The organism is Sphingobacterium arenae (assembly GCF_014692505.1).
GTDB classification, from domain to species: Bacteria; Bacteroidota; Bacteroidia; order Sphingobacteriales; family Sphingobacteriaceae; genus Sphingobacterium; species Sphingobacterium arenae.
The window spans coordinates 967,294-1,024,964 of the sequence record NZ_JACNYK010000001.1; the positions used below are offsets into that span (position 1 = coordinate 967,294).

Here is a 57,671-nt window from a genome sequence, read left to right on the forward strand (position 1 = left end):
GCGTTGGGGATGCCCCACGGTCAACCAACTTTCTCATTTGGTGGGATGCCGATTTGAGCCGGGAGTTGTTGAACAGTAATTATATAGAGAAATATCAACAGGGTGTTATTTTTAGAGCCGAAGGAGCTTCCTCCATTAATGGATCAAAAAGCACTCCTAATCTGAGCGCAGATATCTTCGGTGACTGGCGGGAGGAACTGGTTATTCGTTCGGATGATAATCAATCCTTACGGATATACACGACAAGCATTCCGACAGAATATCGGTTGTATACCTTGATGCATGATCCCGTATACCGTTTGAGTATCGCTTGGCAAAATGTGGCCTATAACCAACCACCTCACACCGGCTTTTATCTCGGAACAGGGATGACCTTGCCGGTCGAGACGCCGGACATACGTATTGTAAAACCTGATCGAGAATTAAAAACAAAAAAATAAAGACGACAAAAAGATGATAAAGCAATTGACGGTCATCGTATTAGCAGTATGTCTTTTTTCTTTTGGAAAACAAGATCGACCGACGATTTATTTGATTGGAGATTCTACGGTAAGAAATAGTAATCAGGCGTATTGGGGTTGGGGATCGCTAATCGGCGAATTTTTGGATACGACACAAGTGGTTTTGGCCAACCATGCCATGGCGGGTCGGAGTACACGTACTTTTCGGAAAGAAGGACGCTGGGATAAGGTGAAGGAAAATATGAAACCTGGTGATTACCTGTTGATTCAATTTGGACATAATGAGGGCAGTAAGCCGGATACAACCCGACAAGGCTATCGAGGTGTGTTAAGAGGAATCGGACAAGACTCCATTACGTTGGATTGGGGAAATGGGGAAAGAGAAATAGTACGCACCTATGGTGAAAATTTACGCCGTTTTGTACGGGAGGCGAAGCAGATAGGTGCCGCTCCGATATTGGTTTCGATGATTCCACGAAATCAATGGGATGAGCAGGGAAACGTGAAGCGCGCGAATCAGGATTTCGGTCTATGGGCAAGGCAGATTGCAGAAGAGGAACAGGTCCCCTTTATCGATCTGAATGAAATTACCGCCAAAAAATACGATAACATGGGGCCGGAACAGGTGAAAACGAAGTATTTTCCGGGAGACCATACCCACACTAATTATGAGGGAGCTATGGAGAATGCGGCTTCGGTGATAGAAGGTTTAAGAAATGTAGAACATCCATTGGTAAAATATATAAAATGACGAACAACAAAATTAGCATAACGTTATCTTTTATTTTATTGGTATGGAGCTTATGCTCTTTTATCGAGAAGAAAGACAAACCTACTCTTTTTCTGATCGGAGATTCTACGGTAAAAACTGGGCGAGGGGACGGTGGCAACGGACAATGGGGATGGGGCAGTTTTATCGCAGATTATTTTAATCTGAAACAGATCGATGTGCAGAATAAGGCATTGGGCGGAACGAGCAGCCGTACATTTTACAACAATCCGAAACTATGGCAACAGGTCTTGGATAGCATCCGGCCGGGAGATTACGTCCTCATGCAGTTTGGCCATAATGATGCCAGTCCGATTGTAGACACCTCGCGTGCGCGTGGTACGATCAAAGGAAACGGCGACGATTATCAAGAGGTGAAAAACCCGCTACTACAACAGAAAGAAATAGTTTATAGTTACGGATACTATCTACGCTTATTTGTGAAGAATATTCGGGATAAAGGAGCTACGGCGATTGTCTGCTCGCCTATTCCCCGAAATCGTTGGGAGGGAGACAAAGTAATCCGATCAGATTATGCCATATGGGCAAAAGAAGCCGCACAACAAGCCGATGCATTTTTTATCCCGTTGGAAGATTTGATTATAGCCGAATATGAAAAAAGCGGAAAAGCAGAAGTAGGCCGTTTATTTTTTGATCCAAAAGATCATACCCATACGTTGAAAGCTGGGGCAGAAGTGAACGCATCGTTAATAGCAGATTATTTGGGGAAAAATCTCGAAATAGGATTGAAAAAGTATCTGGTATCTCCTAATTAGTTTCTGGTAATTTTTGATTAGTTACGAATCACGAAAAACAACAAATGAAAAAAATAAGCATCAGTCTGATTTACGTTTTAGCACTATTCGACATCGTTGTGGCGCAGCAAGTTGCTGAGCGACCAAATATTGTCTTAATTCTGGCCGACGATATGGGCTATTCGGATTTAGGTTGTTTTGGATCCGAGATACAGACACCTTATCTGGATAGTATGGCGCAAGGCGGCGTTAAAATGACCAATTTTTACAATGCTTCGCGCTGTTGTCCGTCTCGGGCATCGTTGCTTACAGGGGTATATCCCCACCAAGCAGGGATAGGAGACATGATGAACACCCGACCCTATCCCGCCTATCAGGGATACTTGAACCGCGAGACGGTTACACTCGCAGAAGTATTGGGAAGCGCTGGTTATGGTACGTATATGACAGGGAAGTGGCATGTGGGGCAGACAGAGGAACACTGGCCACTACAGCGTGGTTTTGATCGGTTTTATGGTCTTATTGATGGGGCAAATAGTTATTTTGAGAACAGACCTTATCGACCCAATCAAAAGCTGACTATTGCCTTGGATAACAAAGAAATAACACCGCCTCAAAACTATTATAGTACCGATGCCTACACCGACTATGCTATTTCGTTCATAGAGGGACACCTACAGGAGCGAAAAACAGATCCGTTTTTTCTTTATATCGCCTATCAAGCACCACATTGGCCATTACATGCCAAACCGGAAGACATTGCACGCTATCAAGGGAAATATATGGATGGTTGGGAGGCTGTTCGTCAGCGACGATTTGAAAAGCAACAAACATTAGGCTTGTTTCCGTCGTCGACGGAGTTGTCTTCATTAGATACAACCATCGGCAATTGGAAGGATCTTTCATGCGAAGAAAAAGTACATTGGGATGAACGTATGTCCGTGTATGCAGCGATGGTAGATGCCATCGATCAAAATGTCGGTAGGTTAGTAGAGCATCTACGTAAAAACGGTCAATTGGAGAACACGATCTTCTTGTTCCTATCCGATAATGGGGCAAGTAACGAAACGATAACCAACCAAGGGTTCACGGAAGAAATCAGAGCTGCCAATTTCTTTCCAGCGAGTCATCCCAGATCTTTTACGGCATATGGAAAGGAAGGTGCTGTGGTGAGTAATACCCCTTTTCGTAAGTTCAAACATTGGGAGTTTGAAGGGGGGAATGCCACAAGTTTTATTGCCTATGGCCCCAACTATATTCCACAAGGTTTCCAGATTGACCAGCCGGCGCATCTGATTGATATTATGCCCTCTTTAGTGGGATGGGCGGATGCCACTTACCCGAAGGAATTTACCGGACATATTATCCAACCTATGGAGGGTAAAGCTCTGCAGGCGATATGGAAACAGGAGATAATAGACGAAGATCGAGCGATTTGCTTTGAACACGAGGGGAATAAAGCTGTTCGGAAAGGAAAATGGAAGTTGGTGGCGGAATACCCGGAGGATATCTGGTATCTCTATGACTTGGCGCAGGACCGGACGGAAAATACCGATGTGAAAGATATGTATCCGCAGGTCTTGAAAGAGTTAACAGCTATTTATGAGGCTTGGGCGGATCGTGTCGGCGTGATACCATACCAGAAGCTGGATAAAAAATGAGCATTTCTCAGGATACAGCAGGTTGCCCGGGAAGAAATTACGCCGTATTATAGTTGCGTCAAATATAGATCAAGTAATTTATTTCAATAATACGATGAGTAGTAAAAAGAGAACGATATATAGTCTCCTGTTGTTGACAGCGGTTATCATGAGTGCCTGTGCATCCAAAAAGCAGTTGGTTTCCAAAAAGGAGGACAAGCATGAGGTATTGGAAATCTTGCGGCAAACCAACAACTATTTTATGGAGAAATGGCCGGATACGAAGAAACCTATTTATACGACCCGTTGGCGTCCAAGTAATATTTGGACAAGGGGAGTGTATTATGAGGGCTTAATGGCGCTATATAAAATTGATCCCGACAAACGATATTATGATTATGCGGTGGATTGGGGAAATAATCATGCATGGGGATTGCGTAACGGTACAGAAACCCGTAATGGCGATGATCAAAACTGCGGTCAAACCTATCTGGATCTTTATGAAATAGATCCACAGCCGGAACGTATAGCGGATATTAAAAAGAATATCGATTTCGTCATCGCATCGGGAAAAGTGGATGACTGGACCTGGATAGATGCTATTCAGATGGCAATGCCTATCTATGCAAAACTAGGGGTCATGTATGATGATGAACAATACTTTGACTATATGTACAAGATGTATGTGCACTCGCGTGATGTTGAAGGTGGCGGTTTATATAATCGAGAAGATAAGCTTTGGTGGCGCGACAAGGATTTTGTTCCACCGTATAAAGAACCTAACGGAGAAGATTGTTATTGGTCGCGTGGAAACGGTTGGGTAGTGGCGGCTTTAGTGCGCGTATTAGATCTTCTACCCGAAAACCAAAAGCATCGTGCGGAATATCTACAGGATTTTGAGGCGCTTATGGAAGGAGTTCTTGCTACACAACGGGAAGACGGCTTCTGGAATGTCAGCATGCACGATCCAACCCATTTCGGTGGCCGTGAGACGAGCGGAACAGCTCTTTTTGTATACGGAATGGCCTGGGGTATTAATCAAGGTATTCTGGACGCTGCCGTTTACCGCCCAGCTATGGAGAAGGCATGGAAAGCCATGGTAAACGAAGCGGTTCACCCGTCTGGGTTTTTAGGCTATCTTCAAGGAACCGGAAAAGAGCCCAAGGATGGACAACCCGTTAGCTACGCGAGCGTACCTGATTTTGAAGATTACGGGCTCGGGTGTTTCTTGTTGGCGGGCACAGAAGTGTATCGGTTATTAGAAGCCGAAATGTAAATCAGATTGCTGCATAAGACAACTATTATTTACGTTGAGTGCTAATCCGTCATGGGAACAAAAGAATAAATGAAGATAATATACACGTAGGAAAAGAGATTAAAACCTAGAGATATGAAAAAACTTTATATAACGATATGTGTCTTGTTGTTGGGGGTAACAACGTTTGCACAACCCCGGCAGACTTACAGTTTTAATGCAGGATGGAAAATTCACAAGGGCGATTTACAAGATGCCCAGCAGCCCGAATTGGATGATAAGGAATGGAGAAGTGTGACATTACCATACGCCTGGAATGAGGACGAAGCTTTTGCTAAACCCATACATGAACATAGCACGGATGTAGTTTGGTATCGCAAGACGTTTATATTACCAGCTGATGTACCGTTAGAAAAGGTGTTTTTGGAATTTGAAGGGGTACGTTTCGGAGCGGAATTTTATCTCAACGGTATTTGGATAGGTCGTCATGAAAACGGCGTCATGGCAGCGGGTTTAGACATCTCTCAGCATATTTTGCAAAAAGGAGAAAATGTCCTTGCTGTTCGAACGGATAACGATTGGCGATATAGGGAAAAAGCAACCAACAGCATTTTCCAATGGAACGATAAAAACTTTAATGCGAATTATGGCGGTATTCCGAAAAATGTATGGATTCATTTTACCGGCGGTACATACCAGACCCTGCCCTTATATTCCAATTTAGGAACAAAGGGCGTATATGTATATGCGCAGAACATCGATATTTCCAAAAAGAAGTTGGATCTTCATGTAGAATCCGAAGTAAAAAATGAAACATCTACGGTTTCTAAGGGGCAATTTGTCGTGGAAGTAAGGGATGCATCTGGTGTGGTCGTACAGACATTTGAAAATCCATTTTCACTGGCAGCAGGAACTACAGAAATTATCCGGGCACAATCTAAATTAGACAATGTCAATTTCTGGAATTGGGGATACGGTTACCTATATACCCTAACGTCTAAATTGGTCGTTGATGGAGAAACGATCGATGCGGTTGATACGCGTACCGGATTCCGGAAAACCGCATTTCGGGACGGTATGGTTTATCTCAACGACCAGGTCTTGATGATGAAAGGATATGCCCAACGAACGAGCAATGAATGGCCTGCAGTAGGGCTCTCCGTTGCCCCATGGATAAGTGACTATAGCAATAAGTTGATGGTGGAAAGCAATGCGAATCTAGTTCGTTGGATGCATGTCGCGCCTTGGCGCCAAGACGTGGAATCTTGTGACCGTGTTGGCCTGATGCAGATGCTCCCCGCTGGCGATGCGGAAAGGGATGTGGAAGGCCGCCGATGGGAGCAGCGGACAGAATTGATGCGAGATGCAATTATCTACTACCGGAACAGTCCGAGTGTCCTGTTTTGGGAAAGTGGAAATGAATCCATCTCTGAAGAACACATGGCCGAGATGATCGCCATTCGTGACCAATATGATCCGCATGGTGGACGTGCCATCGGATCCCGTGAAATGCTGGATAGCAAGCTGGCTGAGTATGGTGGAGAGATGCTTTATATCAATAAAAGTGCTAGGCATCCGATGATTGCTACCGAGTATATGCGCGATGAAGGTTTGCGTAAATACTGGGATGAATATACCTATCCCTTCCACAAGGAGGGGGCAGGCCCGCTGTATAAAGGTAATGATGCCAGCGACTACAACAGAAATCAGGATCAACATGCCATGGAGACGGTTCGTCGCTGGTGGGAATACTGGAAAGTACGTCCAGGAACGGGAAAAAGGGCCAGCTCAGGCGGTGTAAATATTATTTTTTCTGACTCTAATACGCATTATAGAGGGAAGGAGAACTATCGTCGCAGCGGAGAGGTAGACGCTATGCGGATTCCGAAAGATGCGTATTATGCACATCAAGTGATGTGGGATGGCTGGGTCGACCCAGACCCCAAAGGGTTGCACATCATCGGGCATTGGAATTATCCAACAGATACGAAAAAGGATATACACGTCGTTAGTGCAGGTGAAAAAGTAGAGCTTTTTGTGAACGGACAGAGCCAGGGATTTGGTGATCGTTCCTATCAGTTTCTGTTTACTTTTCCGCAAATAGCTTTTGCGGCCGGTGAACTGAAAGCACGTTCCTATGATGAAAATGATAAGGTGTTAAACGAAAAAACGATACAAACGGCAGGCGAACCGTATCGGGTAAAACTAAATTATAAGCACGGCGATAACGGTTTATATGCCGATGGCAATGATATGGTTTTAGTCGACGTGGAAGTGTTGGACAAGGAAGGAAGACGTTGCCCCACAGCGACCCATATGATTGATTTTCGTTTGGATGGGCCTATGGATTGGCGGGGCGGTATTGCGCAAGGGCCCAATAATTACATCCTTTCCGAATCGTTACCGGTAGAAGCAGGCGTAAACAGGGTTATGCTGCGTACCCGATTTGGTGAAGCTGGAGGAGTGAAAATCCAGGCACAATCAAATGGTCTTGTCGCCGATAGCCTTATATGGGAAGTTTCTCCTATCTCGGATAAAAATGGGCTTTTTGTGAAAAATGCCGGAATAGGATTGCCCCTGAATTTAGATAGAGGGGAAGGTTTGCAAGAGGAACCATTAAAGCAACGGCGTATAACTCTGCCGATACAGAAAGTGCAGGCAGGTGCAAATCAAGAAATGGCAGTCTCTACCTATGATGATAATGAGCTGACGGACTGGGTAAACGATGGATCTCTTCAAAACGCTTGGATAGAATATACCCTGGCAAAGAAATCGACTATTGACGAGATTGATCTAAAATTGAATAACTTCAGATCCAGAAGCTATCCGTTGCAGGTTTTCGTTGATGACAAACTGGTATTTGATGGAAATACAGAAACAACATTAGGGTATTATACCTTAGAAATTCCACGTACCCAAGGACGCCGCGTGAAAATCCAGCTGAAGGGAAGTTCCGTTGTTGCTGCGGAGAACCAGCATGCCGAAATTGGTGGAAAAAAATTGGATGACGGCGTGACAAGAGATGATATCGGTGCAAAAGGTAGGTTGAGTATTATTGAAATAGATATCCACAAAAAAATAAACAACAGATGAAAGTAGCGTTTAAGATGCAATTGAAACCGGGAATGAAGGAAGAATATGAGAAGAGACATGCCGCTATTTGGCCAGAATTGGTTGCTTTACTAAAGGATAATGGTATTGCGGATTATAGTATTTATTTGGATGAAGAAACGTATACACTTTTTGCGGTGCAACGTTTGACTGGTAACTCATCTCAAGAACTGGGAAACACGGAGCTTGTCCAGCGCTGGTGGAAATATATGGCCGATATTATGGAAACCAACCCTGACTTTTCTCCGATTTCTAAACCTTTAATAAACGTATTCCATTTAGATTAAACGATGATAAAGAGAAGATTTTTAGCGATATTGCTATGTTATGGACTGACTACCTCGATGGGATGGACACAAGACTTGTGGCCTAGCGTAACAAAGGAAATGAAGCCGTGGACACGCTGGTGGTGGCTTGGTTCTGCAGTAGATAAGCCAAATCTCGAAAGAGAAATTAAATTATTGGACGAAGCGGGATTTGGCGGTGTCGAGGTAACACCAATATATGGAGCAAAAGGATACGAAGATCGGTATATCCCGTTTCTTTCGAAACAATGGATAGATATGCTGGAATTTACAGTAGATCAGGCAAAGTCTCACCAAATGGGTGTCGACATTAATTTAGGGACAGGCTGGCCATTTGGTGGATCCCAAATCGACGAACAACATGCGGCGACCAAATTGTTTTTGGATGAAATCAATCTGAAGAAAGGACAAGCTATAACATTTCCGCTAGGGGTAAGTGATACTAAACAAAGTTTTAGCAAATTACAGGCTCTTCGAGCGTTTAAATCTAATGGAGAAGAGATTGATCTGGATAACCTGATGCATAACCAGTCGGGAAGCTGGGTAGCACCAGAAGATGTCCGGGTAGTTGCGCTTTTTTCGGGAAGAACGCGTCAAAAAGTAAAGCGTGCTGCTCCAGGAGGTGAGGGCTTTACGCTTGACCATTTGGGTAAAGAATCGGTGCAACGTTACTTCAGCCATTTTCAGAAAGCATTTCAAGGAAAAGACTTACAGATCCGCGCTTTTTTTAACGACAGCTATGAAGTATATGGTGCCAACTGGACCGATAGCTTTTTGGAAGAATTTGAAAAAAGAAAGGGTTATAAATTACAGGCGTATTTATTAGACTTTTCCGGAAAAGGAAAGGACAAAGAGCGGGAAAAGCGCGTGAAATCAGATTATCGGGAAGTAGTGAATGCTATTCTCCGGGATAACTTTTTGATTCCTTTTACCTCGTTTTCCAATCAACACGGTGCGCTATCGAAAAACCAGGCACACGGGTCTCCGGGAAATCTGATAGACTTGTATGCCAGTACCGATATTGCCGAATGTGAGACCTTTGGATCGAGTTTTTTTGCTATTCCGGATTTGAGACGCGACAGTACCGATGTTCGGAATGTCGATCCGGATCCGATGATGTTTAAATTCGCATCGTCGGCAACCCACACGACTGGTAAAAAATATACTTCTTCCGAAACGTTTACTTGGCTCACGGAGCACTTCAAGACATCGCTCGCGCAGGCAAAACCAGAGGTCGAGCAGTTGTTTTTAGCCGGCGTAAACCATGTGTTTTATCACGGTACAACCTATTCCCCTGAAGATGTGCCGTATCCGGGCTGGTTGTTTTATGCATCGGTTAATTTCACGACCAACAACTCGTTTTGGTCTCATCTTTCCGGATTAAATAGCTATATCACCCGTGTGCAATCTATTTTGCAGACGGCAAAGGCGGATAATGAACTGTTAGTTTATTGGCCCATATACGATGTATGGCACGATACAAAGTCACCCTTCAAGACGTTAAGTGTACATCATGTTGATAATTGGTTGCATCCAACTGAGTTCTATAAGCAAAGTATGTACTTACAACGTTTAGGTTATAGTTTTGATTTTGTGACCGATGCGATCCTCGCTAAATCGACGGTAAAAGATAAGGTGGTCGTAACGGCGGAGAATGCGCGACCCTATAAGGTTATCTACATCCCATCGACTCAGTATTTTTCGGAGAAAACCCTCGCCAATCTATTGACATTAGCAAGGAACGGCGCGACAATTATTTTTGAAACACTGCCAAAAGATGTGAATGGCCTGGCGAATCTGGAAGAGCGTCGTAAAAAGATGAAAGATCTGTTGGCAACGCTGCACTTTGACGGGGATGAAGAAAACCAATATACAGCCTATGGTGACGGAAAAGTCTACCTGACGAATGATGTTTACTCAGCTTTAGAAACCGAACAATTGTATGCGGAGCGACTAGCACGTACGGGGTTGAAATTTAATAGACGGGTGACGGAAAAAGGGACGTACTATTACCTGGTGAACCATACCGATAAAACAGTAGACCAATTTGTTCGGTTAAATAGCGAGGGAACGCATTATACGTTATTGGATCCGCAGACTGGCGATATATTTAATCTTCCAATAGAAAAGAGAACTATTCGCTTGCAGATTCCTGCCGGTTATGCTTGGGTGGTGTATGTGTCCGATATGGATAAAGTAGATACGGACTATCGCTATATCAATCAACCACAAGAGGAAAAGGTGTTCGTTCATCCGTGGAGGGTAAGCTTCTTGCACGGCGGGCCACAATTACCCAAAGCACGAATATTGGACAAGTTAAGCTATTGGACAACTTGGGGAGATGCGGTCGCTGAAAAGTTTTCTGGCACGGCTGCTTACGAAACCTCGTTCACCATCGAAAAGAAGTCGGACAAGGGATATCAATTGCATTTGGGGGCGTTGGGTGAAAGTGCACAGGTTTGGGTAAATGGAAAAGACGCCGGTATCGTATGGGCTCATCCGTTTACGGTAGAAATTGGTGATGTGTTACAAAATGGGAAAAATGATATACGGATAGAAGTCGCTAATTTGATGGCTAACCGCGTTCGGGATCTCGATAAGCGAAGAGTTTCCTGGCGCAACTATCATGAGATCAATTTCGTAAATATTGATTACGAAGATTTTGATGCAAGTCATTGGAATCTAATGGATAGCGGGCTGAAAGGGCCTGTGCGTCTATTCAGTTATTAATACTTTTCCTGTCTATTTTCTATAAAGAGGCCATTTTCGAAAAGGAAATGGCCTCTTTTATGACGACCATGAGAGTGCATAACAGTTTTGTTACACAAACTTTCTACCTTGCTTTAGAGCTAGTATAAATCTATGGTATAACAAGTTGATAAATCTATGAGAGAGTCCGTTTTTTTTTATTGTTTGCTTACCCTTTTTCTTGGTACCAGTCATGTTTTGGTAGCGCAGGAAGCATTGACGGGAAAGGTCGTAAACGCATTGCAGCAGCCTATACAGGGGGTTTCTGTACAGGTTTTAGGAGATGGGAACCGTTCTTCTTCTTCTGATGTAGATGGAGCGTTCAGCGTGTCTGTTAAGGTTGGTGAAACATTACGTTTTACCTCCGTGGAGTATGAGAATCAAAATCTTGTCGTGAAGGCATTACAGCCATTGACGGTCGTTATGAAAACGAAAGATGAGGTGTTGGATGAAGTAGTGGTTATCGGCTATGGTACGCAGCGTCGTTCGGATGTCATTGCTCCTGTTTCCAAATTTGATGCTGAAGGTTTGGAGGAACGTCCATTGGTACGTGTCGATCAGGCATTAGTAGGACAAATGTCGGGTGTTCGGGTAAAACAGACAACCGGTGTGCCAGGCAAGGGACTTAGTGTGCAGGTCCGGGGATCAGGTTCTATTACCGCCGGTAGCGAACCGTTGTATGTAATCGACGGATTCCCGTTGGCAACTGCAGCACCCAATGGATCGGGAAACTATGCGCAGGGCAATCCACTGGACAATATCAACCCGAACGATATTGAATCCATTGAGGTGTTAAAGGATGCTTCGGCAGCAGCTATTTACGGATCGAGAGCTGCCAATGGGGTCGTACTCATTACCACAAAACGGGGAAAATCCGGAAAACCGGCCATTTCTTTCAATACCTATTTGGGAGCATCATCGCCTTATCGAAAACTGGATATGTTAAATGGAGAGGAGTGGATAGATCGTTCTATAGAAATGATTAACAGTGCGTGGGTGGTTTCCGGCGCGGGACGGACCGCTAACCAGAGTATGGACGAACGCCGGGCAATTTTAGGTTTGGATCCGGGAACCTATAATACCGCGTTTATGTTCGACGAACGCTGGTTGCAAGATGGCCAGCCCGGTCTACATTTAATCGATTGGCAAGATGAGGCTTATCGCACCGGAATGGTACAAAACTATCAATTAGGCGCGTCTGGTGGTACGGAGTACGTGAATTATTACGTGTCCGGAAATTATATGGATCAAAAGGGTATTGTGCGCGGCTTGGATTATAAAAATTATGCCTTACGGGCAAATGTGGATGTCAAACCCACTAAAAAGCTGGCGTTTGGAATGAACCTTGCGCCCACATACTCCGAAGCGAATGATCCCGGGGTAGAGGGAAAAGATAATATCATACACCAAATTTATTCTATGTCGCCCGTACAGGAAAATCCAGCGGGTATGGTCAATGTTTTTGATAATCCGCGGTATCCTTGGAGTACATCGACAAATGACCCCATTGCAAAACTAGATCATTATGATGGCGAAAACAAAACAGCACGTATTTTAGCGACATTATATGGCCAATATAATATTTTAGATAACTTGGTTTTTAAAACTACGGTAAATTTAGATCATACGGACTATACATCGTTTCGTTACCGGCCGTATACAGTCGGTGGAGATCTGCCGCAGCGTACGACGAGACCGAATTTTGCTACGTATGGGTCGAGCAATAAATATCGTAAACAGACTTTCGTCAATGAGAATACGCTAACATACAATTTGGAACGTGATAGACATAGCCTGACAGCGTTATTGGGACATGCGTATAACTACGATCGATTCGATGCATCTACGATTACCTCGCAGGGAGGGTATCGAAATAGCAATGTCAAGACGTTGAATGCGGCCGTAGGAACAACGGCTTCTACCGATGCGACCAAGAATTTATTGTTGTCGTATTTTGGACGTGTACAGTATGCTTTTGATAGCAAATATTTGCTATCGGCTAGTATGCGCCGCGATGGATCGTCGCGTTTTGGAGCGAATACTAAGTGGGGTTGGTTCCCGTCATTATCGGCCGGTTGGCGTTTGTCAGAGGAAAATTTTATACAGTCTGCCGATTTCATCCAAGATTTAAAAATTAGGGCGAGTTACGGTGAATCCGGTAATAATAACATAGGCGATTACAGCAGCGTAGCCGTATTGAATGCTGCAAACTACTCATGGGGAGGGGCTGCTGCACCGGGATGGGCACCGGGAAATATCATTAATCCAGATCTTACTTGGGAGAAATCGAGGACCTTTGATGTAGGCTTGGATTTTGCTTTGTTCCGTTCTCGATTATCTGGATCATTTGATTGGTACACGAGAACGAGTAGCAACCTCTTGCTGAACGTGCCGACCATGTTTGCATCGGGCTTTTCTTCCTTGCTCGACAATGCAGGGGAAGTGCAGAGTCGTGGTTGGGAGATAGAGATTAGCTCTCGTAATATACAACGCGACAATTTCTCTTGGTCGACCTCACTTAACCTGAGCCATAATACGAATAAGGTGACAAAACTGATAGGTGATCAACAAGAAATTCTGATACCATCGTCTTTCGATATTGAGCACAGTATTCTGCGGGTTGGACAACCGATGTACAGTATTTATGTGGTACAACAAGATGGAATCCTGACGCAACAGGATATTGATAATGGAGCCGCATTATATGGTACGCAGGTAGCCGGTGATCCGCGCTACGTGGACGCTAATGGAGATAAAGTGATCGATGCGGATGACAGGGTGATTGTTGGGCATCCGAATCCCGATTATGTCTGGGGAATCACGAACGACTTTCGGTATAGGAATTTCGATGTAAGCTTTATGTTTCAAGGTCAGAATGGTGGACACCTTTATTCGCTTTTGGGTCGTGCTTTAGGGCGTACCGGGCAAGGAGCGACAGACAATGCACTAGGCTTCTATCGGGATAGGTGGCGTTCGGCAGAAGATCCTGGCGAAGGTCGGGTTGGAAATGCATATTCTACCTTTGGGCGCATAAAAAATACAGATTGGCTGTATTCCTCAGACTATTGGCGTTTACGCAATGTTACCTTCGGATATAACTTTAAAGATATTCGTTTAGCCGGACAATCTTGGTTAAATACGGGCCGTGTATATCTTACTTTAGAAAATTTTTGGGGAAAAGACAAATATGACGGAGGATTGAACCCCGAATCCGCCAATACCAATTTGAGTGGTAGCAGTACATATATGGAACCCGGCGATTATGGTGGATTAGCTTTGCCGAAGACAATCACATTTGGTATAAACTTGACTTTTTAAGAGATGAAAAAGATATTATATTTTGTAATGAGTTTAGGGTTGTTAATGTCCTGCGATATGGACTTAGGACAACAACCGATATCGGATCCTGCAGCAGAGACTTATTTTCAAACAGTAGATGATTTCAATCAAGGACTGAATGCTGTATACAGCTCTGCCAGAGGCTATCCGGATCGTTTGATGAACCTATCGGAAACGCGATCGGATAATTTATATGCCGTGTCTGACGGAGGTGTACGCGATTGGGAAGGTGTAAACAGCTTTCATCAAAATATTGCAGCGAACCCCTATATTGTAGAAGCTTGGCAAACGAACTTCACGGGTATTTTCAGAGCAAATAATTATTTGGAACAACTGGCTGAAAAAGGAGAAGCTGTCATTTTGGAAGAAGATGTGCGTCGACAAATGGAAGGGCAAGCACGCTTTCTCCGTGCGTTCTATTATTTTGATCTCATTCGCTATTTCGGAAAGGTGCCGTTGATCGATCGTGTAGTCGATGCGCCAGAAGCAAAAACGATTCCCCGCAGCCCTGTAAGTGATGTGTATAACTTGATTATTGAAGATCTGAATACGGCGATAGATTATTTACCGGCACCGAGTGATTATGCTGCCGCGGATAAGGGAAGAGCAAATAAATATAGTGCAAAAATGCTGTTGGGATTAGTCTACATGACACGGTCAGGCCCTGATCTAGGCATTGAAGGCGCTGGTCTGAATTCGAATGAATGGGATGAAGCAGTAAAGCAATTTAACGATATTATCGCCAGTAATGAATTTGAATTGTTACCATCTTATGCCCGTATTTTCGATTATACGAATGAAAATAATGAAGAAGTCATTTTTAATATTGAATATGCTACCGGAAGCAATCCCGCAGTCGGTTCGACCTTTCCCTGGGTACTCGTACCCGATACGTGGTTTCGTTCTTTAGGATTTGGCGCACAGGGCGGGTTGACGATACGACCGGTCTCGACGGAGCTTGTGGATAAATACGAAACAGATGATGTGCGTCGTGGTTTTAGTATTCAAGAAGGCTATGAAGATGGAGATAATGTGGAGACCCGACCTTTTATTAAGAAGTTTGTGGATATCAGTAGAGTACCGATTACCAGTAGAACGGATTGGCCGATCAATTATATTGTGTTCCGTTACACAGACCTACTGATGCTTAAAGCAGAGTGTGTACTGAACGGAGCATCCGGATCGACGGATACCGATGTGGATGATATCGTGAACTTCGTTCGAGAGCGAGCAGGGCTGACATCTCCCTTAACGGGAGTTACGAAAGCACAACTGCTGGAAGAACGACGTCGCGAGTTTATAGGAGAAGGGATACGTTGGTTTGATCTTATTCGCTCGGGAACAGTGGAAAACACGATGAACACATGGATTGAAGAAGAAGATACCGGTGGACAGATGCGGGATTTCCAGATTGACTATGTGTTATACCCCGTTCCACAATCAGAAATGAATACAGCTCCAGGGCTGTACGATCAAAATAATGGGTATTAGTTTTTATTATATGTAGGAGTTAGAGAGCTGCTTGATTTTATTTGAGCAGCTCTTTTCTTTTCTATCCTTGCACAGGATACGGCATGATAGCTCTACGACATACTTTGCCTAAATTGCGACTGGCAACTATATCATAAATTAATATTATAAACCGTTCTGATGAATAACGCGACACCTACTACCATAAAATGTTTCACCTTTTTCTCCGTTTGTCTAATAGCTTTGTTCCTCAGCTGCAAACAAAATAATTCGCAACTAAAGGAAACAGGAGAGATTGTCTGGCCGGAAATTACCCCGGAAATGAGACCGTGGACACGTTGGTGGTGGCATGGTAGTGCCGTGACGAAAAAAGGACTAACAGCATCATTGGAATCATATAAAGAAGCGGGATTAGGAGGCGTGGAAATAACACCTATTTATGGTGTGAAAGGAGAAGAAAAACAATTTCTTGATTTTCTTTCTCCTGATTGGACCGAGAAGTTGGTATATACGTTGAAAGAATCCGAGCGACTTGGATTAGGTGTAGATCTAGCGAACGCATCAGGATGGCCATTCGGTGGACCTTGGGTCGGCGCGGAAACAGCATCTCGATATTTCACTTCGCAAGTGTTTAACGTCGCCGGTGGAGAAACATTTTCAACAAACATAGCGTATATGCAGCAACCTGTCCTGCGTATGCAAGACGGAAAGAAGGTGCAAATCAACGATGTAAAAGAACCGTTGTCAACTTATGGCGATTTGCAAGAATACGCTTTCGATCAGGTGCGCTTGGAGAAGCCTTTGCCGCTGATTTTGGTTTCGGCACATAAGTCTGGTCAAGATGGTTTTACAGAGAAGATCGACCTGACGAATCAGGTAAAAAATGGGAAGCTGACATGGGTAGTTCCCGAGGGAGAGTGGGTGATTTGTGCACTGTTTGAAGGTTTGCACGGCAAACAGGTAGAGCGTGCTGGTCCTGGAGGAGAAGGAAATGTGATCGATCATTTTTCGAGATCAGCGTTAGACGGATATTTGGATAAGTTTGATACAGCGTTCAAAAATCATGATCTCAGCTATCTAAGATACTATTTTAACGATTCCTATGAAGTGGACGACGCACATGGCGAAGCCAATTGGACTCCGGACTTCTTTACCGCATTCCAGCAGCTAAATGACTACGATTTGAGCAACTATATTCCTGCCTTGTTAGGGCAAGATACGGAGGAAATGAACGGCCGCGTTATATATGATTACCGCTGGACGATAAGTCAGCTTTTGTTAGAAAACTATACCAAACCATGGCAGAAATGGGCGAGTGCACAGGGTAAAGGCATCCGTAATCAGGCGCATGGTTCGCCGGCAAATGTGTTGGATTTGTACGCAGCCAGCGACGTGCCCGAAATCGAAGGCCGCGAAATCGTTAACCTTAAAAGTGCCGCCTCAGCCGCACATGTTACGGGTAAAAAGCTGATTTCCTCCGAATCGGCCACTTGGCTTAATGAACATTTTGAGTCGAATTGGGGGGATGTAAAGAATGCGGTAGATAACATGTTTCTCTCTGGCGTAAATCATATCTTTTATCATGGTACGGCTTATTCTCCACAAGAAGCTATGTGGCCAGGATGGCTTTTTTATGCAGCGGTACATTTTACGCCGACCAATAGTCTGTGGGACGATTTTAAAACATTAAACCAATACGTCGCCCGTTCCCAGAGTTTCCTGCAAGCAGGGCGTCCAGCCAATGATATACTGGTTTATTTTAATGTTGCCGACCACTGGTCAGAACGAGGGAATTACATGTTGAAACACTTTCATTCCAACACCTTATTTGACGATCTCAGTCTCAAGGTCTGTGGGGATTACTTGTCGGATAATGGATATTCCTGGGATGCTATTTCCGATCAACAATTGCAGGATGTTACCTACGCGGATAATCAACTCCTTACAAATGGGAATAGCTATAAAACTATTTTAATTCCGGAAGCGTCCCTTATGCCGGCTGAGACCTTTGAAAAACTGATTAATTTGGCGAATGAGGGAGCAACTTTGTTATTTGTGAAAGATCTTCCAAAGGCCGCTCCGGGTATGCGCGGAAAGTCAGAGGGAACGCAGAAGATAGCACATTTGAAAAACGAATTACCGTTTAAACAGGAAGGCAACCGGCGTATGGCGGCTTATGGAAAAGGATTAATTGTGGTCGCTGAAGAGCTCCCGGAGCTTGTCACATATTCCGGCGTTCAGCCTGAATCGTTTTACAACGATGGTTTACAATCGATTCGTCGTCTGAAAGATGATGGTAACTACTATTATTTTATCAAAAATACCTCCGATACATTGTTTAAGGGATGGATTGCCCTACAGGCTGATTACACTTCGGCTGCATTATATAACCCGATGACAGGTGCGGAAGGGTATGCGTTTACCAAATCAGATGAAAGAGAAACCGTCATATATGTAAGTATTCGTCCCGAAGAATCGATTGTCGTGGAGACATTTAAGGATATTTATACGGGAGAATTATACCCTTTCTACGAAATATTGGACAATACTGTCGCCCTCTCAGACTGGAAGATTGATTTTATTAAAGGAGGTCCTACCTTGCCGGAAAGTGTCTCGACAGACAAATTGCAGTCCTGGGTGAATTATGGTAGCGATTATGAACATTTTTCTGGGACGGCGGAATATATGACGATTATTCCGTCCTTATCGGAAAGTACCGACGCTTGGTTGTTGCGTTTGGATAATGTGCATGAAAGTGCTGCGGTGTATTTGAATGATAAGCATATTGGTGCCCTGCTGAATGCGCCATACGAACTGGAAATACCGGCAAATGCTTTGCGTGAGGCCGACACCTTAAAAATTGCTGTATCTAATCTGATGGCCAACCGCATAGCCTATATGGATAAACAAGGAATGACTTGGCGAAAATTTTATAACATCAATTTTTCTGCTAGAAGGGCAGAAAATAGAGGGGAAGATGGTATATTTTCTGCCCGAAATTGGAGCCCGAAAATCTCTGGTCTTTCTGGTGAGGTAACCTTGATTCCCTTGAAAAGAACGATAAAATGATTAACGAACATATGAGAACCGCGTATTTATCAATAGGACTCATTTCCATAGTAGGAATGATGTCATGTCAAGAGACGACCACACAAGAGACGAAGGTCAACGATTCGAATACTCCGCTGCACCTGTTGGCGCCAGAATATACCACACCCTATAAAGAGTGGACCGCAGCGGAAATTAAACAGCATCTTGATCGGATATTTGTTTATCTGGATGAAGAGACACCTACCCGTGTACTAGATACTATAACAGGAAAGGATATTACGGACTACACACAACTAAATAAACATGCCCAATTGGAAAAAGGTGACTTTCGTCTGGCAAGTTACGAATGGGGAGTGACCTATGCGGGTATGTTGGAGGCAGCGGAAGCAACAGCAGATCCGAAATATAGGGAGTACGTAGCGAAACGCTTTGATTTTCTATCAGACGTGGCTCCGCATTTCCGGCGCCTGCACGAAGAACACCATGTGGTGGATAGGCAAATCCGGCAAGTGATATTGCCTGGTTCGTTGGATGATGCCGGTGCTATGTGTGCCGCGATGGTGAAATTTAGCCATACGGCATCTGGTGTAGATTACAAGGATCTGATCAACAATTACATGGACTTTATTCAAAATAAAGAACACCGTCTGGCCGATGGCACGTTCGCCCGTATGCGTCCACAGGCGAACAGTTTATGGCTGGATGATATGTATATGGGCATACCAGCACTTGCACAAATGGGGAGGTACACCGGCGAGAAACGTTATTTCGACGAAGCTGTACGCCAGATAAAGCAATTTACAAAACGTATGTTCGTGCCGGAAAAAGGATTGTATATGCATGGCTGGATCGAAAGTGCAGATAGCCACCCCGCTTTTCATTGGGCACGTGCCAACGGATGGGCGTTGCTTACACTAACCGAAGTGCTGGATGTATTGCCGCTGGATCACCCGGAGAGAGCGGATATACTCGATATTTATAAAAAGCATGTCAAAGGTATTACGCCTTACCAATCAGGTACCGGCTTCTGGCACCAGTTATTGGATAAAAATGATTCCTACCTAGAGACTTCGGCTACGGCCATCTATGTATACTGTATCGCGCGGGGCATCAACAAAGGCTGGTTGGATGTCATATCCTACGGACCGGTAGCACAATTGGGATGGAGCGCCGTGTCCACGCAAATCAATGCGAAAGGACAGGTAGAGGGTACCTGTGTCGGTACAGGTATGGCTTTTGATCCGGCCTATTATTACCACCGTCCGGTAAATGCCTATGCGGCACATGGATATGGACCCGCGTTGTTGGCAGGAGCAGAGATGATTATGCTGATCAAAAAAGCATACCCAAAAATGAATGATAGCGCTATTCAATACTACGAAACCGATCCGAAAACGGATGCAGCGATTTTTGGGGTAGACGGGCAAACATATTAAGTCACCATACAAGTTTATATTGTTTACTTTTCAACAGGCTGTTCCTTCGTGGACAGCCTGTTTTTTGTAATACAACACCGAGCAGGATACTACATGATGCGTGATGTTAAGGAATGGTTTATATTTAGAAATTGTAAACCAAAATGACGATAGCATTGAGCCTATATAAATGACTGCAAAAATTAAAAAAGCTTGGAGTGCAGTGATATTGATACTGTTGATCCTTGTATTTCATGCGCTGGGAATCGCGAGAGAACCTAGATTTAGGACCTATTCCACCGAAAATGGATTGTCTCATGATGGGGTTTCTTGTATAGTAGAAGATAGGGAAGGTTTTATATGGTTCGGGACTTGGGATGGACTGAATCGTTATGATGGCAATAAATTTGTCGTTTATAAATCCAGACCTGGAGATCAGTCAACTTTAAAAAGTAATAAAATAAGGGAAATAGTTGAAGATAAACGTGGATACTTATGGGTGAAAACTTACGATAAAAAAGTATATCGCTTTGACAAGCGCAAAGAAGAATTTTTGCCGATTACGATGACAGATAAAGGAGGAAGTTTGGAACATGCCTTTATTTCAAGCATTATTCCGCTCGCTAATGGGGATGTGTGGTTAACCACGGAAGACAATAGTGCGATATGTGTATCAGACTTAGCGAATGGAAAGGTACAGGTCGTAAATTACAGTATGGAGACCGCTTATCTGGGAAACAACGTGAACTTCATATTTGAAGATCTTAGCCATCGGGTTTGGTTCGGAACGAAACGTGGTCTAATCTGTTTGATCAAAGAGAATAAAGAATATACCCCCCTTATGGGACCTAAAAATCAGGTGTATGGACACCAACATAACTTCACACATGCCGCGACCAATGCAGAAGGAAAATTGTTTTTCGCAACAACAGATGGTATTTTGGCGGTGTATGATCCGTCATCGAAAACCTTTACCCGGAAGCGGATAGGAGATAGCGAAATTTCCGATATGTTAGTCTCTAAAACAGGCGAGATCTATCTAACCATGCCCGGTCACGGCTTGAAGATTTATGACACACGACATGGAACCCTGCAGCATAAAAATAGGCAAATGAGTTATTTGTCCATATATGAAGATGGAACCGGAAATATTTGGTTAGAACCCGAAAAAGATGGAGCCGTTTTATATAACCCATCGACCGACACATTCGACGCTTTTGTACAAAAGAAAGAACATAATTTACCTTTTATAACGCAAGAAGGGATCATAAACGACCGAAGTTTTAAAGTCTTTGAAGATATTAAGGGAACGGTATGGGTTTGCTTAAAAGGAGGGGGATTTGGTAGGTACACAGGAAGTACAAATAAACTGACCTACTTCTATAATGATCCCGCCGATCCGAATAGCCTGTTTTCAAATAATATCGTTGCAGCATATTCGGATAAAAAAGGAGTATTATGGTTCTGTACCCGAAATGGCGGGGTGAATAAAGCAACATTTTTTTCTGACAACTTCCAACATAACCGTTTGGTCAATACCTCTCCGGACCGGTTTGATAATGAAATAAGGGCCATACTGCAGGATTCCGACGGAAAGATATGGATTACGAATAAGCGAGGTGAAGTATATTTCCATAAAAACGGCGATGTAAAAGTGCTTAATAATAGCCAAATTCCAGGTAGTATATATTGTATCACGGAAGATCGGCAGAAGAACATCTGGATGGGTACTAAAGGCTATGGGCTAATTAAGCTAGAACCTGAAAATGAAGAGCGAACGAAGTATAAAGTCGTCCGATATAAGAACGATCCCAAGGACATCCGGAGTCTGAGCAGCAATCAGATTTATAACATTACCGAAGATAACAAAGGTAGGTTGTGGATCTTTACCTTTCAGAAAGGTCCCAATCTATTGATCGAGGAAAAGGGGAAGGTGCATTTTAAAAACATTAACAATTCTTTTAAGCACTATCCCAAACGTGCCTTTCAGGTGATTCGGCACGCCATAGAAGGACCGGATAAGAAGATATGGTTAGGAACGACCGACGGGCTCCTGCGGTTCGATCCTGACGGAAATCCCGATGACATTAAATTTATACCCACCGTAAAGATATCGGGAGATAAAAGTAGTTTGGGGAATAACGACATCATGTACCTTTTTAAATCGAGCGATGATCAAGTTTGGATAGGTACTTTTGGTGGAGGCTTGAGTAAAGTTCTGAATAAACCCGGTCATTTTAATGAGGATCTGCGATTTAGAGCTTTTACCAAAGAACAGGGTTTGCCAAATGATATTATACTAAGCATCATCGAGGATAATCATCAAAATCTTTGGATGACTACGGAAAATGGTATTGCGGTGATGAACGTGGTAACAGAAGATTTCAGAAATTACAATACCTACAACGGACTCCCTAAAGTGGGCTTTTCCGAGGCGGCTTGTCTCAAAACCGATAAAGGAGAGATCTTTTTTGGAGGAATGGACGGCTATATATCGTTTTATCCGGATAAAATCGTGAATGAAAAATTCCCCGGAAATATGGTGTTTACGGGTAGTCAATTATACAATAAAGAGATCGGTATTCAGGATCCCGAATCGCCACTGAAAACATCCATTAATTATGCGGACAAAATTGTATTTCGACACGATCAGGATGTGATTACCATTGAGTACACGGTGTTGGATTATCGGACGCCAGATGATATATCCTATGCTTATATATTAGAGGGGTATGATAAAGACTGGCACTTCGTGAAAAATCAGAAGAAAGCTACCTATACCAAAATCCCGCCCGGGAATTACACGTTTCGGGTGAAGACGACCAGCAACGGACACTTTGCAAACATACCGGAAAAAAGTATAGCCGTCATCGTAAACAAACCTTGGTGGTTAAGTGGTTGGGCGATAGTTTGTTATATTATTTTGGTTGTCGGTGCATTGGAGATTGTTCGACGGATTATTTTCACGATGATAAGGTTGAAGCACAAAGTAGCCTTAGAGAAGAAAATAGCGGCATTGAAAATACAATTCTTTACAAATATTTCACACGAATTGCGGACGCCTTTAACGCTTATCGTCAACCCATTACTTAAATTGAAGCAGACGGAAACGTTATCAGAAAAAGGTGTTAAATACTTGCACGTGGCCAATAGGAATACAGACCGTATGGTTCGGTTTGTCAATCAACTGCTGGATTTCCGTAAGATTCAAGAACAAAAGGCGCAGTTGAATGTGAGAAAAGTAGAATTGGTGGGCTTTCTGACACAATTGTTGGATAATTTCGCGGATATCGTGGAGGATAAGCAGATTTCCTTGGAAATGATTACGAACGAACCGGAAATCCCGGTATGGTTTGATGAGGAGAAGATGGATATTGTATTTTTTAATGTGATATCCAACGCGATCAAGTTTTCTCCACACCATAGTCGGATTGTTATCCGTGCCGAAAAAGAAAGAGAGCATATCTTCGTTCAGGTACATGATCAAGGCGATGGCATTCATAAAGATCAGCTCGAAGTTATTTTTGAGCCTTATTACGAAGGAGGAAATTCGCAAGACAAAGCGTTTAAAGGCACCGGAATCGGTTTGGCCTTATCAAAAGATATTATGCAGTTGCATGGTGGAACGATCGTTGCGGAAATAAACGATGACGGGGGGATGACCTTCACCATCAAATTTTTGGAAGACAATGTCCATTTTGAATCGCGAGATCTGTTGGAAGAAAATCCGGACACCCGTAAAGAAAAAGAAAGCGCTGATGTGCCGACCGGGGTACGCGAAACAGGTGCAGACGAAAAAGAAGGAGAAGATCTTCTTAAATTACTTTTGGTCGAAGATAATCCGGAGTTAAGGCGCTTTATGGTTGATGAATTCAAAACGGTGTATACTATATACGAAGCCAGCAACGGCAGGGAAGGCTATGAGAAAGCTCGGGAATGGAAACCGGACGTCATTATTTCGGATGTCATGATGCCGGAAATAGACGGTATCCAAATGCTGGGAATGATGAAAAATGATATGGAAACGAGCCATATCCCGATCATTTTACTCACAGCGAAGTCCGCTATAGAGGATCAAATAAAAGGCCTATCCTACGGCGCTGATTTTTATATCACCAAACCTTTTCACATTGATTATGTCAAGTATTTGCTGCGGAATCTTTTAAAAAATCGACAGCAGGTGGTTGCCGCTATGGTCGATAAGCAAACGATACTGAAACTGGAACCTACGGAAGTCGTCATCACGTCTAAAGACGAAACTTTTTTGCGAGAGGTTATCCAAATTATTGAAAACCAGATGTCGGACACCTCGTTTACTATTGATGTGGCCGTAAATGCGATGGCGATGGGAAGAACCACGTTCTATAAAAAACTAAAAAGCCTAACAAACATGTCTCCGGTAGAGTTTATTCGGGACATTAGATTGAAACGCGCCAAGCAGCTGTTGGATACAGGTGAGCTTACAGTGACGGAAGTTGCCTACAAAGTGGGGTTCAACAGTTCAGGATATTTCAGTACCTGCTTTAAAGAGATGTATCAGGTTTCCCCATCTGATTATTTGAAAAAAAAAGAGTGATTGTTGGTGTGTCGCTTCCTGATACACCGACGCTTTAGCAGCAATTCTCGGTTAAAACGTTTAAAAAAAGTGCCTTGTCAATTTTTAAACGCATTGTGTCAATTTTTGAAAGTAAAAAAAATACACTTATCCTACATTTGACTATGTGAAATAACACATACATCGTTTTCAGATAAACGGATGTAACAACTAAACACCAAAATATAGACAGTGAAATAATGGCTTTTTTTAAGCCTATCTTAAACTAACTAAGATGAGGAGAGATTTGAACCTAATCAGCGGATTATTTATCGGGGTCTTATTCACCCTAAGTTCCGTATTACAGGCGCAGTCGTTGCTGTCTTTTCCGGAAGCAGAAGGATTTGGACGTTTTGCACAAGGTGCAAGAGGATACGAAGAGCCCCGTGTTTATTTCGTGACTACCCTTGCAGACGATGGCCCGGGTTCCTTTCGGGAGGCAGTAAGTCAGCCCGGACGTTTTGTTGTCTTTAGGGTTGCAGGTGTAATACGTTTAAAAAACAACATAACCGTTGCCCCTTACACGACCATTGCGGGACATACTGCTCCCGGAGACGGGGTTGTTTTGTATGGGCGAAAAGTTTCCTTTTCCGGCGCTAACGAAACGATCGCGCGTTTTTTGCGGATCCGCTTGGGTGCTAACGCAGGCGCAGGAAAAAATGAGGATGCGTCCGGCATCGCAAACGGTAAAAATATAATCTTGGATCACATGTCGTTTTCATGGGGGTTAGATGAAGTTTTCTCCGTTAGCTGGGATAAGAAGGGCGTGGAGCCCGATAGTATAACCCTTCAGAACTGCATTATTGCGCAGGGGCTCCATCGCTATAATCATTCTGCAGGCGGGTTGATGCAAACTGGAGGTAAGCTTTCCATACTAAAGTCGCTTTATATCAGTAATAAGACGCGTAACCCGAAAGTAAAAGGGACCAGTGAGTTTGTAAATAATGTTGTCTACAATTTTGGTAACGCCAATAAGACCAAGAATGAACATCAGTTGTCAGCAGACGCTTATATTTTAGGTGGCAATTCGGAGATGATTTCTAATGCGCTCATACTAAACAACTATTTTATTGGTGGTCCTGCCACACCGAGGGACAAGCAAAGTCCGTTTTCGAGAGGGAACGAGAATTTTAACCTGTATCAAACGGGCAATTATTACGATAACAACCAAAATGGGATATTAGATGGCGTGTTGATAGAAGAGGATGAGCAATGGTATCCAGGGTTGGCGTTGAAAAATTTTAAAACAAAGGCCGATTATGCCGATTACCCCTCCGTATCGCCGGCGTTGCAAGCACAAGAAGTAGTTTCTTATCTGATTAATCAAGTTGGCGCAACACGGCCGAAACGAGATCAGGTAGATGCTTTGCTAATTGATGAGCTATCTAGTAAAGGTGTCTCCGGACTTTATGTTTATGACGAGTCAGATTTACCGTTAAGTAATGCTGGATTGGGTGATCTAGCGGATGAGTCAGCATTAATAGATACCGATAATGATGGTATTCCCGACGAATGGGAAATTCGTCTAGGTTTGGATAAAAATAAAAAGGCAGATGCCCTTCAGTTAAGTAACGATCCAAGATACCGGGGATATTTGAATATAGAAGTTTATCTCCATCATCTTGCAAAACAATAAGATAGACTAGAATAAATAATAAACAATAACTAACAATTCAGTAAACCAATTAATCCATGAGAAAACTGTTACTGTACACGATGAGTGTATTTATAGCTTGTTTTGTGGCATGTTCCAAGAAAGAACTGGTCTCGCATTACGAACGTCCGGATTGGCTAAAAGGCAATAGTTGGGAAATCTTGGAAGATAGGGGCCAGTTTACCCTGTTTTTGGAAGCAGCAGAACGGGCAGGATTTAAAGAGGTCCTCGATGGAAAAACCATCGCCACGGTTTTTGCTCCGTCCGACGAAGCGTTTCAGCGATATCTGGCCGAAAACAAGTGGTCTTCGGTAGCCCAAGTTCCACAACAAGAATTGAAAAAGCTGATTGGCTACCACTTAGTCTACTACGCCTTCAATAAAGACATGTTGGTCAATTATCAGCCCAACGGCAGCGAAGCGAGAGAGCCCAATATGGCGGGACTCTATTACAAACATCGTACGCGTAGCTCAGATTCCATCAGCATAGAGCTGGATCAGATTACCGGAAAGCAGCGAAAAGTATTCAACAAGGATCGATTTCTGCCGGTTTTATCTCCAACACATTTTCAGACCAAAGGTATTGATGCTGCAAGCAACTACGGGTATTTCTTTGGCAGCGGAACCTGGAAAGGAGACAGCGGTTTTAACGTGGGAAATGCCGGAGTAACCGAGTATTCCATTCCCAGCGATAACGGATATATCTACATCGTCGACGAAGTCTTGAAGCCGTTGAAAACCTTGCATGCAACGCTCGAAGAATATCCCGAATACAAGGATTTTTTGACTATCTACGATCGTTACCGGACGTTCACTTATGATGAGGAGACGAGCAGAGACTATGCGCTAGCGGGAGACTCCCTCTTTAATGTGTCGCACGGTGCGTTGCCATCTATCGCGTCCGAATGGACCACCTATGGGTTGTCAGATGCGGTCGCCTATTTTGATTTAGCCGGACTGGCTTATAGAGGGTTTAATGTGTTTGCGCCAAATAACAGAGCCTTGGAAAGCTTTTTTGATAGCTATTTGGCCGAACACTATACGTCGCTGAGCCAAGTAGATCTACTGCCCCTATTGTTGTTAATGTATAACCATGTGTATGCGGGGAGTATTGTCTTCCCGTCCGAAATCGGAAAGAATCCCGATATCAAGACGGCTTTCGGTACGCCGATCGTATTTGATCCAGACAACGATGTAAAACAAAAAGCTATTGCCTCCAATGGCGCTTTCTATGGCTTGGATAAAGTATTGGTGCCCGATATGTTCAATAGTGTAACCGGTGCGGCATTCCGGAATCCGAATTACAAAATTTTCATGTATATGCTGTTCCAATCCGGCCTTTATGAAACCTTAGCGAGTAATGATATCGACTTTACACTTTTTATACCGACCAACGTGGTTATCCAGAATACTTATATTGGAGATAGCCAGCTGTTTTGGACGGAGGGAAATCCAGCAGTATTTGGCGACGAATACGTGTTGGTTGAAAACTCGGACGGCGTCCTCGTGGCCTTATCCCAAAATCAAATGGAGAACTTTGTTTCAGACCATATTGTATACGATGAAATCACCTCCCTACAGGGGAAAAAAGTGTACCGCACCCGAAATCCGTTTAACTATGTCTATGTGCTGGACGGAAAAGTATACTCTACATCTACCTATAACGGGCACGAAGATGTAGGTACCCGTATTATCGAAGGTGCATGGTACAACGGTCGGAGTATGGAAACACAGGTAGCGATGGGTGCGGAAACGAGAACGATCAAGTTTACGTTGATCAGTGCAGAATCTTCTGTGAACGTGCTACATCCCTATGCCGAATTCTCCAAATTACTAGCTCGTGCCGGATTGATGGAAGTCGGGAACTCCTTGTCTTTCCTGTTTGGTAATCGCTTTCTACTCTTTGCGCCAGATAACGAGACGGTGTTAGCTGGTTTGGAAGATGGTAGCATCCCGACTGAAAAATCGGAACTGGCAGCATACCTGAAATCCTATTTTGTATCTGTTCCGGATAACTCTTTGGGCGACTATCCATTTCCGGGATTTGGTGTTCAGGGAACATGGGATACGGCTTTGCGACTGGGAGCTTCGGGATACCGGCAGATCAGTCTAGCAGATCGCGGAACAAATCTCGAGTTAATTGATTCGGATGGTACCATAGTCCCGATTTTAGGAGATTTTCCGCAGGTATTCAGTGATGGAGCTGTTTATCGAATAAACAAGCTGTTAAAACGATAACGGATTAAAATATTTTAGGTTTAGCATTTAAAAAAAGATAAATGAGGCGATATATATTAACCTTAATAACATGTTTTAGCGTTATTTCTCTGGTCGTCGGTCAATCATCCAATGTGTTGACGGGAAATATAAAAGGTCAGGGAAATGAAGCGCTACAGGGGGCTTCGATCTTTGTAGAAAACAAAGATAATAGAAACTTAAGGGGGGCTTCCACAGACGCCCAAGGACAATATAGTGTCGAGGTGCCCGCAGAAAGTGATTTGACAATTGTAGTTGCGTGTATAGGCTACATTTCACAGCGGATCCCTTATACGGGGCAAGCTGAAGTGAATGTGACTTTACAAGTTGACGATAAGTCTATTGAAGAGGTCGTGGTGACCGGCGCGGGAGATCAGCAAAGGAATGCCATGGGTATTTCTTACCGGAATCAGGTTTCGGCAACCGAGAGTATCGATATGAAAGCTTTGGAAACCATGCCTTTTGCTTCTATTGAAAGTGGTCTGCAAGGACGGTTGGCCAACGTAGATATTATTTCCGGTGCCGATCCCGGAGCGCGTAGCTCGATCCGTATTCGCGGAACCTCCTCGCTCAATGGAAATTCGGAGCCCTTAATCGTTGTCGACGGTGTACCCTATCCAACGGAGATTTCCAGTGATTTTAATTTCTCGACAGCCAATGATGAGGATTTCGGCGCGTTAATCAACATTTCGCCGATGGATATCGAATCGATCGAAGTACTGAAAGATGCGGCGGCAACAGCGATATGGGGATCGCGTGGTGCGAATGGTGTTTTACTCTTTAAAACCAAAAAAGGCCGACAGGGGAAAACACGATTTGCCTTTTCCAGTAAAGTCGACGTCAAACGAGAGGCAGAGACCATTCCGATGTTGGATGGTGGACAATATGTCGCCATGATACAGGATGCGATCTGGAATTCCGTAAACGATTTGGGGTATCAGCGCGCACTTCCTTATCTCTCGTTGTTGTATAATACCCAAGAGATCAACTACGATCCGTCATGGATTTATTTTAAAGAATATAACCAAAATACCAATTGGATGGATCAGGTTACCCAAGTCGGGTATTTTGTCGACAATTCTTTGTCGATCAGCGGCGGAGGAGATAAGGCCACTTACCGTGTATCCTTGGGCTACTTGAACGATGTCGGAACGACAAAGGGAACGGGATTGAACCGCTACAATTCCTTGGTAAGCGTGAATTATAAGTTTTCGAACAAATTTAATATCAATGCGGATATGTCGTATTCATTGAGTAACCGCGACAATTTTTGGACGGGGAAGATTCAGACACCACGTGGCATGGCGATGACGAAGATGCCGAACATGAGTCCGTACTTTATAGATGCGTACGGTAATTATACCGACGAGTATTTTACACCGCGTCTTAATTTCCAGGGAAGTTTTATTGGGGATGAAAAAGAAAGTATGTACAATCCTGTCGCGATGGTCAATGAATCGGTTAATAAAACTTCTGGAGAGCAGGCGCGTGTTATTTTTAGAGCACAGTATCAGATCTTTCCTGAACTGCAATATACTGCTACGGTAGGCTTTGATACCCGTTCCACCAAGAATAAAAAGTATTTGCCACAATCCGTAACCGGAGTGATCTGGACAGATCCGTTCTTCAACAGAAGTACAGATGCGCTAACCGATAACTTATATATTTCAACAGAAAATAAATTTATATACAATAAGACTTTTCAACAAGATCACAGTATTGTCGGGGCCGCCTTGGTACAGACGCGAGAGTCCAGAAACTTTAGTTATGCCAGCGAGACCTCCGGAAATGCATCTTCCTCACTGAGTGATCCCACTTCAGGCGGAGCGATTGCAAAAATGGGATCCGGTAACTCGATGGGAAGAGATATTGGTGTGATCTCCAGTGTGCATTACGGATTTAAAAATAAATATTTAATTAACGGAACCTATCGCTGGGAAGCTAGTACCGCAGTTTCTGCGCAGCATCGTTGGAAGGGATTCCCTGCGCTCGGGGTGGCTTATCATCTTGGTGACGAGGAGTTCATCAAGAAATTGGGTATCGCTGATATGGTCAAGCTACGTTATAGCTGGGGGAAAACCGGTAACTCGCCACGGGGTAACTATACCTATTTAGGCGTATTTGAACCGATTACCCCCGGTTATGGGGACATGACAGCCATCAGGCCTGTATCCATGCAGCTCGACAACCTCAAATGGGAAACGGTTACACAAACCGATTTCGGCGTTGATCTGGCCTTCTTTAAAAACAGGTTGACCATTACCGGTGAAATTTATAACCGCGTGACCACCGACTTATTACAGAAAGATGTAAAACTGCCGTCCTCGACCGGATTCACAGAAATGAGCTTCTACAATTCTGGCAAAATGGAGAATAAAGGATGGGAGTTAATTCTGAATGTCGAGGCCATTCGTAGTAAAGACTTTGGTTTGAGTTTTAGCCACCTGAATATTTCCAAGAATAGAAATACCGTGCTGGAATTGCCGGATAATATGGAGTTTGAACGCTATGATTTTGACAACGAAAATTATGCGCACAAAATTGTAGAAGGAAATCCTTTGGGTTCATTCTATGGTTATCGGTATCAAGGTGTGTATCAAAATATAGAAGAAACCTACGCCCGGGATCTGAATGGCGAAGTTATTCGGGATCTCGATGGAGAAGCCGTGTTCACCCGGAATGGAGATCGACGTGTATTTGCGGGCGATGCCAAATATCAGGATATTGATGGAAATGGGGTTATCAATCAGTATGATATTGTCTACTTGGGAAATGCCATGCCGCTCTTTACTGCCGGTGGAGGAATTGATGTCCATTATAAAGGGTTCCGTTTGAGCACCTTTTTCCACGGACGATTCGGACAGAAAGTGGTGAACAAAATTCGGATGAGCACAGAGAATATGCGCGGAACGGGCAATCAGAGTACCGCCGTATTGGGAAGATGGCGGAATGAGGGTGATGCCAGTATGATCCCGAGGGCGCTGTACGGTGAAGGCTATAACTATCTTGGATCAGATCGTTTCGTCGAAGATGCATCATTCGTGCGATTGAAGATGGTGTCGCTACGTTATTCGTTGCCTAAGTCGCTCATAGAGCGCTTTGGGGTCACCCGTTTTGACGTATTTGCTACCTTACAAGATGTGTACACCTGGACAAAATATTCGGGTCAAGACCCCGAAGTATCGCTTTCCAGCGATGTATATATGTTAAGTCAAGATAATGCCAACACCCCACGGCCACGACGGTTTGCGTTGGGCGTAAATGTAAATTTTTAATACAGAAGAACTATGAAAGTATGGTATAGCTTCCTAATAATCACAGTGCTGTTGATAAGCAGTTCTTGCCAAAAATGGCTGGAATTAAAGCCGGAAAACCAGCAGGTTACTGATGACTATTGGGCAAATAAAGAAGAAGCGGAAGCGGTTTTAGGAGCGGCTTATGTCGGACTCCAGAAAGCGGTAAAGGATATGCTAATTTTCGGTGACGGACGTGGCAATACATTAAGTGTAGCGGGTCTTGTCGTAGATATGGACTTAATACGGCTAAAAGGCTTGTCCATCCTGCCATCCAACAAGCTGGTGAAATGGAGCAATTTTTATCAGATTATCAATTATGCCAATATGGTATTGAAATATGCGCCGGATGTGGTGGACAGGGATCCCTCGTTTAATCAGGCCGTCATGCAATCTTATCTGTCAGAGGCGTATTTCCTCCGAGCATTAAGTTATTTCTACATCGTGCGCACGTTTGGGGAAGCACCGCTCCTTCTTGAACCTTATATGGACGACCACGCAGCCTACGAAGTCGCGAAATCCTCCAAAGAACAGATCATGTTACAGATTGAACACGATTTAACAACGGCTTTAGCCAATAGCAAAGAAATTTGGCCGACGGTATGGGAAACAAAAGGACGTGCCACGAAATGGGCTATCCACGCCACATTGGCTGACGTCTATTTATGGATGGGCGAATATGATAAAGCCATCATATCTTGTAACGCCGTGATGGAGTCGGGACGAGTGGGATTGATTCAGGGAAGGATAAATACCACCAATAACTGGTTCACCATCTTTAGTGAAGGCAACACCAACGAAGGGATTTTCGAGATACAGTTTGATAACTCCAAGGCGCAGAATAACGATTTGATGAATATGTTCGGTGCGTCGTATAACTGGATTATCTCGAATTATGCCCTGTCATTATATGCGGAAGATACAGAAGATATACGTGCGCTGGGGGCTTCTTATGCCACCGATCTGAAAATATGGAAATATCTCGGTGCGGAAGCAGGCACGGGGGTACCACGCTCGTTTAGCGATCAAAACTGGATTGTGTACCGGATGGCCGATATTTATCTCATGAAGGCGGAGGCGCTGATCATGAAAGGTGAAAGCTCCTACCCGGCAGCGATAGAGCTCATTACCGATGTCCGCACCAGAGCGACGATATCTCGTCCATTGGACGCAGGTACTACGGAGCTACAGCTATTGGACGCATTGCTCAAAGAACGAGCAAAAGAGTTTCTGGCAGAGGGGAAGCGTTGGTTTGATCTATTGCGTGTCGCGCAGCGAGACAACTATAAATACAAAGAATATTTTATTGAACAGGTACTAGCAGGCAACCCCGGAGCCGCTGCGCCGGTGATTCGAGCGCAGCTGATGAATGAAAATGCACACTACTTGCCGATCCACATCGATGAATTGCGCTTCAATAGGCTTTTAGTACAGAACCCCTATTATGAACACTTAAATTAAGAGAGATGAACACAAAAAAACAAATTTGGAGCTGGGGGCTCTTGATCTTTCTGGGTTGGATGCTCACGTTGGTGAGTTCCTGTAAGGATGCTTTTGAAAACAACACCTATACCGCGTATGAAGAGACACCAATCGCTCTTTACCTGAAAAACAACGAAGACAAATACAGCCTTTGGGTAGAGGTACTGCAAAAAGCAAACCTATATAATACACTAAATCTCGATGCCATATATACCCACTTCGTTCCAGTTAACGAAGGGGTAGAACGTTACCTAAAAGCAACAAACTTGGGGGCGATATCGGAAATGTCGGAAGAACAGGCTGCTTATTTGGTTCGATATCATTTAATTCCGAATGCAAAAGTAGAATTTGCACAGTTTCAAAGTGGCGCCATTAACGAACTCAATGCGACGGACGATAACTTATTTGTTGACTTTAGAAATGGGGGGTTAGAGGCAGTTTATCTGAATGGCGTGTCGAGATTCAACAGTTATGATATTAAAGCGACCAATGGTATCATTCATAGTATCGATGATGTGCTGGTTCCGTTGGTGGAGACCGTTTATGACCGGTTGCAAGCACAACAACATTGGAGCCTGTTCAAGGAGCTGGTAGATCTAACCGGATATAAGGAAAGACTGGAAACCGTATACACCGAAACGACCGATCCTTTAGGAAATCCGATTCAGCAACGGTTTAAATATACAGCCTTTGTTGTAAGCAATGAGACCTACACTAAAGCAGGTATCCATGGCATACAGGATTTATTGGAGCGACTCGAGGTGTCGGCAGGCAGCGATTATACAAACCCGGATAACCCATTGAATAAATATGTTTCATACCATTTATTGGATCAGCAGCGTTCATATGCCGATCTGGGAAAATTCTCGGAAAATGGCACTAAAATGAACCTGCAGACCATGGCTCCCCATGAATTGCTTAAGGTTTCTGAAAGTGGCGCTGGTTTAGTGCTCAATGAAGATGTCGAAACCGGGGAGTCCATTGCCTTCGTGGAGATGAATATCGCCTGTAAAAACGGTGTTGTCCACGAAGTAAACAACTGGATGCCTTTATTTTCCCCAGAGCAAGTTCAGGTGATATGGGAATTGACCGATTACCCCGATATTGAAGCAAATGTTAGCCAATACCGTAATTCCAATTTAGGATCACAGTATAATAAAACATTTACAGCCAATGAACTAACGAATATCACCTGGTCTGCACGTCCGGAATACAAGTCGAATGTACTTACCTATCGCAACAATAGACCATCGGAGGGGAATTGGTATGCCCTATTGAACCATGACCACCTTCGTGCTGAACTGGGTGAGTCGGGCTGGATCGAGTTTAAAAGCCCGACCATCGTCAAAGGACGATATAAAGTATCCTTTGTCTGGCCGAGCCCTAAGCATTCGGCCCATACGGGTATCTGTGCTTTTATTCTTGATAATGAGATAATCCATGCTCGGTTGGTCATATCGAACTCCAGAGAAGAGCGAAATCTAACGCAAGCGATGGGCACCGTAGAATTTACAGAAACTGCAGATCATACCTTGCGTATATTATCACTGGATGGTCGTTTGATCACGATGGATTATTTGCAATTTGATCCCGTAGAATGATTTAAACCTTATTGTTATGAAACAGATAATTTATGCGACAGTATGTTTAGTTACCATACTTGTCGGTTGTAACAAAAACTGGGACACCCATTACGGAGAAGAAGAGGGAACAGTATCTTCCCTGAATCTTTTGGCCTATTTAAAATCGCAGCCCCAGTATTCGGACTTTGTGGCCAAGCTAGAAGAATATGATTTGGCAGCGGAACTCGCGCGCGACCAGAACCTGACTATTTGGGCGGTTTCTAATGAAAAAATGGGCGCATTGAATAATTTGGGAGAAGATACCGAGTTTATCCTGCGGTACCATATCAACAGTTTGATGTATGATAATACCAAGCTCAAGAGTGGGTTACGTGTGATGACCTTCAATGGTAAATATTTATCGATAAACAAAGATGGCGGGGTCGTACACGTCGGTGATGCAGCAGTCGTGAAAGGGAATCAGATTTGCCAGAACGGTGTAGTCCATGAGATCGACCAACTCTTGACCCCCGATTTGAGCATTTATGAATACGTAGAAGCGTTGGGTAGTGATTACTCGATCATCCGGGATACCATCCTCGCGATGAACGATACCATTTTTGACCTAGAAAACAGTATTCCGATTGGTGTGGACCCGACGGGTAATACGCTGTATGACTCGGTATATGTAATTACCAACCCTATTTTCGAAAAAGCAGATATCCGGTCGGAGTTCTCGGAAATAACGATGTTTTTGCCTAGCAATCACGTTATCGAAAATTGTTTTAATGATCTAGGACTATTGTACGATCAATTTGGTAAGGAATTTTTGAAAGAGGATTCTTTAGTGGCCTTCATCTGGATCAAAGATGCTATCTTTTATAAATCATTACTCGATGATGTTTCGGGAGAAGATCTTACATCAGTTTTTGGAAAGCTTTGGAAGCCTTCCGTGCAAAAAGTAGACCCAAATTTTAGGCGCATGAGCAACGGCCGTATCTACGAGATCAGCAAACTCAAAATACCAAATAACGTCCATATCAGTATGATTAAGCAATTGTTTCATTATTGGGAGTTTGTACCGGATGACGAGAAGGATTTGCGGTTTACATTGAATAACGTCAAAAGTATTGGACCTGCAGATGATGTTACCGTAACGTTTCCTACTATTGGTGTAGAGATAACTTATCGCACACTACGGATAGAGGGTGATCTGGAAGATAACAAACCAACATCGATTGACTATACACCAGTTATGTTGGAGCGGAACGCAGATGGTTCGACGGATTATAAGGTCGTCGAAGTACCGCCCGGAGAGTATAACCTGTATATGGGATTCCGAGCAACGAACCATCCCTTTGTCAATATTTATATTGACGATAAACCCGTTGCGTTAAATCTCAATGTGGAGCCGGCAACACCTTGGCATTTCGATCGGAATACGAATACGGTGCCTGGAACGAAGTACAACGGTTGGGGTGGATTGGTCGGCCCGGTTATGCTTGAGGGTGACGATGTGCGTTCCTTTAAAATTAAGGTGGAGTTTGCAGGCCTAGGTAAAGGAAATGTTGAACGGCTGGATCTTTACCACTGGGCTTTGATCCCAACACAAAATAACTATTAATGAACCGAATATTAACTGAATATATGACGAAGATAACGAAAAAGAGGATATGGCGTTCGCTATTGTTTACCATGTTGGCGTTAGGGGTCGTTCCTGTGTTTGCACAAACGACGATTACCGGAAAGGTGGTTAGTAATTACGATAAAAGTCCGGTACCCGATGCAGTGGTGACGGTATTAAATACAACGTCCAACGTCCGTACGAAGAAAGATGGATCCTTTACATTGGATGAGGTCGACGATCGGGCCACTACGATTCGGATCTGGAGCCCGGGATACTATGAGGCATACGTAGAAATTTTGGGACGCAGTACTTTCGAAATAACATTGATTGGTGAAGGGCGGACAAACTATATCAATGTGGTCGACGGAACGTTTTCTGATAAGAACAGCAACGTGCTGTCTGATAACGACTATCGTGCGGGCGCCGTCGATATCGAGCAGGTATTAACGGGCGAAATGACGGGACTGCGCGTTCTCAATAAGAGTGGGATGGTCTCCGAAGGGGGGATGTTGAACTTTCGAGGCGTACGCTCGTTCGATGCGGATAATACACCATTGATTGTGGTCGATGGTGTGCCGTATTTGCCAGATTTAGGAAACTCGCCCATTATCGGCGGCTATTCCAGAGGGACGTTCGCACCCTTTGCCTTGCAAGATATCAAACATATCCGTTTGTTGAAGGGAGCAGAGACTGCCCGATACGGATCCTTGGGATCGAACGGCGTACTTCTTTTAGAAACATCGTCCTCCGACGATTTGGAAACCGTTGTAGAATTCAGAGGTAACTATGGTCTCGCCCACAATTATAGCACACTACCTTTATTGGGAGGTAGTGCGTATAAAAGTTTACTAGGTAGTGTCGGCATGACGCAATACGAAGATATGGGCGAACTATTGACGAGGTTCCCTTTCCTGCGTGATGATCCGGACTACTATTATAACTACCTATACAATAATACGACAGATTGGCAAGATGTCATTTATCGAAATGCCTTTGTAACTGATAACCATTTGCGTATCAAAGGTGGCGATGCGGTAGCGAAATATGATTTGTCGCTGGGCGTACTTAGCCAGCAAGGGGCACTGGATCAGACTGCGACCACACGATATAGCACACGCTTGAATTCCAGCATCAATTTAGGAGGTAAGTTCGATTTAAAAGCTATTACAGCGCTTACGTATAGTACTTCCCGTTTACAGGAACAGGGTATCCTAACGGCAACAAACCCCTTAATATCTGCATTATACCGAGCGCCGATCCTTAGCCCATACCAAAAAGATGTGGACAATAATGTTTTGCCAGATCTGGATCGCGTCGGACAGTTTGGTGTTTCCAACCCATTGGCGCTTTTGCAAACTGCCGATTTTAAATCGGATATCTATGATGTGTTTGTGCAGGCAAACTTAGGCTATCAAGCTACCGATCGCTTTAGATTAAACGCTGTTTTAGGCCTCTTTTCCAATTATACACGGCAGAATGCTTTCATCCCCGGATTATCCAGTGGTACGATCCTGCCGCTTGAAGATGGACTAGCGTTAAATAGCGCCAGAGCAGGAGCGGGACAAACGTCCAATATTTCATGGAACCTCTACGGAACCTACCACAAAAATTGGAATCAGGATGAGGCGTTCTTCGGAGGCGGTGTACAGGGCTTGTTAACTTCTCAGGAGTATGATGCCGGAAGTGGAAGAAACACCAGCTCGGATTTCTACCGTACCCTCAATTATGTGAATAATGCTGGTCGCCTTTTTTGGGGCTACAATGAACAGTGGAATTGGATGAACATATACGGCTATACACAGTACAGTTGGCGTAGTTTAGCCAAATTGGACGTCAATTTGAGTATAGATGGTTCGTCTGTATCGGGGGCGAATGCCAGCCGTTTCGGTGTGTTCCCGGCAGCCGATTTGTCGTTCCTACTGTCCAACACAGCACTTTTGAAAGACATCAACAGTATTGATAACCTCGTATTTAAAATTGGCTATGTGAAGACTGGAAATAGTCGCTTTTCGTCGAAGATTGGACAGGCATATTATGGGAGCCAGTTGTACCGGCAATTAGCGGGCATCGTGGTAGGTAACATTCCTAATCAAAACATCCGCTGGGAAGATAACGAAAACTGGCAGGCGAATTTAATTTTCTCGGGTATTAACCAGCGCCTGAATCTTAATGTAGGCTATTATTTTAATCGTGCCAGCAACTTATTAAATGCCTTTCCTGTCTCGCCGATCGGTGGCATCGACCGGATCTACATGAATGGCGGTGCCATAGACAATCAAGGGCTGGAAGTGGAGCTGAATGTGGCAGTCATCGATAACCGGGACTGGTCTTTAACCTGGAGAGGTAATCTGTCTACCTTGAATAGTAAGGTTAAGCGTTTGGTCGGTGGAGCCGATATGCTCCATCAGCAGGCGGACGGTGTTACCCGCATTAATCGCGTCGGCGTCTCTCCCTTCTCTTTTTACGGGGCAAACTTCCGCGGTGTTATTTCCAGTGATGCAGAGGCAGACGCTTTGGGATTACAGGATTATAAGAACAGATATTTTGGTGCCGGTGATGCGCACTTCGCAGATATTAATCAAGATGGCGTAATTGACAATGAAGACCAGGTATCGTTGGGCAACAGTTTGCCAAACCTTTTCGGAGGAACCTCCCTTAGCATCCGTTATAAAAACATCCATCTACAGGGATTGCTCAGTTTCAGCCAAGGAAATCAGATGTACAACGGTTTACGTCGTAGCATGGAGAGCATGGATAGTTATGCCAATCAGTCGGAAGCCGTACTCCGCCGCTGGCAAACTGACGGTCAGCAGACCAATATTCCCCAAGCTGCTTATGGTGACCCTATGGAAAATGCGCGCTTTTCAAACAGGTGGATAGAAGATGCATCGTTCCTACGACTGGAAAACATCACCCTGTCGTATAAGTTTGGACAGCACCGACTAAATGTGCTATCTAATTCGGAATGGTACATTGCTGGCGAAAACTTATTTACATGGACAGACTATCTTGGTTTGGATCCCGTGACCGCATATAGCAATGCGATTAGCTATATGGGAGCAGATTATGGTAAGATTCCATTGCCACGTACATTTAAATTTGGTGTTAACATTAAGCTGTAATGAAGAATATGAATATAAGAAGGAGTTTTTTCGTATGTGGAATAGCCACTGCTGCCTTGACTTTAACGGGATGTTCCCGTTATTTTGAAGTGGATACGAACGATATATTGCTAGATAAAGATTATGTAAAGGAGTCGAATGAGCTGTATTCCGGTTATATGGGCGTTGCGTCTAAAATGCAGGCAATCGCGGACCAGACGGTGTTTCTCAGTGATTTACGTACGGATTTACTCGAGCCGACCGCGAATGCTCCGCAGGATCTTTGGGATTTATACAATTTCAAGGAAAAGCCAGGCAATAGCTTTGCCAATCCGAGACCGTATTACGATTTGATCGTCAATGCAAACGCTTACCTGAGTAAGATTATTGCGTACAGAAAAAGCAACCCCACTGCCATTGAGGAGGCGCACTATGCGGCATTGATATCCGGAACTATCCGTTTTAAAGTGTGGACTTACTTGACTTTGGGTAAATTATACGGGCAGGTAGCCTATTTCGACGATCCAGACCTGAATCTAGATAAAATAGGTGAGATTCCGGTAATCGGTTTCGATGAATTGATTCCGAAGTTGATTACCCTGATGGAAAATGGTGAAGATGGTGTAAATGGCCTATATGAAGCCAATTGGGGAAATATATTATACCCCGGTATACCGGCCAACCAACAAGATTTGGTGTGGAACATGATCTGTCCGTCACCGGCTCCTCTTCGTATGGAATTGTACCTGTGGAATAAAGAATATCAGCGCGTAGTGGACATCGGTATACCGTTTATTTCAGATGGCGGTGGCAAAAGATATAAAGTCAGCAATGAGGATTGGAATGGTGAATGGATACAGGCATTTACACGAGATCCTATCACGCGTACGCGCGTGCTGATTAATATGGTTCCTTACGATTTTGAAAGAAACCAGACCAATCGTTTAATCCGTTTTTTCTCGAACGAGGAACCTTCTGTTTATTATCTAAAACCTACAGAGGTGGCTATGCAACGTTACGAGTCGCAATTACGTTATGATGGGCATACCCTGGGAGATCGATATCGGGGTGTTGATTTTACGTATTATTTCCAAAATGGGGAGTGGGTGATCCGTAAGTTTTCCAGAGATCGCGAGAGTGCTTCTGAAATTTATAAAAACAATGTCCATATTTCAATTTACCGGGATTCCGATGTGCATTTCTTTGTAATCGAAGCGCTGAATAACCTAGGAAAGTTTGGACCGGCAGAGGCTTTGTTTAATGATGGTGTTGAGCTATATCGATCGCGCAACGGAGATAATTTGGAAGCTCCGTTTGATGATCCTACGATCAATTCCCATTTTGCAATCAATATGGGGATCCGAAGGAGAGTAAGCCTTGCTCCGGTATACCCACAAGGCTTATCAAAAGATGATCTGGATACCGAGGAGAAGAAACGCGCATATATGAAGGCATTGGACAAACTTGTAGCGGAAGAAACGCTGATGGAAAGTGCAGGCGAAGCAAAAGCTTATTTTGCATTGATGCGTATTGCCAAGCGATGGAATGATCCAGCTATCTTAGCCGATATCGTTTCTGCAAAATATCCAGATGGACAAAAGCAGCAGGTTAGAGGCCATTTGATGAACGAACAGAACTGGTTTGTGAAGTATCCGTTGAAATAGGTGATGACCTCCTGCTATTTAGTTGTTTTGTCAATTTTTAGATAAAATACGTCAATTTTTGAAAGTGTAAAACACGCACTGACCCCTACTTTTGACAGGAAGTAACTATAAACTGAAACATTTATGATGCTAACTGTTAGACAAAACGTAAAGGGGGGAGTGGTGTGCCTGTTACTCTTTTTTGCTATGATTTCGTTGGGTAAGGCGCAAGAATTTTCCTTGTCGGGGAGAGTTACCGATGCCAGTAATCAACCCATCAGCGGAGCTAGTGTACAGATTAAAGGAAAAAATACGAGCACACTGACGGACGAAGACGGAACTTTTTCGCTTCCTATAGAAGTGGGCGACATATTACAGACAAGCTATGTGGGATATATGCCCGAAGAGGTGACTGTAAGCAGTCGAAATCCGATTACCGTCTTGCTGATGGCAGCCAACAATGATTTGGACGAAGTTGTCGTGATCGGTTATGGTACAGCCAGAAAAAGAGATCTGACTGGTGCGGTGGGTTCCGTGAAAGGGGACGATATTCGTCAAGTTCCCGTTACAACGGCAGCGCAAGCATTAACCGGAAAAGTCGCTGGTGTGAACGTGGTCACGCAGAGCGGTGCGCCCGGAGCTGATGTCAATATTACCGTGCGTGGTGGGACATCCATCACCGGTTCAACGAAACCCTTGTATGTTGTAGACGGGTTCGTTATGGAAGATGCTTTGATGAAAATTGACATCAACGACATCGAAAGTATCGATATCCTAAAAGATGCCTCGGCAACCGCAATTTATGGTGCCCGTGGCGCGAATGGCGTGGTATTGATTACCACGAAATCTGCAAAATCTGGCCGTACTACGGTCGATTATAATACCTATCTGAGTTTTGAACGGTTGAGCAAAAAACTCGATTTGCTCGGCGTAGAAGATTATGTAAAATATCAATACGAATTCCAAACACTCGCCGGCAACACCGCCAACTTTGCAAATATGTATGGAGGAGATGTGGACGATTCTAATTTCGCTTCGGGCGCATATGCACGTATCCATAACGACTATGGTACACGTGCTGGTATTGACTGGCAGGAAGAAGTATTCGGTGGAAACGCCTTGTTGCAAAACCACAACCTAAATATTTCCGGCGGAAACGAGAAAACAAAATTAATGCTGTCTTACAATAACACCAATCAAGACGGTATTTTGGCGAAATCGGGTTTCCGGCGAAATAGTGTACGTGCTAAGGTTGACCATCAGCTGTTTGAAGGTGTGAATGTGGATTTCAATTCCTTGTTCCAAGATGCCAATAGACAAGGTGGAGGATCGCTGGGCGGTATGCTCAAGATGTCAGCTTTGCAGCCCGCCACGGGTGGAATCCGTTATACTGACGAAGAAATGTTGTATACGGATATTGGGGATGAGATGCAATTGATCGACTCGCAGTACGATATTTCCAACCCCATTATCATGAACGACGCGCGTACCCGAGAGCGGGCTTCCCGATTAGCGAATGTAAATGTGGGTTTAACGGCGAAGTTTCTGAACGATTTCACTTTTCGGACGCAGGGATCCTATCAGTGGGGGCAAACGCGTACGGATTTTTGGGACGATGGACGAACCCGAGATGCACAGAATAACGGAGGTCCTTATGGAGATATAAACAATGCGGAAGGTTTTGAATGGCAATGGACGAATACCTTGTCTTGGATGAAAAATTTGGGAAATCATCATATCAATTTAATGGGCGGTCATGAAGTGCGGTACGAAGAAAGCCAAGGTCTTAAACACGAGTATTTTGAATTCCCAGCCAGTAATTTTGGGCTTAAAGACGTGAGTTTAGCGGGGCGAACCGAACGTGGTGAATCCGAAGCTCGTCGATATGGCCTGGTGTCTGGCTTCTTCCGTGGAATCTACAATTACAATGACCGTTATTTAGTGACGGCGACCGTCCGCGCCGATGGTGTATCCACGTTCCGACAAGGTAACAAATGGGGGGCTTTCCCCTCTGCATCCGCTGCTTGGAATATCCATAATGAAAGCTTCATGGAAGATAATGGACTTTTTGATCAGTTGAAACTTCGCGTCGGATATGGTACTACCGGAAATGATCGAATTGGAAGTACGCGGTATGCCACCTTATACGGGTCGACGGTTGTTGCGGTAGACAATAAGACGGTCATCGGCGTAAAGCCCAGTAATACGCTAGGAAACCCTGCCTTGGTTTGGGAAAAGACCCAAACAGCAAATGTTGGACTAGATGTGGCCTTGCTAAACAACCGGGTAAACTTGACTGCCGATTTTTACAACAACGAGTCGAAGAATTTATTATTGAAGGCCGCAATCCCCACGTCGACGGGATACAGCGAGCAATACCAAAATGTCGCCACATTGCGAAATAGAGGTGTCGAACTCTCCTTGAATACGTTGAATATCCGTAACGAGAACTTCCAATGGCGGTCGGCCTTCAATATGACGTTCAACCGCTCGAAAGTGGGGCAGCTTTTCGGAAGCGCCGGCAATGATTACATGATCACCAATTATGAGTCCAGGATCAACTTTTATACCAGTGTAGGCGGCCCGATCAGTACTTTTTATGGCTATAAATACGATGGCGTGTATACGACAGACGACTTCGTGCAAAACGGCGATGGCAGCTACACCTTGAGAGATGGGGTGGCTTCTCTTAAAGGTAAAGACCGTTCCGCGGTTAAACCGGGTGACGTAAAATACCTTCCTGTAGCCGGCCAAACAGACGACGATGGCAATCCGGTGTGGTCGGCGGACGATCGGACCGAATTAGGAAACCCGGAGCCTAAATTTTTTGGCGGATTTAACAACGAATTTATCTATAAAGGATTCGATCTTAGTGTGTTTTTGAATTTTGCCTATGGAAACAAGGTGTTCAATATGAATAGCCAGCGCTTTATGGGGCCTTATTTACCCAACCAGAATTCGCTGGGTTACATGGCCGATCGCTTCACCCTAATAGATCCCAGCACCGGTCTGGAAACAAACGATCTAAATCGTTTGGCGGAGTTGAATCCGAATCAACAAGATGAGCGTCAGGTATGGAGCTTAAATGCGAGCAACAACATCGCCATATCCGACCCCTTAGATTACTATTTAGAAGATGCCTCTTTTTTGCGCATAAACAATATTACGCTCGGTTATACATTACCGGGAGAAGTCTCTAAGAAGGCATTTATCCAACGGTTAAGGTTTTATGTTACATTAAACAATATACACACTTTTACCAATTACGCTGGATTTGATCCGGAGGTTTCTGCGACCGACGAGATTCTTACGCGAGGCGTAGACAACTCGGCCTATCCGCGGATAAAGAGCTTTGTAACGGGAATTAATTTAACGTTTTAACGAATCGTATCATGAAGAAAATATATATTGTTATTGCAGGCCTTCTATTGGGTACAACATCGTGTAAAGATTTTCTGGAACTGCCATCAGAAAAGGATTTTGACAGCTCAACGATTTTTGAGGACGTAGGGAAGGTGGAAATGGCGGTCTTAGGAGCTTACACCAGTACGTTTAACGCCGAACTCTTTTATCAATTTGGTATGGGAAATGATGAAATCTTTTCTACCGAGGGGGAAACCAACTCGAAAAACCAGGTTTCCAATTATGTGTATAGCCCTGCTGTCAGCCCGACGAGTACCTATACGACGATGTACGCCGGTGTGGAACAAGCTAATGTGTTGATTAGAAATATACCGTTGATGACGAGTGCGGACGAAGCTGAACAGGACAAGCTGAATACACTGCTGGGAGAAGCTTATGCTATCCGGGGTATGAATATGCTGCATGTCGTGCGTCATTTTGGTGATGTGCCCTATCCGACTATCCCCGTTGTGGAAATGCCAAACTTCTCCTCGTCTCGCGTAAGCAGAGATACGATATTGGATGGTTGTGTGCGGGATCTGCAGCAAGCTATTGAATTATTACCTTGGAAGGGCGAGTCGGGGATGCCGGTGGAACGTGTGTCAAAGAATGCTGCCTATGGATTGTTGGCGCGCATCGCATTATATGCAGCGGGTTATTCCCTGCGTTGGGATCTGGATAGCTATGCACCGGGTAGCGTACAATTGGCGCGACGTTCCGATACGCAACGTATTCAAGAACTTTACGAGATCGCACGGGATGCCTGTAAAGCCGTTGTCGATAGAGGAGAAAATGAGTTGATCGACTACGAAACGATTTTTAGAGATTTGCTCAATGGAAAATATAATCAGGAGTCGATGTTTGAATATGGACAAAAAGGGAACGATCGTAATGAGACAAGAATCGGTTACACTAATGGCCTGTTCGCACATAGCCAATCGTTCTACAATAAATCGCAACCCGCTATGGCGGCTTTACCAACGTACTACTTTGAGTTTGAAGACGGCGACGTTCGCCGCGATGTGACCATTTCGAATTATGCCCTTACGGCAGATAGCGCGCATCAGATGAACACCTATGCCAATCACATGATAGGTAAATTTCGGGTGAACTGGAAAGCGGATGAAGGCGTGGCGGTAAATAAAAGAGATATCAATTGGATTCATTTGCGGTATGCGGATGTATTGTTAATGTATGCGGAAGCAGAAAACGAGTTGAACAATGGGCCGACGGGCGTGGCGGTAGAAATGTACGAAAAAGTGCGTTTGCGTGCCTTCCAAAATGATCGTTCTAAGATCGGAGAAACGCCGACAACATATGCGGATTTCAAAAACGCGATCATACAGGAACGGAAGCTAGAGCTGGGCTTTGAAGGTTGGCGCAGAACCGATTTAATCCGTTGGGGCATACTGTACGAGAAACTCACGGAAACGAAACAAGAAATACTGGATCTGGCAAACCATACCGGGAAATATACGGAGGTCGCGAGGTATAGAGCTTATCAGATAACGGATGCAAAGACATTCAATGATCCGACCGTAGCCTTAGATTTTATACCGTTGGAAAATGAACCGACACCAAGTGAAAAAGAGGAACTGGAGAGTCAAGGTTATACGATCTTAGATATGTATGGAAGCACAGCCGCCTTTTTTAATAATAGATTCACGGCTAACGAAGTTTGGGTGAAAAATATTTTCCGTGGGTTGGAAAAGAATAAGGTAGAACTGTTTCCGCTCTCTACCAACACGATCGATGCAAACCCGGGATTACGTGGACAACAGCACCCTCTATATTAATAAATTTCGTAAAAAGATAAATAAATGAGATATCATATAACCGTTGTAGCTTTTGTTGTTTTCTGTTTCTCCGGTGCGTGGGTTAAAGCACAGGAAAGGAAACTATATCTGCGATTTGCGGAATCCGAAATGCAACGATTTCCGGAAGCTTGGCAGATTGATCATGGCAAGCGACTTTACTTCGGATACGGTCAGGGACTGGGCTGTCTAGCCATGTTGAAAATGTGGGAGAAGACCGGCGATCAGAAATATTTCGATTATGTTGAGACGTGGGCAGATACGATCATTAATGAAGAGGGAAGTATCCATCTCTACAAAAGAGAGACCTACAATATCGATTATATCAATCCCGGTAAAATCCTATTCACGTTATACGAAAAAACGGGGAAAGAAAAATATAAATTAGCCATTGAAAATTTGATGTCCCAGTTGAAAGTGCATCCCCGTACATTGGAGGGAGCCTACTGGCATAAATTGATTTATCCGCATCAAATCTGGCTAGATGGTATTTATATGGCGGATCCTTTCATTGCCGCATACGGAAAGTTTACCGGCGATAATGCATATTTTGACGATGTGATCAATCACATTCTCGTAACGGCGAAGCATACCTATGATCCCCAAACTGGACTTTATTACCACGCTTGGGACGAAAGCAAAAAGCAACAGTGGGCCAATAAAGTGACGGGGCAGTCGCCGAACTTTTGGGGACGTAGTATCGGTTGGTGGTTTATGGCATTGGTTGATGTGCTTGATTTTATTCCGGAAGATTACCCGAAAAGAGACGAGATTGTGGCAATTATCGACGGCCTTGCTAAGACCCTGCCTAAATATCAAGACGAAGAAGGCTTATGGTGGCAGGTATTGGATCAGGCAGGGAAGGAAAAAAATTATCAGGAGGCTTCCGTCAACGCCATGTTTATGTACAGTTTTGCAAAAGCGGCTAATAGAGGTTACATCCCCCAATCTTATCACGCCATAGCCGAGAGGACTTTAAAAGGTATACAAAAAAAGCTGCTAAAGAAAGACGTAGACGGTACACTCACCCTTATCCAATGTAATGCGGTCGCGGGTTTGGGTGGACATCCTTACCGTGACGGAAGCTATGATTATTACGTCAACGAACGTATCCGGGAAAATGATGCCAAAGCTACAGGGCCGTTTATCATGGGTTTATTGGAATTGGATCAATAATCCGGATAGGCAGGATAGTCCATGACACCGGCAGTTGTATTTTTCTCTATATTAGAGACATAGACCTGAACAGCGATGTTAAATAAATAAAACCATGACAAAAATAACAGGACAACGCGCTGGACATTCCAGAAGAGATTTTATAAAAGCTAGCTTTTTTTTATTGTCGGGTGCGATGGTGACACCGTCTCTTTATGCATTTAATGCGGGTAATACGCCGGCTTTTGCGTTAAAACCTATCGGTCGCTCGTTCGCTCTGGCAGACTACTACATTTGGTGTTCTTCTCCAATTTGGGGCGATGACGACAAAGTACATCTCTTTTATTCCCGTTGGAAGAAAGAGAAGGGTATGAGTGGTTGGATTCGGGGATCGGAGATTGCGCATGCTGTCGCCGAACGCCCGGATGCACCTTTTAAAGATCTTGGTGTGGTGCTTCGTCCAAGGGAAGGATATTGGGACAGTACAACCTGTCATAATCCCCTCATTCAGAAAGTTGGGGATACCTATTACCTGTTCTATATGGGGAATTCAAATGGAAAAACCGATACCAAACGCATTGGTATTGCTACTTCAAAAAGCTTGGATGGACCTTGGGAACGACTGGATAGTCCCACGCTAATGCCGGGAGAGAAGGGCGCTTGGGACGATCATTGTACGACGAATCCTGCCTTTGTGAAGGGGAATGATGGCAAATATTGGCTGTTTTATAAATCTTGGAATACTGCAGAATACCAAAACCAATCGGGGTCGGTACGGGGAAATCGAAAATACGGCTTAGCAAAGGCAGATCATCCACAGGGACCCTATTTAAAAGTGTCGGAGAACCCCGTTATCGATTTCTCGGACAGTCCGAATAATGCGCAACTGGAAGATGCTTTTGTATGGAAGGAAGCAGGGATGTATTACATGATTGCCCGGGATATGGGGTTTTATAACCATGAGTTTGGACTGTTGTTGTCTTCTCCGGACGGTCTCCGTTGGTCGGAACCTCAGGTCTCTTATTTGGATATGAAGAGCTACGTGCAGGAAAGCGATCCTCCCGCGCATCTCAAACGCTTTGGTCGTTTGGAGCGGCCTATGTTATTACTCGACAAACATAAGGGAACACCGTGTTACCTCTTTGGTGCGACGCAGGGAGGGACGGCTGAAACATCGACTACTTTTGTCTTCGAGATCGAATCGTATACATTATAGAAGCCTAAAAATCGCAATCACATGGTTTTGATCAGTTTTTAGATGGAATAAGTCAATTTTTAAATGTTCAAGGCGGTCGGGTAGCTTATTTTTGGATTCGTTGGAATATACGTTAAGGATTTTTTTAACGCATCGGACTAATCATTGTAGGGACAAGACTATTCACTTATAAACAATTATTCGAAATGAAGAATAATCCTTTTTTTAGAAAAACGTTAGCCTTGGTACTGTTTGCGGGACTAGGGACTATCGGCTGCACCAAAGCGGATTTGACGGACGTACGTATTTATACGAAACCAAGTCAGGGGCCTTTTCCCGATTACGGAGAGGTAGTCGCGTTTCCCGGAGCTGAAGGGTTTGGTCGCAACGCAACCGGAGGCCGTGGAGGCGATGTGTATCGCGTTACCACCCTAGAAGATAGTGGCGAAGGATCGTTACGGGATGCGGTTAGCCAGCCCGGAAGAATCGTGGTGTTTGACGTGGCGGGTGTAATAAACCTGAAAAGTGTTTTGGTATTGAACTCCGATTTGACGATCTTGGGGCAGACAGCCCCGGGAGACGGAATTGTTCTTTATGGAAATCGTATTTCTGCTTCAGGAGCTACAAATGTTATCTGTCGTTATATCCGCGTAAGGATGGGGAGGAATGGTCCCAGCGGTCAGGATGCCATGGGGATCGCTTCGGGTGAAAATATGATCTTTGACCATATTTCCGCAACATGGGGACGCGACGAAAATTTTTCCATCAACAGCAATACAACACGAAATATCACCATACAAAATTCCTTCATCGGTCAGGGGTTGCAAAATCACTCCTGTGGGGGATTAATGCAGACAACAGAGGAAAATGGCATCACCTTGTTCCGTAACTTGTATATTGACAACAAAACGCGCAATCCGAAAGTCAAAGGCTTAAACCAGTTTATCAACAATGTAGTGTATAATTGGGGCAGCGGTACAGCCTATGATATGGGAGGTGGCTCGGAGGGACTTTCATTGACCAGTATCGAAGATAACTATTTTATCAAAGGACCGGTCGTAAATTGGCAGGAGGTTAGATTGGACGATGGCAGTCTGGAGTTGCAATTGGTACCGATGAACCCATCCCGTCCGTTTACTGGAGGAAATGAAAATTTCAGCGCGTACTATACCGGTAATTTTTATGATCACGACAAAGATGGAACCCTGAATGGAGTGGAGATTATCCCCGAAACCAATTGGGAGGAATATTGCTCGGGCAGTCCGATATTTCTTTCGTCGAGACCAAATGTGTTCCCTGCCATAGAACAACAGACAAATGCGGAGGAAGCTTATGCATGGATTGTGGAGAACGGTGGCGCAAGCTTACCAGCCCGTGATCAGGTCGATAGCTATCTGATCGAAGAATTAACCTCGCTGGGAACAAAAGGTACAATTATCCAGAACGAACGGGATACCCAACAATATCCATTGGGAGGTGTTGGCGAAATCAACGTAGGCGAAAAACCGCTGGATAGTGACGGCGATGGTATGCCGGATAGCTTTGAAGATGAACATGATTTGGATAAGAACGACCCGACCGATGCAACGAAGCTGGCTAATAATGGTTACATGAACATTGAAAACTATGTATTTTCTATTGGTATCACTAACTAACTACTCCTATGAAATCCATGATAAAAAGTCTGCAAATAGTACTCATCGTCGTTTTATTTGCGAATTGTTCTAAAGATGCTTTGCAGCAAATTATTGTAGAGCAACCCAATTCCTTTGTTTTATCGATCAGTGAAGCGAGTGAGCTGACCTATCAGATTAAGGCCAATGATAAGATTGGTATCAATGGCACCGCCTATCCAGTTCTTTATAATAGTCTGGTCAGTCTGTACGATGTGCCGGTAGAACCAGAATATTTAATCTATTATCCTTCAAACGCGGAATTTTCAGCGGACAATATGCTGAAATTTAGCTTGCCTGAGACTCAAAAATATGTTAAAGGAGGTGTGGATCCGGCGGGCTATCCATTGTATAGCTTAACGGATAATGAGGGGTTGGACAGTATGACAATGAGCCCGGTCTGTGGCGGATTAAAACTGATCGTACCTGCCAACGACCAATTTAGTGCCATTACCTCGGTATCCATAACTTCCGAAACGGACATCCTGATAGGAGCTGTGCAGGTCAATGGCGAGAACGGACAGTTGGATTTGGTCGAAGAAGGGGCTTCAACGAAAGTTACGCTAAAGGGAGAAATAGATATTTCTGCTGGACAAGAACTGTTCATCGCCTTGCCGCCGGTGGCGTTCAGTGATGTTTTGGATGTGAAGTTTACGACGTTAAAAGGTATGGGAACCTGTACCATCGACTTAACGGGACAACATATCGAAAGCGGTAAGCTATTGGCCGTGGACTTGGAAAATATCAATTGGATGGCAAAAACAGATTATTATGGAAAAGCCAATAGTGTTATCGTTGCTCCGGGCACAGCCTCCGTTACCGTCGATTGTACACCTTATTATACCACAAGTGTACGCTATACCTATGAAAATCGTCCGAATGAAGACGAGGATAAACAACCGCGTTCTGCTAAGATGCTGTGGAACGATGTATCTCCCGATTTTGTGAGCGACGTCGCTTTAGCTGTCGATGGTAAATCGTTTACAGCACAACTTAACGGACAGCGGGGCAACGCCGTGATTGCTATCTACGATCAGGAAGATCCGGATGCAACAGGAGCAAATATCCTTTGGTCTTTTCATATCTGGGTGACGGAAACGAATGAGATACAGATGGAAACCAATGGTAAAGGAAATACCTACACGATTTTAGACCGTAACCTAGGGGCTGTATCGGCGACTCCGGGAGATTGGCGGTCCATTGGTACGCTATACCAATGGGGGCGTAAAGATCCATTCGTCAGTACCGGTAGCATGGGACAAAATAGTAATGCGACTATGTATAACCGCAATGGCACCGTGAGCCTGCCTGTTGTCGCCGGAGGAGCAACAACGGGTACAATAGAATACGCTACGCAGAACCCAACACGATTTATACGGTCATCCCAAACTGGTAGCAGTACCGGATCCCGACCGTTTCGCTATGCACACGATTGGCTGTATTACGCAGATGATGCGCTATGGGGAAATCCGGAAGGATTTAATTTTCCAGCTTTTTCGACCTTGAGCAAGTCCGTCTACGATCCGTCGCCGGCAGGTTACATGGTTGCGCCGGTAGATGTATGGTTAAAAGCTTCTTCGGGCACCGATAAGGCCGCTAGTATATTCGCCGACGCCGAGTGGGACGCAACCAATTTGGGCTATCGTGTACAGCATAACGGACAGGAAAGCTGGTGTACGATCGGCGGTTGGAGAAGCCGTAGCAACGGAAACCTGAGTAATGCCAACTCAACCGGGTATTATTGGAGTAGTAGCGTATCGGGTGCGGTAAATGCCAACGCTTGGTACATGAGCATAAATTCGGGTGGGGTTACGCTGAAGGGGGCGAATAGCCGTGCTAATTCCAGTTCGATCCGCCCGGTAAAAATTACCTATTGATGATATAGATGAATAAAATAGATATGATGATGAGAAAGACGATATGCCGATTAAAACGTTTCTTGGTGGTTTTGATTTCCGTGGGATGCTTATCCTGTACAAACGATCAGTCGAAACAAGTAGGCTACGGATATTTATATGAAGATTTACCTTTTGATATGCCCGTTCTGTCACAGCCTACATTTCCAGGCAACGAGGTGTCGATCATAGATTTCGGTGGTATCGGAGACGGAACAACGCTGAACACAGAGGCATTTGCCAACGCAATGGAAACACTTTCACAAAAAGGAGGTGGACGGCTTCGTGTGCCGGCAGGCGTGTGGTTCACCGGCCCGATTGTTTTTAAGAGCAATATTAATTTGCATTTGGAAGATCGGGCGATTATCTTGTTTTCGCCTGACAAAGATTTATATCCCATTGTGGAAACTTCTTTTGAAGGACTCGATACCCGCAGATGTCAGTCGCCGATTTCAGGACGGAACTTAGAAAATGTTGCGATAACGGGCAGTGGAGCCATCGACGGTAATGGGCATTACTGGCGTCCATTGAAAAAAGGTAAGGTGTCCGAAAGCTTTTGGAAACGCGCAACTTCCTCGGGAGGGGTGTTTAAACGTGACGATTATTGGATGCCGTCTGCTGCATATTTACATGCGGATACCACCAGTGAAATGAATGTGCCACGTCATTTACAAACGGCGGAAGAATGGCAATCTGTAAGAGACTTCCTACGTCCGGTGATGGTCAGTTTTATGGAATGTAGAAACGTTTTCCTGCAAGGCGTGATTTTCCAGAATTCACCCGCATGGAATATCCATCCATTGATGTGTGAAAACGTGATTTTGGACGGAGTGCAGGTCAGAAATCCGTCGTATGCGCAAAATGGCGATGGACTAGATCTAGAGTCCTGCAAAAATGCGATTATTGTCAACAGTACTTTTGATGTAGGGGATGACGGGATTTGTATAAAATCTGGAAAGGACGAAGACGGTAGAAAACGTAACCGGGCAACGGAAAATGTTATTATCGACAATTGTACCGTATTCAAAGGTCATGGTGGTTTTGTCGTGGGGAGCGAGATGTCCGGTGGCGTAAAAAATATTCTTGTTTCCAACTGTCAATTTTTAGGGACAGATGTAGGGCTGCGTTTCAAAAGTCGCCGAGGACGTGGTGGTGTCGTGGAGAATATATTCATTCGGGAAATCAGTATGTTTGACATTGCTACGGAACCCCTTCATTTTAATCTATATTATGGTGGCAAGTCCGTTGTAGAATCTTTGGAGGATGGTGATGAAATAATCGAGGAGATTCCGCCGGTGGATGAAACCACCCCTACGTTCAGAAATATTTATATCACTGACGTCACCTGTGCCGGCGCACGAAAAGCGATGTATTTTTACGGGTTGCCAGAACACATGATTGAAAATATCAACGTGGAGAACTTTGTCGTTCATTCCCAATTGGGTGGGGAAATCATGGAGTCAGCGAAAATAAATCTTAAAAATATGGCTATTTATCCGAAGGAAGGGCCAGCTCTCACGTTACGAAATGTACAAGATGTACAGGTTGAACAACTGCAAACAGATGTCCGATCTGCAATTTTTAATCTATCAGGGCGTCGGTCAACGAACATGAATATACTTGGAAATTATCAAGAAGAACAAATTCAGATAGAAAGAGATCTCCCGTCGGATGCCGTGAAATTAAACGCGGTCAATTGATAGGAGATTATGGTGTTTTAAGATCTGCCTGACTAAAAAAATGAGAATGAAAAAACTATTGGGAAGTTTGTACTTGTGTTGTCTGGTGACGATGGGGATGGGGCAAGGAAACCGCTGGACCACTACGGAACAGCCTTTAGCCGAGATTGACGTCTTGAAAAAACAGATAACAAAACCTGTTTTTCGGGATAAGGATTATTTGATTACAGCTTACGGGGCACAGAGCGATGGTATTACCAAAAATACCGAAGCCTTTCAAAAAGCGATCGAAGTTTGCCATGCGGAGGGGGGTGGACGCGTCGTCGTGCCAAAAGGCGAATTTCTAACCGGAGCTATTCATTTGAAAAGTAACGTCAACCTGCACCTGAGTGATGGCGCTACTATCCTGTTTAGTAGAGACAGTTCAGATTATCCGATGGTACACACGCGATGGGAAGGATCCGATTGTATAAATTTCTCCCCGTTTATTTACGCTTATGAGCAAGAAAATATTGCCATAACAGGAAAAGGCTTGTTAAATGGAAATGCCAACAAAGACCATTGGTGGTACTGGGTTGGCAATCCTAAATACGGTTGGGATGAAACACGAGCGGGCAACCAAAAAAACGCGCGTAAATTAATCCATCAATACACGGCGGAGCAGCGCGCTGTAGAAGAGCGGGTCTTTGGTCACGGGCATTTCTTACGACCGACGTTCATACAACCCTATAAATGTAAAAACGTGTGGATCGCCGATGTAGAAGTGATTGATGGTCCGATGTGGAATCTAAATCCTGTTTTGTGCGAAAACGTGCTGATCGAGCGTGTGCGTGTTATTGCACATGGTCCGAATAACGATGGGTGCAATCCGGAAGCGTCTAAGAATGTTTGGATTCGCGATTGTTATTTTGATACTGGGGATGACTGTATTGCGATTAAATCCGGAAGAGATGAGGACGGTCGTAACATGGGACGTCCGGCAGAAAACTACATCATTGAGAACTGTATGATGAAAGACGGTCACGGCGGTGTGGTGATCGGTAGCGAAATCGCCGGTGGAGCTCGTAACATTTACGCACTGAATAATACAATGGATAGCCCACAACTCGATAGAGCCCTACGCATCAAAACCAATTCTATGCGTGGTGGAATTATTGAAAATGTATTTTTCTATAACATCAAAGTGGGGCAATACAAAGATGCTGCAGTGCGTTTCAATATGTTTTACGATAAGGAAGGAGAGTATATCCCGACTATCCGTCATATTTGGGTAGAAAATTTGGAGATCAGCCAGGGAGGTCAATATGCGGTACGTTCAAATGCTTACGAATCGTCGCCGGTGACGGGCTTTACGATGATCAATTGTAAAATAAACGGTGTAGAAGAGGCGTATGATGTTGATCATCTCAAAAATGTGACCTTGGAAAATGTGGAAATAAACGGTAAAGTGTATAGTTCTTTTAATGATTATGATAATTAGATTGGTAGCCGTGCTCCTGCTTAGTGGAGTTTGTTTGTTTACAGGTATGGCACAGTCCAAGCATTGGCAGAACAATCTCCGTAATTTACATTATACGGAGGATAATGGAGATTTCCTACTCGTCAACGGGACATACCGTTTTAATAGGGCTTTGTATGGAAACCATAAGGCCTCTCGGGTAGAAGCTGGAGACCTGCCAGAATTTGCGCTATATATGCCCGGGATGGCCGGAAATTTGCAATTTGTGTTAGAAAATCGAGGTTCTTTCAAGAAACTGATCGAAGCAGAACATATTGAGACGAGATATCGTCCCGGTTCGATGGTATATAAGATACAAGATGCGTTCATTGGGAGCGGTCATATAGATATTACGGTGTTAGCGCAGGCGGACGAAGAAGGACTAATCGTCAAACTGGATGCAACTGGTGTCGCCGAGGGGGCTAAATTACATGCGATCTATGGTGGAGCCAGCGGGCGCAAGTTCAGCCGCGGTGGAGATATTGGAGCCGATCCTGAATCGGGCTTTTACTTATTGCCGGAATATAGCGTCAATAATCGCTACCAGTTCGTGCAAAATAGTTTCGAGTTAGCCTACCTGGATGGGAAAGGAAAGGAGGAGTTTGTCTACGGCACATTCACAGCTACCGACCAGCTTCAACTTTCTGATGCGACGGTATTGGAAGATTTAGCTAAACTCACGCAGACGGGGACCAACGGCCATCCAATCGTATATAGTTCTTATACATTACAGCATAAACCAATATATATTCAAGTAGCTAAAGGTCGTTTAGGTAAGAAAGTATATTCCGAAGAAGAACTTGTGGAACGCTATGGCCGTGCTGAACAGGCGCGTTTGCAATTGACAGAGCGGATACAATTAAAAACACCGGATCGTTTCTTGAATACGTTTGGTTCCGCTTTGGCGGTTGCTGCTGATGGCGTGTGGGAAAGCCCTACCTTTTTACATGGTGCAGTAGCTTGGCGCATGCGTTTGAATGCATGGAGGGGAGCATATTCAGCAGATGCATTGGGCTGGCACGACCGGGCAAAAGAGCATTTTTCGAGCTATGCTAATTCGCAAGTGCTGGAACCTGAAAATGCCAAAGTCGTTATGGATACCGCCTTGCATTTGGCACGTCATATTGAAGAAATGGGCACATCTATGTTTTCGAGCGGGTATATTTCCCGAAATCCGAATAATAATACGGTAGCCCACCATTATGATATGAACCTGGTGTTTTTTGATCAAATGTTTACGCATTTTGATTATACGGGCGATTTGACTTACCTACGGGAAATGTGGCCTACTATTGAACGTCACCTCGATTGGGAGCGTCGTAATTTCAAAAGAGGAGGGCTCTATGATGCTTATTGTGCCATATGGGCCAGTGACGGGTTACAGTATTCGGGAGGAGGCGTAGCCCACACTTCCGCGTACAATTATAGAGCGAATAAAGCCGCTGCAAAACTAGCTAAACTGCTTGGGAAAGATCCTTTTCTTTACGAAAAGGAAGCCGCGGATATCGGTAAGGCGTTACGCGAACGACTCTGGCTAGAAGAAAAAGGCTATTTTGCCGAATATCAGGATGCTTTAGGCCAGCAATTGGTGCACGACAAACCGGGACTATGGACCATCTATCACATCGCAGACGCCTATTTACTGGATGAATTTGACAGCTACCAAAATACCCGATATATCGATAATCACCTGCCTCATATCCCTATTAAGGTTGAAGGGCAGGAGCACGAGGATCTTTACACCTTAGCGACAACTACCTGGCAACCCTATACGTGGTCGGTCAACAACGTGGCGCTCGCAGAGAACTTGCAGGGAGCCTTGGCCTATTG

General features: G+C 44.2%; 30 protein-coding genes (2 of these 30 only partly in view). All 30 read left to right on the top strand.

The window, feature by feature from the left end; all coding sequences use genetic code 11:
• Positions 1–440: the 3' portion of a rhamnogalacturonan lyase gene (locus tag H8B17_RS03695; protein ID WP_190307796.1), read on the top strand. 1,441 nt of this gene lie to the left of the window's left edge; the window shows 440 of its 1,881 coding nt (coding positions 1,442–1,881); its start codon lies off the left edge, out of view; its stop codon occupies positions 438–440.
• Positions 441–453: 13 nt separating this feature from the next.
• Positions 454–1,212: a rhamnogalacturonan acetylesterase gene (locus H8B17_RS03700; RefSeq protein ID WP_190307797.1), complete on the top strand. Its 759-nt coding sequence runs from the start codon at positions 454–456 to the stop codon at positions 1,210–1,212.
• Complete coding sequence (locus H8B17_RS03705) at positions 1,209–2,006, top strand: rhamnogalacturonan acetylesterase (protein WP_190307798.1); 798 nt, start codon at positions 1,209–1,211, stop codon at positions 2,004–2,006. Before H8B17_RS03700 ends, H8B17_RS03705 begins: the two co-directional genes overlap by 4 nt.
• Positions 2,007–2,050: 44 nt before the next feature.
• Positions 2,051–3,646: an arylsulfatase gene (locus H8B17_RS03710; protein WP_190307799.1), complete on the top strand. Its 1,596-nt coding sequence runs from the start codon at positions 2,051–2,053 to the stop codon at positions 3,644–3,646.
• A 94-nt stretch (positions 3,647–3,740) separates the two neighbouring features.
• Entirely contained in the window at positions 3,741–4,901 is a 1,161-nt protein-coding gene (locus H8B17_RS03715) for a glycoside hydrolase family 88/105 protein (protein ID WP_190307800.1), read from the top strand.
• 114 nt (positions 4,902–5,015) lie between these two features.
• Positions 5,016–7,973 carry a DUF4982 domain-containing protein gene (locus tag H8B17_RS03720; RefSeq protein ID WP_190307801.1) on the top strand — a complete coding sequence of 986 codons (2,958 nt, stop codon included), beginning with the start codon at positions 5,016–5,018 and terminating at the stop codon, positions 7,971–7,973.
• Complete coding sequence (gene rhaM / locus H8B17_RS03725) at positions 7,970–8,278, top strand: L-rhamnose mutarotase (protein WP_190307802.1); 309 nt, start codon at positions 7,970–7,972, stop codon at positions 8,276–8,278. The genes H8B17_RS03720 and rhaM overlap by 4 nt, the downstream gene beginning before the upstream one ends.
• A 3-nt stretch (positions 8,279–8,281) precedes the next feature.
• Positions 8,282–11,026, top strand: a complete 2,745-nt coding sequence (locus H8B17_RS03730) for a glycosyl hydrolase (protein WP_223816345.1) — start codon at positions 8,282–8,284, stop codon at positions 11,024–11,026.
• A gap of 156 nt (positions 11,027–11,182) precedes the next feature.
• A complete protein-coding gene (locus H8B17_RS03735) occupies positions 11,183–14,362 on the top strand; it encodes a SusC/RagA family TonB-linked outer membrane protein (RefSeq protein WP_190307803.1) in 3,180 nt (1,059 codons plus the stop codon).
• Between the two features lie 3 nt (positions 14,363–14,365).
• Positions 14,366–15,874, top strand: a complete 1,509-nt coding sequence (locus H8B17_RS03740) for a RagB/SusD family nutrient uptake outer membrane protein (RefSeq protein ID WP_190307804.1) — start codon at positions 14,366–14,368, stop codon at positions 15,872–15,874.
• 159 nt (positions 15,875–16,033) lie between these two features.
• Complete coding sequence (locus tag H8B17_RS03745) at positions 16,034–18,922, top strand: glycosyl hydrolase (protein ID WP_190307805.1); 2,889 nt, start codon at positions 16,034–16,036, stop codon at positions 18,920–18,922.
• Positions 18,919–20,340: a glycoside hydrolase family 88/105 protein gene (locus H8B17_RS03750; RefSeq protein WP_223816346.1), complete on the top strand. Its 1,422-nt coding sequence runs from the start codon at positions 18,919–18,921 to the stop codon at positions 20,338–20,340. The genes H8B17_RS03745 and H8B17_RS03750 overlap by 4 nt, the downstream gene beginning before the upstream one ends.
• Before the next feature lie 169 nt (positions 20,341–20,509).
• Complete coding sequence (locus H8B17_RS03755) at positions 20,510–24,895, top strand: hybrid sensor histidine kinase/response regulator transcription factor (RefSeq protein ID WP_190307806.1); 4,386 nt, start codon at positions 20,510–20,512, stop codon at positions 24,893–24,895.
• A 253-nt stretch (positions 24,896–25,148) separates the two neighbouring features.
• Positions 25,149–26,549, top strand: a complete 1,401-nt coding sequence (locus H8B17_RS03760) for a hypothetical protein (protein ID WP_190307807.1) — start codon at positions 25,149–25,151, stop codon at positions 26,547–26,549.
• 56 nt (positions 26,550–26,605) lie between these two features.
• A complete protein-coding gene (locus H8B17_RS03765) occupies positions 26,606–28,804 on the top strand; it encodes a fasciclin domain-containing protein (RefSeq protein WP_190307808.1) in 2,199 nt (732 codons plus the stop codon).
• A gap of 41 nt (positions 28,805–28,845) precedes the next feature.
• Entirely contained in the window at positions 28,846–32,097 is a 3,252-nt protein-coding gene (locus H8B17_RS03770) for a SusC/RagA family TonB-linked outer membrane protein (RefSeq protein ID WP_190307809.1), read from the top strand.
• Between the two features lie 12 nt (positions 32,098–32,109).
• On the top strand, positions 32,110–33,576 hold the full coding sequence (locus tag H8B17_RS03775; protein WP_190307810.1) for a RagB/SusD family nutrient uptake outer membrane protein: 1,467 nt from the start codon (positions 32,110–32,112) through the stop codon (positions 33,574–33,576).
• Between the two features lie 5 nt (positions 33,577–33,581).
• Positions 33,582–35,198 carry a fasciclin domain-containing protein gene (locus H8B17_RS03780; RefSeq protein ID WP_190307811.1) on the top strand — a complete coding sequence of 539 codons (1,617 nt, stop codon included), beginning with the start codon at positions 33,582–33,584 and terminating at the stop codon, positions 35,196–35,198.
• A 16-nt stretch (positions 35,199–35,214) separates the two neighbouring features.
• Positions 35,215–36,783 (top strand): fasciclin domain-containing protein, encoded by a 1,569-nt coding sequence (locus H8B17_RS03785; RefSeq protein ID WP_190307812.1) that lies wholly within the window; start codon positions 35,215–35,217, stop codon positions 36,781–36,783.
• A complete protein-coding gene (locus H8B17_RS03790; RefSeq protein WP_190307813.1) occupies positions 36,783–39,908 on the top strand; it encodes a SusC/RagA family TonB-linked outer membrane protein in 3,126 nt (1,041 codons plus the stop codon). Before H8B17_RS03785 ends, H8B17_RS03790 begins: the two co-directional genes overlap by 1 nt.
• Positions 39,909–39,916: 8 nt before the next feature.
• A complete protein-coding gene (locus tag H8B17_RS03795) occupies positions 39,917–41,551 on the top strand; it encodes a RagB/SusD family nutrient uptake outer membrane protein (RefSeq protein ID WP_190307814.1) in 1,635 nt (544 codons plus the stop codon).
• A gap of 123 nt (positions 41,552–41,674) precedes the next feature.
• Entirely contained in the window at positions 41,675–44,911 is a 3,237-nt protein-coding gene (locus H8B17_RS03800) for a SusC/RagA family TonB-linked outer membrane protein (protein WP_223816347.1), read from the top strand.
• Positions 44,912–44,922: 11 nt separating this feature from the next.
• Positions 44,923–46,728, top strand: coding sequence for a RagB/SusD family nutrient uptake outer membrane protein (locus H8B17_RS03805; RefSeq protein ID WP_190307815.1), 1,806 nt, complete (start codon positions 44,923–44,925; stop codon positions 46,726–46,728).
• Positions 46,729–46,752: 24 nt separating this feature from the next.
• Entirely contained in the window at positions 46,753–47,922 is a 1,170-nt protein-coding gene (locus tag H8B17_RS03810; protein ID WP_190307816.1) for a glycoside hydrolase family 88/105 protein, read from the top strand.
• A 94-nt stretch (positions 47,923–48,016) separates the two neighbouring features.
• Positions 48,017–49,117, top strand: coding sequence for a glycoside hydrolase family protein (locus H8B17_RS03815; RefSeq protein ID WP_223816348.1), 1,101 nt, complete (start codon positions 48,017–48,019; stop codon positions 49,115–49,117).
• Between the two features lie 185 nt (positions 49,118–49,302).
• The gene (locus H8B17_RS03820; protein ID WP_223816349.1) at positions 49,303–50,751 is read left to right on the top strand and encodes a pectate lyase family protein; all 1,449 of its coding nucleotides are present in this window, start codon (positions 49,303–49,305) and stop codon (positions 50,749–50,751) included.
• Positions 50,752–50,768: 17 nt separating this feature from the next.
• On the top strand, positions 50,769–52,646 hold the full coding sequence (locus H8B17_RS03825; protein ID WP_190307817.1) for a hypothetical protein: 1,878 nt from the start codon (positions 50,769–50,771) through the stop codon (positions 52,644–52,646).
• Positions 52,647–52,654: 8 nt separating this feature from the next.
• Positions 52,655–54,364: a glycoside hydrolase family 28 protein gene (locus H8B17_RS03830; RefSeq protein WP_223816350.1), complete on the top strand. Its 1,710-nt coding sequence runs from the start codon at positions 52,655–52,657 to the stop codon at positions 54,362–54,364.
• 46 nt (positions 54,365–54,410) lie between these two features.
• Complete coding sequence (locus H8B17_RS03835) at positions 54,411–55,823, top strand: glycoside hydrolase family 28 protein (RefSeq protein ID WP_190307818.1); 1,413 nt, start codon at positions 54,411–54,413, stop codon at positions 55,821–55,823.
• Positions 55,807–57,671, top strand: the 5' portion of a protein-coding gene (locus H8B17_RS03840) for a DUF4450 domain-containing protein (protein WP_223816351.1). Its footprint extends 1,723 nt past the window's final position; 1,865 of the gene's 3,588 nt are visible here — the first part of the coding sequence; its start codon is at positions 55,807–55,809; its stop codon lies off the right edge, out of view. The genes H8B17_RS03835 and H8B17_RS03840 overlap by 17 nt, the downstream gene beginning before the upstream one ends.

Excerpts from the sequence above, each read along its gene's own strand:
- H8B17_RS03715 (WP_190307800.1), top strand. The coding sequence starts at position 3,741 with ATGAGTAGTAAAAAGAGAACGATATATAGTCTCCTGTTGTTGACAGCG.
- H8B17_RS03755 (WP_190307806.1), top strand. The coding sequence starts at position 20,510 with ATGACTGCAAAAATTAAAAAAGCTTGGAGTGCAGTGATATTGATACTG.
- H8B17_RS03780 (WP_190307811.1), top strand. The coding sequence starts at position 33,582 with ATGAACACAAAAAAACAAATTTGGAGCTGGGGGCTCTTGATCTTTCTG.
- H8B17_RS03735 (WP_190307803.1), top strand. The coding sequence starts at position 11,183 with ATGAGAGAGTCCGTTTTTTTTTATTGTTTGCTTACCCTTTTTCTTGGT.
- H8B17_RS03700 (WP_190307797.1), top strand. The coding sequence starts at position 454 with ATGATAAAGCAATTGACGGTCATCGTATTAGCAGTATGTCTTTTTTCT.
- H8B17_RS03820 (WP_223816349.1), top strand. The coding sequence starts at position 49,303 with ATGAAGAATAATCCTTTTTTTAGAAAAACGTTAGCCTTGGTACTGTTT.
- H8B17_RS03835 (WP_190307818.1), top strand. The coding sequence starts at position 54,411 with ATGAAAAAACTATTGGGAAGTTTGTACTTGTGTTGTCTGGTGACGATG.
- H8B17_RS03825 (WP_190307817.1), top strand. The coding sequence starts at position 50,769 with ATGATAAAAAGTCTGCAAATAGTACTCATCGTCGTTTTATTTGCGAAT.
- H8B17_RS03805 (WP_190307815.1), top strand. The coding sequence starts at position 44,923 with ATGAAGAAAATATATATTGTTATTGCAGGCCTTCTATTGGGTACAACA.
- H8B17_RS03730 (WP_223816345.1), top strand. The coding sequence starts at position 8,282 with ATGATAAAGAGAAGATTTTTAGCGATATTGCTATGTTATGGACTGACT.
- H8B17_RS03795 (WP_190307814.1), top strand. The coding sequence starts at position 39,917 with ATGAATATAAGAAGGAGTTTTTTCGTATGTGGAATAGCCACTGCTGCC.
- H8B17_RS03815 (WP_223816348.1), top strand. The coding sequence starts at position 48,017 with ATGACAAAAATAACAGGACAACGCGCTGGACATTCCAGAAGAGATTTT.
- H8B17_RS03745 (WP_190307805.1), top strand. The coding sequence starts at position 16,034 with ATGAATAACGCGACACCTACTACCATAAAATGTTTCACCTTTTTCTCC.
- H8B17_RS03740 (WP_190307804.1), top strand. The coding sequence starts at position 14,366 with ATGAAAAAGATATTATATTTTGTAATGAGTTTAGGGTTGTTAATGTCC.
- H8B17_RS03770 (WP_190307809.1), top strand. The coding sequence starts at position 28,846 with ATGAGGCGATATATATTAACCTTAATAACATGTTTTAGCGTTATTTCT.
- H8B17_RS03810 (WP_190307816.1), top strand. The coding sequence starts at position 46,753 with ATGAGATATCATATAACCGTTGTAGCTTTTGTTGTTTTCTGTTTCTCC.
- H8B17_RS03790 (WP_190307813.1), top strand. The coding sequence starts at position 36,783 with ATGAACCGAATATTAACTGAATATATGACGAAGATAACGAAAAAGAGG.
- H8B17_RS03800 (WP_223816347.1), top strand. The coding sequence starts at position 41,675 with ATGATGCTAACTGTTAGACAAAACGTAAAGGGGGGAGTGGTGTGCCTG.
- H8B17_RS03720 (WP_190307801.1), top strand. The coding sequence starts at position 5,016 with ATGAAAAAACTTTATATAACGATATGTGTCTTGTTGTTGGGGGTAACA.
- H8B17_RS03765 (WP_190307808.1), top strand. The coding sequence starts at position 26,606 with ATGAGAAAACTGTTACTGTACACGATGAGTGTATTTATAGCTTGTTTT.
- rhaM (WP_190307802.1), top strand. The coding sequence starts at position 7,970 with ATGAAAGTAGCGTTTAAGATGCAATTGAAACCGGGAATGAAGGAAGAA.
- H8B17_RS03710 (WP_190307799.1), top strand. The coding sequence starts at position 2,051 with ATGAAAAAAATAAGCATCAGTCTGATTTACGTTTTAGCACTATTCGAC.
- H8B17_RS03785 (WP_190307812.1), top strand. The coding sequence starts at position 35,215 with ATGAAACAGATAATTTATGCGACAGTATGTTTAGTTACCATACTTGTC.
- H8B17_RS03750 (WP_223816346.1), top strand. The coding sequence starts at position 18,919 with ATGATTAACGAACATATGAGAACCGCGTATTTATCAATAGGACTCATT.
- H8B17_RS03760 (WP_190307807.1), top strand. The coding sequence starts at position 25,149 with ATGAGGAGAGATTTGAACCTAATCAGCGGATTATTTATCGGGGTCTTA.
- H8B17_RS03705 (WP_190307798.1), top strand. The coding sequence starts at position 1,209 with ATGACGAACAACAAAATTAGCATAACGTTATCTTTTATTTTATTGGTA.
- H8B17_RS03830 (WP_223816350.1), top strand. The coding sequence starts at position 52,655 with ATGAATAAAATAGATATGATGATGAGAAAGACGATATGCCGATTAAAA.
- H8B17_RS03775 (WP_190307810.1), top strand. The coding sequence starts at position 32,110 with ATGAAAGTATGGTATAGCTTCCTAATAATCACAGTGCTGTTGATAAGC.